Raw genomic sequence first — 57,671 nt, forward strand, 5'->3', positions numbered from 1 at the left:
ATCTTTTTGCTGCATCGGAAGCGGGACGGGGGTACAACGTTGCGGTGTTCCTCATCCTGTTGTTCACACTGCTGTTTGCCAACTTTGCTGAAGCGCTCGCCGAAGGCCGGGGCAAAGCCCAGGCAGATACCCTGCGCAAGACGAAATCGGATACGACCGCCAAATTGATGCAAAAGGATGGGACAATTCGGCAAGTATCATCGACTCAGTTGAAAAAGGGAGATATTGTCCGCGTGGAAGCAGGAGAACTGATCCCCACGGACGGCGAAATTATCGAGGGTTTGGCCTCCATAGACGAATCGGCCATCACGGGTGAATCAGCTCCGGTCATTAAGGAAGCAGGCGGTGATTTTTCCTCCGTGACGGGAGGTACACGAGTCACTTCCGACTATATCGTCATGCGTGTACAGACCGATCCGGGAGAATCCTTCCTTGACCGGATGATCTCTCTGGTTGAAGGTGCGCAGCGTCAGAAAACGCCAAACGAAATCGCGCTGACCACGCTACTGGCCGTATTGACCCTGATTTTCCTGATCGTCATTCTGACGATGGTTCCGATGGCAAGTTACCTAGGCATTCGCCTTGATTTGGCGACATTGATCGCCTTGCTGGTTTGCCTTATTCCTACAACAATAGGGGGCCTGTTGTCCGCAATCGGGATTGCCGGAATGGACCGGGTCACGCAGTTCAACGTGCTTGCCATGTCAGGGAAAGCGGTGGAAGCGGCGGGGGATATTGATACGCTGATTCTCGACAAGACCGGAACAATTACGTACGGAAATCGTATGGCCTCAGAGTTCATTCCCGTTCAGGGTGCAACCGTGCAGGAGATGACCCGAGCAGCGTTGCAGGCTTCGGTTCGTGATGAGACGCCGGAAGGACGCTCCGTGGTGGAGCTTACAGGCAAGCAGGGAGAGCGCTGGCCGGAGCAGGAATATGCAGATGCGGAAAGTGTGGAGTTTACCGCCGAGACCCGTATGTCGGGTCTCAATCTGGGCAGCGGAATGCAGATTCGCAAGGGCGCAGTAGATGCCATCAAGCATCATATCGCTTCCCGGGGTGGACGAATTCCTGCCGATCTGGATGACATCGCCAATCGCATTGCCAAGGCTGGAGGCACTCCCCTTGCTGTTGCGATCGATGACCGGATCTACGGTGTAATCTACCTGAAGGATACAGTGAAGCCGGGTCTGAAGGAGAAGTTTGCCGAGATGCGGTCCATGGGCATCAAAACGATCATGTGTACAGGCGACAACCCTCTAACAGCAGCCACGATTGCACTGGAAGCAGGCGTGGATGACTTTATTGCTGAAGCGAAGCCGGAAGACAAGATCACCGCGATCAAAAAAGAGCAGCAGGCAGGCAAGCTCGTCGCCATGACCGGCGACGGGACCAATGATGCGCCTGCCCTGGCGCAGGCCGATGTGGGCCTGGCAATGAATTCGGGTACCATGGCGGCCAAGGAAGCGGCCAACATGATTGACCTGGATTCCGACCCGACCAAGCTGCTGTCGGTGGTCTCCATTGGGAAGCAGCTTTTGATTACACGTGGGGCGCTAACCACCTTTTCGATATCGAATGATATTGCGAAATACTTTGCCATTATCCCGGCGATGTTTATTATCGCTATGCCGCAGCTCCAATCACTGAATATTATGAATCTGGCTTCACCGCAATCGGCCATTCTGTCAGCATTGATCTTTAACGCAATCATCATCCCACTGCTCATTCCGATTGCGATGAAGGGCGTAAAGTACCGGGCCATGTCTGCCGAGCGGCTGCTCGGACGCAATGTGTTGATCTATGGCGTGGGTGGTGTGATTGTACCCTTTATCGGGATTAAGCTGATTGACCTGATTCTTTCGGGGCTTTTTTAACAATAAATTAAAAGAAATTTGGATTTACACGCTAACGGAGATCCCCATATTTTCACCTTGGGAGCTTTAATCAAAAAATCTGGGGGTAAGAGCGATCGAAAGGTTGTTCAGACCACGCAGTGCGATAGTTTAACAAATTTATTCAAATTGACAAATAACGAAATCAGGATGTGACTGATATGAAGACCATACTGCCTGCCATCCGCTTGTCAGTTGTACTTATGCTGATCTGCGGCGTCGTGTATCCGATGGTGACGACTGCTGCCGCACAGCTGCTGTTTCCAGCAAAAGCGAATGGGAGCCTGATTACCCAAAACGGAAAAGTGATCGGTTCATCCCTGCTGGCACAGGAAATAGAATCACCGGCCATGTTCCAACCCCGTGCATCCAACGCGAGTTATGACCCGACGGCATCGGCAGGCTCGAATCGGGCTGTAGCCTCGGCGGAGTATATCGGTGAGATGAAAGATAAGATTGCTCAGCTTAGACAGGAAAATCCAACACTGCAGCAGATTCCTGCCGATCTGGTGACTGGTTCCGGCTCAGGTCTGGATCCTGACCTTTCGCCTGAAGCAGCAAAAGCACAAATCCCTCGAATTAGTCAGGCGACGGGTCTTCGTGAGCAGCAGCTCGTAGAACTTGTGGAAGCGCATGTTCAAGGACGTCAGCTCGGCATATTCGGCGAGCCGCGTGTCAATGTGACTGCACTGAATCTGGCACTGACGGCAGAGCTGAACTAGCTTGCAGGAATATATCTGAGCTCAGTCAAAAGCGACATGGATTGCCTTATCTATCATTGGCCTTCTTCCGGATTTCGGAAGGGGCTTTCTCCATTTTAGATCATTGGAATGGAAAGGAGACATCAACGGATGCATGAGAGCTTCAAGCGCAGATCAGCCGACGACATTCTGAAGATGATTACGAAGCTTCAGCAGGGCACGCTCACCATCTATATCGGTCCGGTCAGCGGTTCAGGCAAAACCTATCATATGTTAAGAGAAGGAAATACGCTGCGCCAGCAAGGCATTGATGTTGTGATCTGCGCGGTTTCGACCATGCAAAGACCCGAAACCGTGGAACAGCTCGGCGAGCTTGAACGGATCCCGAGTATTCACTGGTACCGACAGAAAGATGGCATGGAGATGAAGGATCTGAACTTGAAGGCTTTGCTGGAGCGCAATCCGGAAGTGGTGCTCGTTGACGGACTGGCGCATAGAAACCGCGAGGGAGCTCTGCATGCTACGAGACTGGAGGATATTCAGTATCTGCTGAAACACAACATCAGTGTCATCACAACGGTGAACGTCTACGAGCTGGAAGGGTATACCGAACTGGCCCGTAAACTCACAGGTATTGCAGCAGAGTATACCGTTCCTGCGGGGACACTTGAATTGGCTGACGAAGTGAAGCTGATCGATGTGACACCGGAAACGATTTTGACCCGGCTTGCTGAAGGACATTTGAAGGGGTATGAGGGAGAGGCTTTTTTTAGACAAGGCAACCTGGGCATTTTACGGGAACTGGCGCTGAAACTCGTTGCTGAAGGGGTCAATGAATCGCTGCGGGAACACCGGGAAGAGATGGGCATTACCATGACAACAGGCATCATGGAGCGGGTGCTGGTTTCGACCCAATATCATTGGAATGGATCCATTTATATTCGAAGAGGGCAGCAGATTGCGAAGAGACTGAATGGTGATTTATGCGTGGTCACTTTCCGCGACATGAAGAAGGCATTAACCAAGGAGGCCACGGTATTTCGCCGAAACATGATCAAGCTGGTGGAGAAATTCGGAGGAGCATTTGAAGAATTGCCCATGACCCATCGTCGCAGGATTCCATCCGCCTTGGCACGTTATGCTGCCAGACAGCAGATTACGCGTATTGTGATGGGTCACTCACGTCATACCCGCTGGCAGGAGCTATGGCAAGGTTCAGTCATCAATTCGCTCCTGCACAAGCTGCAGGGGGTAGATCTGTTCCTGCTTGCAGACCGAACCGAACTGGATGGAGAACGATTACTTCCTGCGAAATTGCCGGATACCCGCAGCACAACCTATCGCAGATTAAGCGATCAAGAAGTGAAGAAACAGATCGGCCAGATTCAGCGGGGCAAATTCAAAGTATACATCGGTGCAGCCCCGGGCGTAGGCAAAACCTATATGATGCTCCGGGAAGGCAACGATCTGCTCCGCAAAGGCATTGATGTCCGAATCGGCTTGCTGGAAACGCACAATCGGGCTGAGACCATGGAACAGATCGGACAGCTGCTTGTCATACCACGGGATCGCCGGACATATCAGGGAGTAGCATTGGAGGAAATGGATACGGAGGCTATTCTCCGTCTTTGCCCGGAAGTTGTGTTGGTGGACGAACTGGCCCATACCAATGTACCCGGAAGCTTAAGGAAAAAACGTTACGAAGACGTGCTTCAGCTGCTGGATGCAGGGATCTCGGTCATTACGACTGTTAACGTGCAGCATCTGGAAAGCCTGAACGATGCCGTAGAGCACATTACGGGAATTCGGGTCCGGGAGACGGTGCCGGATCAGATTCTGCAAATGGCAGATGAAGTGCAGTTAATCGATGTTGCACCTCAGGCCTTGCGGCAGCGCATGCGGGAAGGTAAAATCTATGCAGCAGCCAAGGTGGAGCAGGCACTTGCGAATTTCTTCCGCATCGGTAATCTGATTGCATTGCGGGAACTTGCCCTGCGTGAACTGGCCGATGATGTGGATGAACGGCTGGAAGCGAAGGAGCAAAAAAGTGCACTTCGGGGCCCTTGGCGAAGACAGGAAGCAGTCTTTGTCTGTGTAAGCAGTGACAAACATGCGGAGCGGTTAATTCGCCGTGGGTTTCGCACGGCTTATCGGTTGAAGGCCGTATGGCATGTACATCATGTACATGTTGGCAAGGCAATGAGTGACGAAGTCAAGGATCAGCTGAAGGCCCTGGAACAGTTAACCGTCAGGCTGGGTGGTGAATTTCATATTCATCACAGTGAGAAACTGAGGGAAGTATCAAGTATTTTGGCAAGCAAGGCAGCACAGGAAAAAGCAACACAGCTGGTGGTTGGTCAAGCGAAGAGGCTCTGGTGGCTAAATGGCTATCGTGGTGCCGGATCGGTGGTCAATCGGCTGGTACGGCTGTCCAGATATATGGATGTATTAATAGTTGCAGATTACGATTATGATCCAAGCGGGATGTGAACAGTACAGTGCCTGAACGAAACACAGAAGAGAAGGGGAATCCTCCTTTGCACCGGGTTTCCCAATATGTATGGGTAACCATTGGCATTACCTTGTTAACCCCACTGCTTCATGTCATCGGCATGAGTAGTGATCTGGTTAACGTCTCGCTCATTTACCTGTTTCCCATTTTGGTGAGCGCCGTTTACTGGGGATTGGGCCCTGCAATCTACGCAGCGAGTCTTAGCGTAATCATGTTTGACTTCTTTTTTGTACCTCCGAATCTCAGTTTTACCGTTGCAGATTTGCGATATATTTTTTCTTTTGTTGTGTATTTGGCAGTAGCCGTATTAACCGCCACGCTTTCCAGTCGCTTGCGTCAGCAGCTGGAGATGGTTAGGCAGCGTGAGGCTACAACCAATTCATTGTATGCGCTCAGCCGCCAGATGACGGCTGTTACAGATCTGGATACACTGGTCCATCATATTGCGAAGCAAGTATCACACACACTGGGTACCCAGGCTGCCGTATATCTGCCTGATGCTCATGATGAGCTGAAAGTAACAGCATCTGCCGATGACCTGGGAACCGCAGTCTGGGGTGGAGAGGAATCAGAGATTGCGATTGCCAAATGGGTGTACAGGAAAGGCGAAACTGCGGGGAAAGGTTCTACCAGTCTACGGGAATCCTCCGGTCTATACGTTCCCTTGCGTACGGAAGATCAGATACATGGCGTGCTTGCCGTTCGTATGAAGGCCAGTGATATTCAGGAGCAGCGGGAACAGCTGCAATTGCTGGAGGCCTGTGGAGGGCTGGCAGCCAGTGCGATCGCTCGCGTCAAACTGGCAGAGGAAGCAAGGGTGGCACAGATGACTGCCGAATCAGAGCGCATTCGCACGGCTTTGCTGGACTCTGTGTCCCACGAACTGCGAACGCCCTTAACGACGATCATTGGATCCGCTACAGGATTGATCGAGAATGACGCCATCTTTACCCCGGAAGACCGGAAGGAGCTGACGGGCAATATTCGGGATGGTGCCATGCGCATGAACCGATTGGTGAGCAATTTACTGGGCATGGTGAAGCTGGAGAGCGGTATGCTGCAGCTGCGCAGGAAATGGTGTGACGTCGGGGACATGATCAGCGTGGTGTTAACGCAAGTAAGGGAATTCAGCAAGCATCGGAGCATTCGTGTGGATTTGCCGGATCAACCGTTATTTATATGTGGAGATGAAGTGCTGCTGGAACAGGTGCTGATCAATGTGGTCAGCAATGCCATTAAATATTCTCCTGACTATAGCGAGATTGTCCTCACTGTTACGAGGGATGAGAGAAACGACACGTTGACCATTGTGGTAGTGGACACTGGCGTAGGTATTCCCGATGCCGACATGGAGCGGATTTTTGAAAAGTTTTACCGGTCGGAATCCTCTCGTCATGTGACGGGCACAGGACTGGGACTGGCTATATGCAAAGGGATTGTTGAAGTTCACGGAGGAACGATTGAAGCAGATCACAATCCGGGAGGCGGAACAAGAATGAGCATCTGTTTGCCCATGGAAGCGCCGGAAGCATTATTTCCCTATAGAGGACAAGGAGAGGTTGAGTAACATGACGGCATCGCAAGGGGCACGCATATTGGTTGTAGATGATGAACCACAGATTCGCAAACTGCTGAAGGTGACCCTGCAGGCTCATCAATTCGAGATTCATGAATGTGGAGATGGCGACGAGGCTGTCATACAGGCGAGCATCGTTCATCCGGATCTGATCATACTCGATCTGGGTCTGCCGGGGATGTCCGGGATGGACGTGCTGCATCGCGTTCGCGAATGGACACAGGTGCCCATTATTGTACTGACGGCTAAGGAGCGCGAGGAAGACAAGATTGCTGCGCTTGACGGTGGGGCCGATGATTATGTAACGAAGCCGTTTGGCATGGGTGAACTGGTTGCCCGGATTCGGGTTGCACTTCGGCATGTGGCGAAGACAACCGATGAACCAGTGCTGCGTTTTGGGTCTCTCACTGTAGATCTGGCACAAAGGCAGGTGGAGCTGGACGGTTTGCCGATCAAATTAACACCCACAGAGTACGATATGCTCAAGGTTCTGGCCTCTAACGCCGGAAAGATCATTACCCAGCGCCAGCTGCTGCAACAGGTATGGGGCGGGCATCATCACGAATCTGATAGTCATTATCTGAGGGTTTACGTGGGTCATCTGCGCAAAAAATTAAAGGAAGACCCTACGCGGCCGCGATTCATCCAGACCGAGCCAGGAATTGGCTATCGCTTTTTGCTTCAGGATTAGTTTGGAAATGTAATAAGAATCCCATAAAAAAGCGCCGGAGCCTCCTGAATTTACAGAGGTCTTCGGCGCTTTTCTAATCATCAATGAAATAAAAATGATCTTTTGCTTTAGGATGTATACCTTGGCAGCCAATCCCCATGAGCCTCAATCAGTTCATCGCACATGGCAACGATGTCATCAATGGACAGCTCGGCAGCAGTGTGCGGATCCAGCATGGCGGCATGATAGATATGTTCCTTTTTGCCCGTCATGGCCGCTTCAATCGTCAGCAGCTGGGTGTTGATGTTGGTACGGTTCAGTGCCGCCAGCTGTGGGGGCAGGTCGCCAATGTAAGTTGGGCTGATTCCGGATCCGTCCACCAGACATGGCACCTCGACACAGGCCTCACGAGGCAGGTTGGTAATCAGGCCGGTATTCATTACATTACCGCCGATTTTGTATGGACGGTCCGTTTCCATCGCTTCCATAATGTGCGAAGCGTATTCACGACTGCGGGTATGTTCAATATTTTCGCTGGCAAACAGCTTCTCGCGCATTTCCTTCCATCCTTCAATCTGGTTCACGCAGCGGCGTGGATACTCATCCAGCGGTATGTTGAAGCGTTCGATCAATTCCGGATAATTCCGTTTGATAAAGTATGGATGATACTCGGCATTATGCTCGGAAGACTCCGTTACGTAGTATCCAAAACGATTCATCAGCTCGAAACGCACCATATCATGATGCTGCTCCTTCTGTTTCTCCCTCGCCAGACGTTTAATCTCCGGATACAGATCCTGGCCATCTCTCGTTACTTCCAGCAGCCAGGCCATATGGTTGATTCCTGCCACTTTTGCAACTACGCCTGTCTGATCCATTCCCAGTGCTTCAAACAGGTGAGGCACACATACCTGCACGCTGTGGCACAGACCTACCGTTTTGATTCCTCCATGCACGTTCATGACATTGGTGAGTACGGCCATCGGGTTGGTGTAATTCAGGAACCAGGCGTCAGGACACACTTCCTGCATGTCCCGGGCAAAGTCGAGCATGACCGGAATGGTACGCAAATTACGGAAAATACCGCCAATGCCGAGGGTGTCGGCAATCGTCTGACGCAGTCCGTATTTCTTCGGTATTTCGAAGTCCGTAATTGTACATGGATCATATCCACCCACTTGAATGGCGTTAATGACATATTTGGCACCGCGCAGCGCTTCTTTGCGGTCGGTATATTTTTTTACAGAACAACGGCTTCCGAGAGAACGACCCATACTGGTCAGCAGTCGCTCCGAATCATTCAGCCGCTCGGCATCAATATCAAACAAGGCCAATTCAAAATCCTGCAGTGCTTCAGTCATCATGACGTCACCTAATACATTTTTGACAAAAACGGTGCTGCCTGCACCGAGAAACGTAATTTTGTTCATCTCAAGTCCAGCCTCCCTGAATAATGGTGTACCCCAACTATAGGCCGATCCGGCTTATATAACTATGGTTCAACCTCTCCCATACATGGCATAATCCCATTTTTGGTCCCGCTTTCAGCTGATATTTCCCAGGTTCACCTGTTATAATTTAAAATGAAAAAATAGATGCGGAGGAAGGGAAGGGGTGGGAGGATGACACCGATTGAGTTTAATGTGATGCCCATGGACTGGACACAGATGGAGCTGGTGCTGTTGTTTTTCGGCTGGCAAGCCTGCGATCCTTCTCATTATTGGGGTCCAGGGGTGCGAGATTCCTATGTGGTTCATTACATTCATGAGGGATGGGGAACGGTGCATATGGAGGATAAGGAATACCGGCTGACCCAGGGTCAGGGCTTCGTCATTCTCCCGGATACCATTATCCATTATGAGGCCGATGCGAAGGAGCCATGGACGTACTCTTGGTTCGGGTTTAAGGGCGTCCATGCCAAGACATTTATGCAGAGGGCAAAACTGAGTTCGGCACATCCTGTATTTGATGCCAGAGATCCGAAGGTCATGGATGGTTTGTATGCAGACATGACTCAGGCCTCATCACGCAATGGCGGAGATGTTTTTAGCCAGAGTCTGTTATACCGTTTAATTGCCGAACTGATATCCTCCTCCCCCGATGAGGACAAGCCGCAGAGGCCCCTTTCCACCAAGGATGAATACATCAGACAAGCCGTCCAGTTTATGGAGAACAGGTACAGCCAGAAGACGTCCATCCTTGATATTGCGCAGTCCGTTCGCTTGGATCGTACGTATCTGTCCGGTCTTTTTAAGGAGAAGTACGGGAAGTCGCTTCAGGCATTCTTTCTTGAATACCGGATGAATCGTGCGGCAGAACTGCTGCAGAGCTCGACGCTTTCAGTCAGCGAGGTTGCCCACTCCGTGGGATATACCGATCCGCTTTTATTTTCCAAGATGTTCAAGCGAGTGACAGGAGTATCCCCCAAAGAATCAAGACAACGAGGTTAGCCTGCAGAGCTGTTTCAAATTTGAATAAATGCTTTGATCATTATCTGTGAGCCAGCTATACTGGTACAGAATGCATTTCAATTGAATATGTGGAACTGGGTGCTTTACCTTCGGGTAGAAGCTTAATAGGGAAGACCGGTGTGATGCCGGCGCGGTCCCGCCACTGTAACAGAGGAGTTATGCAGCGTTATGCCACTGGTTTAGACCGGGAAGGTGCTGCAATGACGAGGATTCTGGAGCCAGGAGACCTGCCTAGTTTAACAACACAGTAGTACCTACGGGAGATAGGAAGGTGTTTAGAGAGCATGATTTTTTCTGAAAATCTGTTTATTTAAGACGTCCTTATCCGGTACTAGCGGAGAGAGACGTCTTTTTTGATATGCATGGACAAGTCACGTGCGGGATTGGAGATTGGGGAGAGGATGTCAGACATGTGAGTAGATATATTGTGAAAAGATTCATTCAACTGGCAGCCGTGTTATTCGGCATTTCGTTTCTGACGTTTCTGCTGACCTATCTGTCTCCGGGGGACCCGGCAAGGCTTATGCTCATGTCTACAGGGGTCACACCGTCGGACGAATTGGTACAGCAGGTGCGTGTCCAGCTGGGACTGGATCAGCCATTTTGGATACGCTACGGAACCTGGCTGGGACAGGTGCTTACCGGAGATTTCGGAACGTCCTATAAATACGACAGGCCTGTGCTCGACATTCTGCTGTCCAGGCTTCCAGCCACGCTTCGGCTAACAGGAAGTGCCCTGCTGCTGGTCATTCTGATTGCGTTTCCACTGGGGATTTTGTCGGCTGTCTACAGAAACAACGTGCTGGATTACGTCATTCGCCTGTTTTCGTTTGCAGGGCTGTCCATGCCCAGCTTCTGGCTCGGGATGCTGCTTATGTTGGTATTTGGAGTTCAACTCAAGCTGCTGCCTGTCATGGGAAGTTCGGGCTGGAACAGCCTGATATTGCCGGCATGCACACTGGCGTTACCTCTGATTGCCCAATATATCAGGCAGATCCGTACGGTGATTCTGGAAGAGATGTCCCAGAACTATGTAACGGGGGCCAGAGCCAGAGGCGTGAAGGAGAGAGTCATTATGATGCAGCATATTTTACCCAATATATTATTGCCCATCGTTACGCTCATGGGCATGTCTACAGGCGCCCTGCTCGGCGGGGCAGCCATTGTGGAAAGTTTGTTCGTATGGCCGGGTGTAGGGCAGATGGCGGTGGATGCCATCTTTACAAGGGACTATCCCCTGATTCAGGGCTACGTCATCTGGATGGCAACCATCTATGTATTGCTGAATCTGATGGTTGATCTCTGGACACATCTGCATGACCCGCGGATTCGACTGGACGTGGATGTCTAGGATGAGAGAATTTAAGCTTATTTTGACACAGCATCGCTGGTTCACGTTTCTATGTTCACTGACCCTCCTCTGGGTCATTCTCGTCATGATTGCGCCGCTGCTCGCACCGCATGATCCACTGGCAACGAATTTTGCCAAGGTACTGCAGCCAGCCAGTTCGGAATATCCGCTTGGAACCGATCAGCTTGGACGCTGCGTGTTATCCCGTATCCTTTACGGGGCCAGGACGTCGCTTCTGCTTACCTTTATGATGATCGGAATTGTGTTTGTTCTTGGTGTAGCCATTGGTGTTATCGCAGGTTTTGCCCGTGGTCTGACGGATACAGTGCTGATGCGGTTATCCGATACGCTGATGGCCTTTCCAGGATTAATCTTCGCTATCGCAGTAGTGGGGATGCTGGGGCCAGGCCTATTTAATACGGTAATTGCCCTGGCTGTTGTTTGGTGGGCGAAGTATGCACGACTGGCAAGAAGTCTGGTGATCTCGCTTCAGCAAAGGGAGTATGTCGCTGCGGCAGCCTTCAGCGGCGCACGGAAGATTCAGATCATCACCAGAACCATCCTGCCCAACATGCTGTCTCCTCTCATCGTCATGGCGATGATGGATGTGGGCGGCATGATGTTATCCATCTCAGGCCTGTCCTTTTTGGGGCTGGGTGCCCAACCTCCTGAACCGGAGTGGGGGGCGATGCTGAATGAAGGCAGACGATATTTGCAGACAGCTCCGTGGCTGTTAATTTATCCGGGACTTGCGATTTTTTGCACGGTGATCATTTTTAATTTGCTGGGCGACAGTCTGAGGGATGTGCTGGATCCCAAGAAAAAGGCAGCTTAACAGGAGGAACGGGAATGAATTCGAGATATGGAAAAACGCTAACGCTTACCGTACTGTCATTATTGGTTTTATGTATTATCACGGCATGTGGCCAAACCACAACAAGCACCTCCACCTCATCATCATCTGGCGAAAAGGCGGTAGAGGCTGATAAAGGCAGTGCAGGTCAACCGACTCATCTGAATGTAGCGCTATTCTGGCTTGGAAGTAATCTGGATCCGGCAGAGGAGTGGAACGGCTGGACCCTTACACGGGCAGCAATAGGAGAGACCCTGATTCAGTTTGACGAAAATATGAAATTGGTACCGAAAATTGCGGATCGCTGGGATCGTATTGATGATACGACATGGCATTTTCATATCCGGGACGGCGTAACGTTCCATAATGGAAATAAGGTCACAGCAGATGCGGTGAAGAAGTCCATTGAACGTTCCATGGAGCTGAATGAGAGAGGACAGTCGACCTTGCCGGTAGCTTCCATGACTGCCGAAGGTCAGGATCTGACCATTAAAACAACTGAGCCTTATGCATCCCTTCTTGGCAATATTGCTGAACCCCTGTTTGTAATCGTGGATACGAGTGCGGATACGTCCAAATTCAAGAGTGAGCCTATCGCTACAGGGCCGTTTATGGTCACAGGCTATACCCCGGATCAGGAGATTCAGGTGAAAAAGTATGACGGATACTGGGACGGGGCAGCGGATGTGGATACCATTACATTCAAATATATCAAGGATGACAGCACGCGTGCCCTTGCACTGCAATCGGGTGAGATTGATGTAGCCAGCAACGTGGGACGAAGCAGCCTGGCATTATTCCAGGATCAGAGTCAATATACGATTGATGAAATCCCGAGCCTGCGTACGCAGTTTGTATGGTTTAATACGCAGAATCCGCTGCTGAGTGAACCGGACGTACGGCGTGCAATCTCGTACGGCATAGACCGCGAGATGTATGCAAACACACTGGTGGGCGGTCAGGCGGCCAAAGGACCGTTTACCTCGGCTCTGCCTTTTGGCTATGATCAGGTCAAGGGGTATGACTATGAACCGGAGACAGCCAAGAAGCTGTTGGATAAGGCTGGTTACATGGATGCGGATGGGGACGGTATTCGGGAAAAAGACGGACAAAAGCTAACGCTTCAATTGATTCTCAATTCGGCTTATGAATCGGACTCCATTGTGGCTGCTGCAATGCAGTCCCAGCTCAAGGAAATTGGAGTTAATCTGGAAATGACCTCTTACGAGGATCTGACTGATCACCAAAAAAGCGGGAACTACGATTTGGCGCTGACCAGCATTAATACAGGGATTACCGGAGATCCCCAGTATATTCTCGACTTTTATTTCAAAACGGGAGCAGAGTGGAACGTAGGTGGATACAGCAATCCGAAGCTGGATGCGGTGATTCAGCAGCTGCATTCCGAATTCGATGTGGAAAAAAGATATGAACTGGCTGCAGAAGCCCAGCAGATGATTCTAGATGATGCGGCATACATGTTTATTACCTATACTCCAATTAACATTGTAAGCAAGAGCAACGTTCAGGGTGCGACGATGTATCCGATCGACTTTTATCTCCTGGATCGTAATATTCAGGTTGGGCAATAATGAGCAACTTGCTGGGTGTAGATCGGCTTTCTGTAGCATATAAGAGCGGTTCACCTGCACTGCAGAATGTATCGTTCACAATGAATGCCGGGGAGATTATCGGAATCGTGGGCGAGAGCGGAAGTGGTAAATCGACGTTGCTTCGAGCTTTGCTCGGCATGCTTCCAGACGGTGGGCAGTATGCCGGGGGAGACATTTTTTTTCAGGGGAAATCGATATTTAGTTTTTCGCAGAAGGAATGGGGCCGCATACGCGGCAAGCGGATGGCGATGGTTTTTCAGGATAGCGGTTCTTATCTGAATCCCATCCGTACAATAGGAAGTCAGTATATCGAGGCAATCCGTACACACGTTGAACTATCGAAGAAAGCTGCCTATGACATGGCGGTGGACATGCTCTCACAGATGGGACTGGATGACCCCGAGCGCATGATGAGCATGTATCCCGGCCAGCTTAGCGGAGGCATGAAGCAGCGAACGGCAATTGCCATGGCGGTAACGATGGAGCCAGAACTGCTGCTTGCCGATGAACCGACCAGTGCGCTGGATGTAACCACTCAGGTTGAAGTGATCAAAGGATTGACCGACCTTCGGGCAAGTCAGGGAACAGGGATGATCATTGTGACGCACAATATTGCCGTTGCAGCCCATATGGCAGACTACATCGGTGTGATGCAGAACGGGTCATTGGTTGAGTTTGGACAAACTTCAAGTATAATTACAAGTCCACGTCGTGTGTATACCCGCGAGTTGCTAGCTGCAGTACCTGAATTGGAGGGGAACACGGATGGTAGATGAGAGGATACCCGTTCTGGAAATGAGGAATTTAAGTAAAACCTATGAATCCAGGGGCCAGGGAGCCCATTCAGCATTGCAATCGATCAATCTGAAGCTCTATCCGGGTGAATGTCTGGGAATTGTAGGTGAGAGCGGAAGTGGCAAGAGCACCTTGGCCAAATGCGTGACCCATCTGGAAAAGGCAACCTCCGGGCAGATCATCTATCGTCAGCAGGATATTACTCTGATCAGAGGAGAGGCTTTGCGGCAGCAGCGCAAGCAGATTCAGATGGTTTTTCAGGAACCTTCGGCAATTTTCAATCCCCGCATGAGGGTAGGATCGTTTATCCTTGAGCCTTTATTGAATTATAAACTGATCAAACGCAGGCAGGGGGAAAAGGAAATTCATCGTTTGCTGGAGCTGGTGGGATTGCCAGCTGCGATTGCTGACAAGTATCCACACGAAATCAGTGGTGGGGAGCAGCAGCGAGTGGTTATTGCCCGGGCGATTGGATTGCAGCCGGATGTGATTATATTTGATGAGGCTACCTCGGCACTCGATGTTTCCATTCAGCAGCAAATGTTGAATCTGTTGGTCCGATTGCGTGAAGAGACAGGGATCTCATATATCTTCATATCGCATGACCTGGCCGTGGTGCAGCAGGTTAGCGATCGCACTGCGGTTATGTACAAGGGTGAAGTCGTTGAGGTGTTAGAAAGTGCACAACTAACGCGTAAAGCCAGTCATCCTTATACACGAAACCTGATGGCTTCGGTGTTGTCAGTGAAGGAGATCAAGGATAAGATGCGAGAATATACCCTGCAAGGCATCACGGGTTGAGTTGTAAGGTGTATTGTGGTCTTTATAATTAAGCGAAGAAAAAGGATTATTCCGGGTCATGGTGGTGACGGCCGGAGTAATCCTTTTACTGTATAAGGAGTATAAGAAATCATGAACTGTTGTTGAAAAGTACTACAATGTAAGTAAACCGATGTACGCAAACCGATCTATTAAAACCAATATACGTGAGCATGGGGGACTCAGCCGAGTATTAAGCATCGCCTGATATTTTTTTTAATGTGGCACTTGGGATTGGAAGTCGTTTCGGCTCGACCGATTGGCATGGTAGAAGACAACATCCCCGTCTTGGATGGGCCAAGTATTGCCTTCAGTATTGACCGGATTGTTCTGAAAACCCTCCATTTGCCACTGATTCATCAGAGGTGCATAGATGTACTGGAGATGAGGCGCGTCAGTATCGCCATCTCGTAGACTTTCAATATTGAAGTTGACTACGATATACCCATTTCTCAGAAACACAGCGGACTTTTCATCCAACTGGTTTTGTCTCGCAAGTGGCTCCAAATTCGTGCCTTTCGGCACGGCATATACATCGGCTGGCAGGCTGTATTCTCCATACCAGTGCTGGATGGATGCATTTGCCCGATCCAAGTTAACGCCTTGCGGGATGTCCGTTTTGGGTCCGATCAATGTGCGAATGGATGAGGGCAGGATCATCCAATCATAACGTCCCACGCACGTTTTCTGGTGCGAGATCTGATCGACGAAACGAACCATGTATTCAGCCAGTGTGCCTTGGCTCTGCTCCTCTTTAGTCAGTTCATAGGTGTATCGATAACGAGCGGTATCGCCCATTTCGGTACCAGGAACATTCCGCAAACGGGTATTCAGAACCACAAAGCGTTTCTCCAAATCCTGTGCAGATCCGATACGGATAAATCTTTCCTGTCCTCTGTGGTAATACAGATCCACCTCCTGCCGGGAGGTACCGTCCTCGTTCACGAAATGAAAAGTTGGCGTAATCCGTACCCCATCCTGCTGACCAAACATATTACCTTTCGTTTTGAGGTCAAACTTGATATGGTACCCGGTTTTTACAGCCACATTTTTGAATCCCTGTATGGGATGGCTGCCTGGACGAATGGGCAATACGAAAGGTGCTAGGTTGCCGCGAGGGTCACCATCTATACGATTCAAGCCTGTCCAATAACTGACTCCCGTTGGCTCCGGGCTGCCTGGCTGCTTGCGAAAAACATTTTCCCAGTTATAGTCCGAAATGTCGGTGACATGAAAATCGTATAGCCTACCGATGACGTCGACTGGAACCGTATCGGCCGCTACGTGATGGGCCAGGTTGGTATTGGCATCCTGCTGTTCGGTGAAGTTGGAGGGTGCGTTCTCCGCAATATTGCGGAATTCAATTTCATAGTTGCCCTCGTCTACCCATACCGGGAGATAAAAGCTGGTGTCCAGCTGGTTTACCGGGATATCCACCCAGGTTTTAGCCGGGATAAATTGGCTTCTGTCCGCCGTATAGACATCAAACGGGAATTTCACCTGTTTCATTCGAAAGTATTTGGCATAGTCCCGATTGCCATAACCGGGGTAACTTGCTGCGTTTAAATGTTGACCCGTCGTTGGAATACGGACAATAAATGGACGTTCCAGAATCAGTGCTGACCGGGTTAGATCCGGAGTCGTCTTCTGATTATGAGCCTGATCATCCGATACCAAGGCGTAGTTTACGACAGGGGTATGCACGGTAACGGTGTTAATACCGTTAATCGGGAAATCCTTGTTGGCGCCGCCGTTTACATTCCCAGGCAGCAGATCGTAATAAATGATACCGGAACTTGGTGTGTTTTCTTTGTTGACCAGCGTGTTACCAATCATGTTATTGGGTTTATACAGAACATCCTGGCCAATCGTTGTAGGGTTAGGAATATTGGATGGCGTAGGTCCATTCTTGGTCGCCTCTGTGTCGTCCATAATCTTGGTATTATTAAATATGACCGAGTCATTATTCACTTTTGCCTGAGGGGTGTTGGACTCCGCCATTCCCTTCAAACGCGACGTATCATCCGGCACATCTGGAGGTGCATTCAGCCCGCCTGTTAATTTGGGTGGGGTATAGGAGATAGACGTTGTTTGCCCTGGTCTGACGTGGCTCTCCACGTTGTCATCATTTTTGGATACCAAAGTTGGCGGTGTATATCCGGATGGAGTCATGGTGACCAGTTCACCCGGCAGGGCATAATTCTTCATGGTCGCTTTTGCGATCTTGTACACTTCAAGATTGTTGATTTTCCAGTACGAGTAGTCCCGTGTAATCTGGAAATTGTATGGTTTGGTTACGGTGTCATTGGCTGGAACAGGCGGTCCATCCGTACAGCCATCCTCGGTACAGATTGGTGGCCCGGGCACCGTCCATTCTCTGTCATAGGATAGCGTGACACTGCAATCATACGTAACTTTGCCCGACATTTTCGCCCAGGCCTGCTTGAAGAGATAGTTGTCAGCAAATGCATTGGTATACAGTGACTCAGAAGTAGGGATTCCTCTCAGTACATTGAATGTCTCATTACCTCTGTTATCTGACTTTATTACACCGTTAGCATTTGGATCAAGGTCACTCATGCTCATAATCGTCCCTGTAGATGGTGGCCCGATTGTCGGTGAACATCCAACCCCACTTCCACCCCCATTGCCTCCGCCACCCCCGTTCCCGGGATCTTCTTCTACGCCAATCGTTGTGGTTGTCGTTAATTGGAAGTCGTCTTTCTCCCACAGTACGGTGATGATCGTAGTTCCCCTGCTTACGGCTTGAACTAATCCTGAATTACTAACGGTTGCAACACCAGGGTTGGAGGAGGTCCAGGTTGTTCGCCCATTGCCGCTATTTACATTGGTTTCAGCACCAAAGCTTCCATCACCGGTTTTGGTCTTTACGGTTGCGTTTAATTGCTTGGATTGGTTAATGCTGAGCTGACCGCCATTGGTGAGATTGATTTCTTTGGTAATCTCGGCTAAAGCTTTCCAGTATAAATCTGTGTTGAATTGATAATCCGCATTCCATTTAGGAGGGTTATATTCTTCTGTTTTAATTGGTGGAATAGCACCACCAATTTGTGTGGTGAATTTTGTTCTACGGCCAGTAAATGATTCAACAGAAACCAAGATAGGCTCTCCTGGGTAATAATGCGCTGTATTATCCATATAGTGAGGCATGTTAGACCTATCCGTTATTTCTGCATTGGAGCGCTTTTCACCGGCTTTATCATAGTAATCGGTCGGAATGTAAACATCTTTATTCAAATCAAGGTCGACACAGACTGTTGAGGAAACCGGAAGGTTCTTGCTAGGGTCGTTTTCTAGTTCGATGTTGTTGCACTGACCATCAACTTTCCATCTAAGACTATCAACTTGGTAAATATATACACCTATGTTGGTCTTTTTTGTCCCCTCAACAGGAATGACCTTTTTTTGCGATTTTGCAGGGGTAGGAGGCTCCATATGAAATGACTCCAATACAGGTTTGACACCTGGCCCCCCACCTGCATGGATCTGGGTTACTGAAGATAACAATAAAACCAATGACAGAACGATCAATACAGCTTTTTTAAAAAATACTTTTTGCCCCAAAATTTATCCCCTCTAATCTGTGGCTATTACGCTGTAGGTAGGACCTTCTTTGGCAACAAGGCTGACATCAGAAATCAACTCCTTATCGAAATGCAAAAGACCTACGCTCCAGTAAACTGGGTTATTAACTACGAATACACCTTTACTTTTAGTGGTAGCATTAATACTGGGCGCAGCATATGAAGCAAAAGCATCTGATTTTGGAGAATTCATAGGGTTAATTGTTGCTGAATTTAGCAAACTTCCAGCTTGTAGTGCATTCATAGTAGACCTTTTTACTTTTAATTCGATTTCTGCAAAAGAAAAGTATGCTCCCCGTAAGAGAGTGAATCCTTCGTCTACAAAAACTGGATAATAAATACTTCTTTCTGCACCCTTCGCAAAGGTATTAACAATAATCCAATTCTTTATCTTGAGGTCTGCATAATTGGTATCGGTAATAATATTTTTGTTCCGAACTTTCGAGAAGTCGTCTGTGACCTCGCTGTAATCAACGTTTGGTGAAACCTTCCTTTCTGGTGTTTTCTTATACTTAGGCGCAATAATATTAATATTCGTCCCAGTCAAACCAACTGCACGCAACTCATTCAAACCCTGAAAATCAGCAGGCTTCGTTTTCGCCACACTTGTATAACGAGCGATCAGCACAGCAACTTCGGCCCTTGTCGTGGTGCGATCCGTTCCAAAATTTTTATCGTTAGCAACACTCATCAACCCTGTACCTAGAGCAACAGCGACAGCATTTTTCTGGCTGCTTGCCAGTTTGCCAGTGAAGTACTCCTTCGCAGGTATCACAGTATTGCTTACATCAGACAGAGCTTGTTTGTAATCCGAATCAACCACGGTCAGCCCCTGTGCCAGCCAGGTCGCCATTTCACCCCGTGTTAGAGATGCCTTGGCATCGAGTTTTCCATTGTAGTTAGCAGGGCTGATGAATCCTTTGGCAATCGCAGCGGATACGCCACTTTTTGCCCATTCAGGCACGTCTGTAAAGTTATTGGTTTCTTGTATGGCAGCATTAGGCTGATCGGTTAGTCGTCCGAGAATACTAGCCATTTCGGCCTTGGTCACTGGTGAGCTTGGTTTGAATGTCCCGTCGGCATACCCTTGGAAGAATCCCTGTTCAACTGCGGAGTTGATCGCTGCAGCTGCCCAGTGTGTCGAAGGGACATCTTTGAATTTTAGCGTAGCTTGAGCGGCTTCTACTGAACTCCCGATACTTCCTGAACCTATTACGCCTCCTGTAAGCAAAGCCAAGGCTGTAACCCCGGTTAGAATCATTTTCTTCATGAATACTGCTCCTTTCTAATTTCAAATTCTGGTAGTGGTTATGTACTGGATACTACTAGATACTAAATTTGTAATAATCATCAATATTCTACCATGTATAACTGGGTATTTGGTATTATTTATCAATATTAGTGTTCCGAATTATGGTTTAAAACCCCTCCTCTAGACCCATCCAACCTCCCAAAACACAAAAAAAGGCCACGAATCCGTAGATTCATAGCCTTATGCTTTAAGGTAGAAGATCTAAATATGTAGTTACCAAGCTCATATATTTCAAGGATAACCCATTTTCACCCATTTGAAAAGAGAGAAACAAAATAAACCAAAAATCCAGACTGCATCAACGCAGCCTGGATTTCAGTTAAATTTACATTGAATGTAGTAGCCGATCCGTGCCTACTTCTCTCAAACCAGAAGAGGCAGACGGCTAACAATTCTACATTAGATATGTTCTATGCGCCGTTCCACTTCTCTCCGGTCAGGTACTTCTCGGTCAAAATCGACAACATCTGAATGCCGACTTCGTTATGTCCACCTTCGGGGATAATAATGTCCGCGTACTTTTTGGAAGGCTCGATAAAGGCATCGTGCATGGGTTTGACGGTTTCGAGATATTGTTTGTAAACGGATTGAATCGTACGTCCACGTTCCTCCATATCCCGCAACACTCTCCGCAATATACGAACATCGGAATCGGTATCGACAAATACCTTGATGTCCAGCAGGGCACGTAGATGTTCGTCGATGAGCACATGAAGGCCTTCTACAATAACGATATGGTTCGGTGCGAGTTCAACCGTTTCATTGGCAGCACGGTTATCTATGGTGAAGTCATATACGGGAGCATATGCCGTTTGTCCTTGCTTCAGCAGGGTAAGATGCTCAATCAACAGATCATTGTCGAATGCAAACGGATGATCGTAATTGGTGAGTCGACGCTGCTCTGGAGTGAGCTGTGATTGATCTTTGTAATAATTGTCCTGGGATATAAACGTCACTTTGCCTGATCCAAGACGGTCGATGACGGAGCGAGCTACCGTCGTTTTACCGGAGCCGGTCCCTCCGGCGATACCAATAATGAGCATGGTTGTTCCATAAACCTCCCTAGATTGGCAGCATGATCAGTAGATGGAGAGCATCCAAAATGAGCTCTATCTGCATGTCTGTCTGCGAATACACAATTCCTTCATTGTATCACAGCTTGCTGACTTTTTCATCTTAAGGAACAGACCATGTTTTGCCTTTCGGGAGGCATACTCATTTTCAGATTTACAATTCTAACGCATAGTAGAGCGCTTGTGCCCTCGCATGGTCCAGGGAAGAATCAGATTCTGGCCAATCAGGCGAATGAGCAGACCAAGAATAACAAAACCAAGCACACTTCCTGCCGTATTTGCAATCAGATCATTGATATCGGTCGAGCGGCCATTCCCCAGAGTAATCCTAATCACAAGCTGCAATATTTCAATAGTGAAACTTAACATTAAGCCCGCCGATGCCGCTTTGCGAATTGAGTTAACTGAAGGTTTCAAAAGAGGAAGCAGGAACCCCAGCGGCATAAACAGCACAATGTTCAGAAGGAAACTTGGCGCATCCGCAGTCAGGAGTGGAACCCATTGAAGGTTCTTGTACCAGGGTGTCTGGTTGGCATAGATTCCGATATTCACATCGATTGGGAAAAATACAAAATGCAGCACGCCCAGCACATATATAGCGAATGTCAGCATCAGCATATACTGTTTGCTTGTATATCTAACTGTGCTCACCCTGGCGTGGATCACCAGAGCGAGCAGAATCAGAATAAATAGTGGACCAAGGACACTTATAGATGAAATGGTAAATTGAATGGACATGCGATGACCCCTTTGCAAGGAAATGAGTTCGAGCTATTGGAGCTGGATTTTCATTTCCATTCCCTGAATAAATTGATTGTCTTTGACCTCTTCGGTAAAGTCATCTTTCACCTCAAAAGGTTTCACTACCAGGTATTTTACATCCTTCGCTGTTGTTGCATATATGCTTGCCCATTTCAACTGGTTATCTTCATATATACCCTCGCCGCTGAGTGCAGTGAGTTGTCTACCTTGATCATCATAGATGGCAAACCTGATGTCCTGCAGCTGTTCTTTTTCTTTGGCAGTCAACGTTTCTTTCCCATTCAAACCGATGGCGGCAGTTAAGCGTGTTGTGATAGGGGTAACCTCGGCTTTCGTAACAGTGGCGGTAAACAAGTCATTCTCCATGACGGTATCAGGCTGAACCTTGTAGGTGTCCGTTGTTGATTTGGTAAAAGGAACGGTTAACTCAAACTCATGATCCAGGCCTTGAAGCGTCAACTTAACCTTGGCATCGAACTGATCCGGGAATTCACCTTTATGATCCGTAGGAATGATCTGTTCAAAAAGCAGGGTATCGGGCTCGTTCGCCCCGGCTGAACTATAGAACAGACCGCCATCTGGGCTAAACCCGTTTACATCGAGAAAAACGTTGTCGACTCCGCTGCTCAGCTTCACAATGTCCTTGCCGTTATCATACATGCCCTGATTCAGGTTGGGAGCCGTGACATGAACCAGAAATGCTGCTCGTGTGCCATCGTATACCGTTTCCAATACCTTGAATTTTACATCCTGATAAGCAAAGGAACTGTTTACTGGAGTAGTCAAACCTTCGTTACCCGCTGTTCGCAGACCCATATCCGCTTCAATTGAGCTGAAGAGACTGCCTACGAGCGGAATGCTGCGCAGAGAATCAGCCATGGCTGGAGACACAAATCCGGATGCAAATACGGTAACACCTAATACACCTGCGGCAACGGCAGCCGCTGCGGTACGGCGCAGTCCTTTGTTAACCCGGCGCGGACGCTTAGCCTGTTCACTATTCAGCTGGCTGGGTGATTCGGGAAGAGACTCCAGTGTGGCATCAATTCGAGTGCGTACAAGATTAGACATGACAGGGCGCTCCTTTGCTTGTTTTTTTAACTCCTGATCGATATTAAATGGGTTTGACATGCAATTTTACCTCCCGAAAGTTTTTGAATTTTTGGTATAGCTCCTGCCGTGCCCGGCTAAGTCTCATTTTTACCGCGCTCTCGGATATATTCAGCGTATCTGCTACCTGACGCAGGGTTAGATCCTCAAAATAATGCAGCACAATGACAATTCGTTTCGATTCTTCCAGTCGATCAACTGCTTCTCTCATATCCACCTCGTCGTAGGGACTGGATATTTCCTGCTTGGCAGGCACCTCTGCATATGATGTGGAGAGGGAGCGACGGGAGAGCATGGTATTACATTCGTTGATGAGGATGCGGAACATCCAGGTCTTGAAATACTGGGGTTCACGAAGCGTATGCATGGATTTATAAGCTTTCAGGATCGTCTCCTGAATGGCATCAGCCACGTCCTCCTCTTTTCGCAGCATGGATTTTGCTGTATTGTATAGGGAATTTTCAATTTCTCGGATGAGCCTGATAAAGGCATCACGATCTCCCTGAATGGCTTGGTTGACGAGATCGGTCGGGTCCATGGATAAACAGCTCCTTTCTTGGGATACGGGATAACAGCTCCCCGCTTGGTTTTTACATGAATTAGACTTTCGGTGGGCTGATATGGTCACAATTATTTTTTTGAAGGAAATGTAGTTGCTTAATATGGACGCTTGGGAACGCGCTGTACCCTTCAGTTGGGTTGGGGATAGTTAGTAGGTGGGGGAGAGGTGGCTTTTCATATGAAGTTCGTATGAGTACTCAGCTGGTGTATCAATTTTGTCTCAATATTTCTGGTTTGGGTTGAAGGAGCTAGGTCCTTTGATATAATGATGTCGAATAATGTCCGTTATGTAACTGTAACGGGATTATTACAATCCAAGGAGGTGATACTTTTGAAAAGAAAAGGTAGATTTATTTCTTCTGTTGTCATGGCATCTATTACGGCAGTATCGGTTGGTTCTTTTGCTTTTACAGAAAGTACATATGCGTCTTCAATAACCCCGTCACCATCGGGCATTTCATCTATTAATCTGCAGGGAATGGACCTGGAATCCGCACTTATGGCTGTTCAGCAGCAGCGTTCCGCGCTGATTGAATCACAGCTGCAAGCCCAGTTGGAAGCAGTACAGAGTCGTAATGCAGCGATTGCGGAATTAAATGGGAAGCTTGCTCAAGCCATCGAAGGTGGGGATTTCGAGCTGGCGCAGTCTCTCAAAAACCAAATTGACGCTCTCTCCAGCTCCCAACAGATGGACATGCTGCGTCTGCAATCCTTGTCCAATAAGCGTAATGAGGCGTTTGACGTGATGACGAACTTTATCAAAAAAATGCAGGATTCCAGATCATCGATCATCGGCAACATGCGTTAATCTACATTTTTTATCTGACCCATTGTGATCGATGGTCATGAGGTATAACAAAAAAGCGAAGTTCTCGACGCAGCGTCGGTAACTTCGCTTTTTTTGTTTTCTTAGCCATTAGCCTATATAGCAACTTCCGGCCCTTAACCCGACCAGTCGCGGCGGCGAGTAAAGAGATCCTTCAGCTCGTCTGTTGACAATTCGGTAATCCAGTTCTCGGAGCTGGTGATGATATTGTCGCTAAGCTGCTGCTTGCTCTCCAACATCTCGTCTATACGCTCTTCCAGCGTGCCGAGGGAAATAAACTTGTGTACCTGGACATCCTTTGTCTGTCCCATGCGGTATGCCCGGTCGGTGGCCTGGTTTTCCACGGCGGGGTTCCACCAGCGGTCGAAATGAAATACATGATTCGCTGCGGTCAGATTCAGACCCACGCCGCCTGCCTTAATGGAAAGGATGAAGACGGATGGCTGTTCATGCGCAGGCAGTGTACGGGACTGGAACTGGTCGATCATGCGATCCCGTGCGGTCTTGGATGTGCCACCATGCAGATATAATACAGGCTCCTGCAGTTCCTGCTGGAGAACCTGCTGCAGCATCTGACCCATACCGATGTACTGGGTGAAAATAAGGCATCGCTCGCCCTCTTCACGCAGCTCACGGATAAGCTCCATCAGCCGTTCCAGCTTCGCGGAGCGGCTGATCAGCATCGCCATGTCCTGTGGACTATACAGGTCATACTCCGTCTTGGAGCCATCCGAAGACAACGTCTCCGGCAGAGCTTCCTTCGTCAGGAGCAGCGGATGGTCACACAGCTGCTTGAGCTGGGTTAACGCAGATAGAATCGCACCTTTGCGCTTAATGCCTTCCAGCTCTTTCATTTTATCCATCAGTGCCTGCACGGATTGATCGTATAGGGCACTCTGCTCGCCGGTAAGATGAATGTAGGTTTTCATCTCGTTTTTGTCCGGCAGGTCGAGCTGGATATTCGGATCCTTTTTCTTGCGGCGAAGCATAAATGGCTTGACCAGCTGCTGCAGATCCAGCATGCGCTGCTCATCCTTGTCTTTCTCAATCGCGGTGATAAACCGGGTTTGGAAAGCGCGTGCGCTGCCAAGGTATCCCGGATTAATGAAGTCGTAGATGGACCATAGCTCGGCCAGACGGTTTTCAATTGGTGTACCTGTCAATGCGATACGGTGTTTAGCGGGGAAACTGCGTACCGCCAAGGACTGCTTGGTTTGCGCATTTTTAATGTTTTGTGCCTCGTCCAGGCAGATGGAAGCCCAAGTGTATGACTGTAACATCTCTTGGTCCAGGGTAGCGGTAGCATACGACGTAATGATGATATCCACCTGCTCGGTCTGTTCCCTGAAGGCTTCTCCGCTAAGCCTGCGTGCACCGTAGTGCAGACTGACGTTAATCGAAGGTGCAAAACGGCTGATTTCCTTCTGCCAGTTGCCCAGTACCGAAGTGGGGCAGACGAGAAGGGCGGGAGCATCCCCGGATAACCGCTGCTGATTCTCTTTGAGATGCAGCAAATACGTAATAAACTGAATGGTCTTACCAAGCCCCATATCGTCCGCAAGGCATGCTCCAAGGCCGAATTTGCGCAAGAATCCAAGCCATGCAAATCCTTCTTTTTGATAAGAGCGAAGTTCTGCATGCAGTCCAGTCGGAACGGGAAGGGAGGGAGCCCCGCCTTGTCCGCCGCCAAGCTGTGCAATGATCCGGTTCAGGTGTTCATTCAGCTCGACCTCCAGACGAACGTTCTCATTAGCCTTCGGCTGCTGCTCCTCCTCGGTTTGCTGCCCTTCCTTCCATTTCTGATGACGATATTCACGCTGCTCATTTTGCAGCAGATGCAGGTGCAGAATGTCTTGAAACGACAGTCCCTGTTCCCGGTCGACACCACCCATGGCTCGCCGAATCTGCTCCAGCAAGGCAGGGTCGAGTGGTACCCACTCTCCGCGGAATCGTACCAGCCGTTCGTTGCGGGCAACGAGGTCGGCGAATTCCTCTTCACTGAGATCGGTATCTCCAATCGCAATGCGCCAGTCAAAATGAATGATGGAGTCCAGTCCGAAGAAGGACTGTCCGCGTTCACTGCCTTCCTCCGGCTTCACCTTGGCACGAAGCTTGGGTTTCTTCTTGCGGGCTGCTTCCCACCATCCCGGAAGCAGTACCTGCCAGCCTGATTCCAGCAGTCTGCCGCTGTCTATGGTAAGGAACTGCCATGCTTCCTGATCACTGAGCGGATCGCTGAGCACATCACGGCTCCCACTGATGGAACGGCTGATTCGCGGCAAATGTGCACGCAGCTGCTCCAGCCAACCGGCAGAACGGTCAAGGATAAATGCTGTCCACACCTCCGGCCATTCACCTTCAAGTCTTCCGCGGGAATCAAGCCGAACGGGAACCAATGAAGCAGCATCCAGCTTATCCTGCAAAACTACACGCAGCCGCCATGCGGGTTCATCTTCATCCGGCTCCAGCAATTGCAGAAGCGGGCGGAACGGGGCAGCGTCTGCTTTCCATCCAATGGAGACAAGCCAGGCCTGGGCATCCATTCCTGCTGTCCTTGGTGGTGTTCCCCCTTGAGGGAATAGCTGAGGGAACTCGCGCCGAAGATCAGTTGCAGCTTCCTCGGTGTTATACCACCGCTGGAATACAGTAGCTGAATAGGCCGCGTTAAGTCCTTCGGCGTAGCTCTCGTCTGTCTCGTCAAGGGCTTTGCTCAGCGCAGATCGATCCTGTGGCTTCATGCTATCCGGATCCCAGATCCATTGCAGCTGACCTGTACGATAAGCAGCGAAACTGGGGACATATTTTCGATTTTCAATGGTTGCAGCAAGTGTAGGAGCAAGCCTGATCAGATGAGCAGCCTGCTCGTCCCATTTCCATTCAATGTGCAGCAGCGTGTGCATCTCTGCGAAGAACGGGATGACCTCTTCCGCAGGCAGTACCACCAGATCAATATCTTCAATCTGTCTCGTCTCCAGCTCGGTTCCGTAGAAGGAGGGAGCATGCCAGGCAAATAGTCGCTGCTTAAGCGACTGCCCCGATACAAAATGATGAGTATTAAGGGCTCCATAAAATAAGGCATCACCGTATCCGGTTAATGCGACGTGAACTTCAATCGTTTCGGTATAGGGATGTATAAGGCTCATGAGATCAACTTACCTTTCCGAAGTTCTTCCTGCAGCGCACGCAGTCTGCTATTCCGCACAGACAGTGCGGTGATGAAATCTTCCCAGCGTTCCTCTTGCTTCAGTTTTTTGTAGATTTTGGACAGCCGCTTCAGCAGCTTGACTGCTGCCTTGTAACCGTCTCTGTTCTTGTGACCGATGTAACGTTCCACGGCCTGGTGGTAGAACGGGAGCAGGAGTTCCGGTGCATCTTTTTCAATCGGCTGCAGTACCGCCACGCGAAATTCAAGCGGTTCTGTCTCCGTACTCAACTGAAAATCAATCCAGCGCCGCCACTGTCCGCGGCTATGCATGGCTTCTTCGTAAGCTGGACGGGAGTGAGGAAGCATGCTGACCAGGGTATCCCACATTTGATTTTCCGTCTCGGGGAGATGTTTGATCGTCATGTCCCACAGCTGCATATAATCCTGCAGAGGTTCGTTCCGGCGATTGGCCAGCAGTGGTCCAAGCTGTGCAAGCCATGCACCGAGCCGTTTCCAATCTGATTCATCCGCGAGCACATGCAGGAAATGCAGCAGATGTTCTGCCGGGATGCCGTACGCCGTACTACCGCTCGTCAACCGTTGCCAGGCGTGCTCGTCCTGATGCAAGTGGAAGTATATCCAGCTTTGCGCGAGAACAAGTGGCAAGGGCGCCGATTTTCCAGGCTTACCGGACTGGCTGCTGCCTGTCAGATTGGCTACACCTAGCACACGACCTCCGCTATTGCTTGGTGTGTTCACGGCAGCTTCTTTCAACTGATCTTCGATTTCCTGTAACATGTTCAGCTCCGATACGAGCAAATGATCATTTTGTAAGTGAGGAACGATCCAATTTAGCCAAACCTGCCGATAGATCGGCGTGAACAGCATCAGTGTGGACGTCTCGGGCATCATTTGTGTGCGGAGGTACGATATGGTTTCTTCAAGTCGCTTCCACAGCTGCTTAAGCTTATTATCCGGAAGCTCGGCGAATTGAAGGGGGCGGCTTAGTACCTGATCCATGCCTTTCTGTAGTGCATCTACAGCAAGTTGTGCTGGGTAACTTAGATAGACAGGTGTATGGCTGATAGGATGGCGAGAAGGGATGCAGTATCGCATCAGGTACAGATGTACATGGAATTCAAATAGCTGATCCATCCCGGCGGATAATTTGGGCTTAATCGCATACAGTTCATCGGCAGCTTCTTGCACATATGCTGTACTTGGCGTGCCTGTACCTAATCGGGCCAAGCATTGTTCGAACAGTTCATGCCACTCCGTAATTTCCAGGCCTGCAAGCTCTAATGCCCGTTCCCTGATCTGACTGTACTGTTGATGAGGGATATCTGTATCCTTCTCGGATACTGCATCGGAGCGAAATGCAGACTTGGAAGCTGCGGGCTTCGGTGCCTGTTTCAAAGCCGTGCTGGAATGAGCATTAACGATGGCATGCACGGGCCTTTCCAGCAGCTCGGCATAACTCATCATAACGGCAATGATATGTTTACAGCGCGAACTCACCGGGCAGGTACAGTAGCTGGTGGGCAGAGACTGGACGCTTAAGGTGACATTATACTCTTCAGAGCCCTGCACGTCGGCTGTGATTCCGTGATGTTCCGTAAAGGTTAATGATCCAACGCGTTTCTGTTTATAATATTGGAATCCGCGCATAATCGTCAGATTATTAAAGTGCTCGGCAACCTCTCGAATCAATTGCTGCCACTGTGCATCATCCAGATTCATGTCAATCGGTATGTTCATCATTCCATCTCCTGGGCAATCATAGGTTTAACGATCCATACGCCTTGACGTATGGTGTGGATTTTCTGTATCCATCATATCAGTTATGGGTGTCCACGTGCATGGATTGAGAGAACTTGTAGTAGACTTTTTGATCATTATAAATGGAAACAGCAGGGGTGGATTTACACACCTGCATGCGTTATTGCTCCATATTGTGTATGCTTAGCGTATGTATTCCTTTCAGGAAAGATACAGGCCTTGAAGTGGTCAATTTTAATCAACAGGAGAGAGCATATATGAAAATACTTACGTTAAATACACACGCCTGGGCGGAAGAAGACCAGTTGAACAAGATCAGCCAGCTGGCTGACTTTATTAATACACATCAGTTTGATGTAATCTCCATGCAGGAGGTCAATCAATCCATAGAAGAGACGGCATTGTCTGCAGAACACTTGCAGCATTTTATCTCAACCGATCCGGATGCCGTGATCAAAAAAGACAATTACGCGCATGTCTTGCTGACGCAGCTGACTGATACCTATTACTGGACATGGGTTCCCACGCATATCGGATTCAGCAAATACGATGAGGGTCTGGCGATCCTGAGCCGTACGCCGATTACAGCTTCTTTTGAAGAATATGTATCTCACATGCGCGATTATAGCAACTACCGGACGCGCAAAATTGTGGGTATACAGACGGCCGTTGATGGTGAGGCCACGTGGTTTGTGAACGGACACTATAACTGGTGGGATGATGAACAGGAACCATTCAAGGGACAGTGGGAATTAACGGAGAGCAAACTTGCTCCATATCTGAATCATCCGCTGTTTATTATGGGAGATTTCAATAATGTTGCGGAAGTGCGCGGGGAAGGCTACGATCACATCATCAGCCAAGGCTGGAATGACCTTTACACCACTGCCGAACAAAAAGATGATGGAGCAACGGTAGTCAAAGCCATTGCCGGATGGGCTGACAACAAACGCGATCTTCGGATTGATTACATCTTCTCCAAACATCCGGTCCAGGCGAAAACTTCTACTGTCGTGCTTAACGGCAAGAATGGCCCGGTTGTATCTGACCACTACGGGGTGGCTGTGGAAATTTAGCGAATGATTCTGGTTATCCTGTTGCAAAAATGAAAAGCCTCCGCTGGATTCCTGCACAAGGAAATCAGCCGGGGGCTTCTTTTGTTGAATGCATATGTACATATTATTGCATTTGTCTATTTGTCCGTTCTATTATCTTGCTATTTCTACTCCAAGGCCAGCATCTCGGTCACGAATTTTTTCAGATTCGCACTGGTTTCGCTGAGCTGCTCGATACTTTGCATAAACTCACTGACCAACTGCGCCTGATCCACGGTTGCGGATGTAATCTGCCCAATCTCCAGCTCCATATGCTTCATTGAATCCTGAACGCTGCCTAGTGAAGTTTCGATATCTGCAGCTGCTTGTTTGGTGTGATCCGATAGCTTGCGAACTTCACTGGCAACGACACCGAACCCACTTCCCAGATCGCCGACGCGAGCGGCTTCGATCATGGCGTTCAGGCCAAGCAGATTGGTTTGTTCAGATACTTCCCGGATTACATTGGTTACCTTGGTCACACTGACTGAATTCTCTGCAGCCTGTTTGGAGTTGCGCAAGATCTCTTCCGAGGTCGCGGATAGTTCCTCCGAATGGGCTGCAATCTGCTGAATGCCACCAAGCAGGGCGTTAATGGTTGCTTCATTTTCACTGATTAGCTTCTCAAGGGTGATATGGTTATCCAGCGCGTAGTTTACGCCCAATATGCCAACAACCTGATCGTTCTCTTTAATAGGAATGAGTATGGCGTCAAAAGGTCTGCCTTGCAGATCGCCTGGCATTCTTGCCACGGTACGGGAATCCCGGTTCGTCAGCATTTTGAAATCCTTATAGTCTTCGTGCAGCTCGTCCCCTACTTTAACTCCAATCTCCAGCCCGTTGGCCTCGGAAAAATATAACACTTTCTCATGATCATTAATGGATATGGAAACATCGTCACGAAACATCTGTCTTACAAAAGGCATAGCATTTACCAAAGATTCAAGGATACTCAAGGCTCATCTTTCCTTTCCCATACAAAAAGTGGAATTTCCAATCTAATACCTTTATCGGCAGGTCATTCCCATTTTTAAACCGATTCTCTAATTTTGTCGATATAAGACGAATTGTTCAGAATTGGTTCAGAGCTTCCTTATATAATGTGCAGGACGCGATATGCCTATATTTATTGATTGAAGTTGAATTCCATCTGTAGTATCCACACCTGAATGACACTTGTATATTTTGGATTGGGGGAGCTTTTCTTGAAAAGACATCATTTTATCTGTTCGCTGCTTGCAGCTTCGTTGTTAACAACACCTTTGTGGAACACACAGGCCAATGGGGCAGCTGTATTTACGGATATTGAAGGATCATACGCCAAGGACGCGATTGTAAGGCTGCAAAATGAAGGGATCATTACCGGAATCAGCGATGGTCGCTTCAATCCGGCCGGTCAAATCAAAAGACAGGATTTTGCCATAATCATAGCCAAAGCATTGAAACTGGATATATCTAATGTACCTTCCAGTCCGACTTTTTCGGATGTGCCTGCCAATAGCTATGCTTACGCTTCAATTGAAGCTGTGTATCAAGCAGGATTATTGAACGGCTTGGGTAACGGGAAATTCGGCAGTGGTCAGACGTTATCGAGACAGGATATGGTGGTTACCCTGATGAGAGCGATGGGGACGGACGTAACGGGCAAAGCCGCTTCATTAACGTTCAAGGATAGCAGCAGCATATCGGATTACGCCAAGGATGCAGTCGGCGCTGCCCAGGAAGCCGGCTTCATTGTGGGCGACAGAAATAACATGTTCAATCCAGTGCTACAGGCAGATCGTCAGGCGGTAGCGCTGACCGCTTCCCGTTTTCTGCAGACAATAGAGGAAAAGCTAACTACCCAACCTGAACCAACGCCAGTACCGGAAACTGAGCCGGAATCAGAACCAGCACCTGCCCCAGCTCCATCGACAACCACGAACAGTGGGGGTTCATCAACAGGTGGCAGTAGCGGCGGAGGCACCATCCCCTCGGTACCTTCTGACATAACGGCACCATCAGTGAATGTGAACCAGATTTTCTTTAACGATAACTACAGCGGAACACAAGATCAGCTTTGGGGAGAGGCAGGAGCAGTAAGCGAAGCGGGAGCTGTCGTTAAGGCATATCCGTGGAAAGATCTCAACGAAGATGGAAAAGTGGACAGTAACGAGCTGAACTCAGCCATTGTGCTTGGCGAGAGCTTGAGTGATGGATCATTCGCAGCGGGAGATATTGGGGATTATCCAGCAGGAATATATCGGTTTATTATGACTGCTACGGATAAGGCAGGCAACGAAACTGCCCGGGACGTGGCGAGTTTGTTGAAGATCAAGCTGGTCCATAATGAGCAGCCGGTACTGGACGTTGAGGCCCCGACTGTGGACATTAGCAAATTTAAAGTTATTGATAACTACAGTGGTACGTTTGATCAAATTCAGGGTGAGCCAGGGGCCATTGGTGAAGAGAATGCCATTGTGGCTTTCTACAAATGGTCTGATGATAATAATAACGATATCGTGGACCAAGAAGAACTTGCAAGTCCTCTTCTACTTGGTACTAGTCAGGCTGACGGTTCACTTCCTCCGACCATTTTGCTTGACCTTCCACCAGGAGACTATAGATATGTGATTACTGCCAAGGATCAGGCTGGTAACGAATCGTCTAAAGATAATGCACATGTGTTTGCATTTACGCTTGTCAAAGGGGAGGCTCCTGTAGATATTCCTACTGCTGCATCAAGCCATTTTGGGTTTGATGGGAAAGAAGATAAAACGAAATATCTCCAAACAGAATATCAGAATTTTCCTTTTACCTTGGATTATAGTCTTGGAGAAGAGTTTGTAGATGGTACGATTGAATATTCAACCGATGCATTTAAGTTTAGTGTGGATGATTCCTACGTTATAAATGGCGTTCCTTACAGCATCGATGACAGTCAGATCAGTAATGATGGGCATACGCTTAAACTTGACAAATTAAATTCAGGAACAGGCACCATTGTCACTTTGAAATTGGGGAACAAAATGAATGACGTAAGAAAACAGTATGATATGTTTATTCGTGTGGATGCGGATGGGAACGGACTGTCCAAATCTGAATATGCAGAAGATAGACTAATTATTAACTTTACCATTTTCGGATGATTGCATCTGTCCGGGCCACAACCTTGTGGTCCGGTTTTTTTACTGGGGAAAAGAAGGGGAGGATCAAAATTTAGAATTATGAAAGCGCAAACAAATTTCTGTAGCCAACCAACAAACCTGTCAGTTATACTGGGGATATTATTCGGCTGTTTGCAATAAGCTTGGAGTCATAAGCTTACGCTCCAATTGCTGTGGTACAAGGGATTTTCTCACCAAGGTTAAGCGCTATACCCCAATTGTATACTTGGACAATTACGTTTGAAGAGAGTGTGTTTATTCCATCCGGAGAGGACTGTGGCAATCCATGACAACGTATTTTGATGAACCGCAGAGTATGTACTACCGTTTTGGAGAGGATCAGGATCAGATATTGAAGGTGCTGGCTGAGAGGTATATCGGTGCCAACGCGCAAGCTGACTTTGTATATCGGGTGTTCCAGAAGTCGGGTATTCTGCAGAATGAGAAGGGGTTATATGATTTCAATCTGAGTGAACGATTCACGGATACCCACAAAGGACAAGTAGCCTATGCCGCAGCCCTGGTATGGGGAGATGAGACTCGAAACCTGGATGTGCTTATTCGCTGCTACGGGCCTGTTCGTTTCTATTTTAATGATCAGCTGGTGTATCGCTCAACGGTAATGGACGAGATTAATCCGGACGCCACGGTAAAATTGGGGATCGACATCAAGCCCGGCTGGAATACGTTATTGCTTGAAATGAAATATACCCCTGCCGGTTTTGGATGCCAGTTTGGTTCGGATGAAGGGAAAGTGCGCATTTTGAATGTGCTTGCGCCTTTTCAGGAACGTCAGGGACAAGCTGGATGGATTTACACGAAGCCTGTTGATCAGGAAGAAGCTGCCCGCGCATTCAGTACTTCATCCCCATACGGAAATATTGAACCTAATTGGAACCTGTTTGGACGGGAACAGGATGATATATTTGAGTGGTTTCCGAATAGGGAGTGGTCCATTGAACAGCAGGCCAGACCGACATTGGAGCGATTATATGGACATGTTCCTGGACAGCGGGCCTACGCTTGGACGCGAATAAACAATAGGGACTCGGTGGGAAGCCTTATAAGTTTATCCGGCCATTCTTCCGGACCGCTAACGATATGGGTAAATGGGAAGCCAGCTGTACAGTTACAGAAAGCAGGATCATTCGAGTCTGAAATACAGGCATCATATGGTCAGAACGATCTATTAGTATGCAGCGAATGCAGCGCGATTACCGGGCCATGGAGTTTCACTTTGAACGCAGCCGTGAACGGGAAGCCGCTTGAATTGGAACTGCCCAAACATGTGCATGGAGCTTCAGGGGAGAAGTGGATGTATGTTGGTCCTTTCCAAGCTGGAATGGAGCCGGAAGTGCAAGATTTATTGCGGACAGACCGTGTGTACAGGATAAATGTTTCGCCGGGCAGCTATGAAGTCGATAACCCAAACAAACATGCGGAGCATACGTATTGGCAGCTGGATCAGCCAGATGCATGGATTCGCCCGTATTATGAAAATGCAATGCTTAGCAATAAGTGGACGGTTGGCAGTGTGACCAATTACGGCCGCTGGGATTATCCGCTGGGTGTAACGGTTTATGGACTACTGCAAACTGGGCGTTATCTGGATCGACCCGATATCATTCGTTATGCAGCAGAACATGTGCAGGCATGCACCCGAATGTATGATTACTCGCTATGGGATCGGGAACAATACGGCTTCCCGGCGGTTAACCAGCAGCTGGTCATGATGAAAATGCTGGATAACTGCGGCTCTTTTGGTTCAGCCATGCTTGAGGCGTACTCGGAATGCCAGGACCCCACTTTTGTAACGATTGCCGAGCGTATTGCTGATTTCATGCTCTTCCGGTTGGAGCGGCAGGAAGACGGTGCGTTTTACCGTGAGTGTATTGGGGAATTTGCCGAGAATACCATGTGGGCAGATGATCTTTACATGAGTACCCCGTTTCTGGTTCGGTATGCTCGTCTGACAGGGGAGCAATCAGCGCTGGACGAGGCAGCCAGACAATTTATACTTTATCGCAAATATCTGTTTATGCCTGAGTTCAAAATGATGTCTCATGTATATGATTTCAAATATGAACAAGCAACTCATATTCCGTGGGGGCGTGGGAACGGATGGACACTGTTTTCCCTGACCGAAGTATTGGAGGCTTTGCCTGTAGAGCACCCCGATCGCCCGGCATTAATCCGGTTCTTTAATGAGTTGTGTGATGGTTATGCAGCTTTGCAGGGAGAGGGAGGATTATGGCATCAGGTGCTGAATGATGCAAACACGTACCAGGAAGCTTCCTGTACCGCCATGTTTGCATATGGGTTTGCGCGGGGCGTTCGCTTCGGCTGGTTGGAGCAGCCAGAGCGTTATATTGAAGCTTCAGAGCGGGCATGGAGTGGATTGACCCGGACAGCTATCGACCGCCAAGGCAATGTACACGGGGTATGCAGTGGGTCCAGATATGCTTTTACGGCGGAATACTACGATAAGGATCTGCTGACTGTAACGAATGATAACCATGGTATTGGCATTATGATGCTGGCAGGTACCGAAGTGGCGAAAATGAAAGAGCACTTGGCTAGGCAGACCACACCACCTGCAACAGTGACGCAACCCTCAATGTGAGAGAAGATGAGGTCTCCCATGGAGATGATGCATTCGTGACATGACAAACCGCCGGAGAATTTACTCCGGTGGTTTTTACTCCCTAACCCCTTACTTTTTTGACAGGAAAGCTTACTTTTGTTTATGTCATGAGCGGTAATACGCCGTTACAATAGTTTTGTAAGCGATTCCATAATAAAAGGGGAGAAAATTCATTCATGTTGATCACTAAAAAATGGGTAACCCTGTTCTGCATGTCCCTGTTGTTATTGGCTACAGCCTGTTCCGGAGCATCTTCCGGGTCTACTGCTGCATCTGGTGAGGAAAGTGAGGAAGCTGCCTCGGGCAGCATTCAGCTGCGCATGACCTGGTGGGGATCACAGACTCGCCATGATCTGACGACCAAAGTGATCAAATTGTTTGAAGAGAAACACCCCGGTATTACGATCAAACCGGAATACTCCGGATGGGATGGATATTTTGATAAGCTGACCACGCAGGTAGCCGGTTCGAATGCACCGGATATTGTACAGATGGATTACGCTTTTCTTACCGACTTTGCCCGGCGTGGTGCACTTCTCGACCTGACCCCATACAGCGAGAGTAAAGAACTCCGTACAGATGATCATGACGCGAGCATGCTCAAAGCCGGATCGATTGATGATAAATTATACGCAATTACGTTAGGCGTAAATGCACCCGGAGTCATTTACGACGCGACTCTGTTTAAGGAACTTGGAATTGAAGAGCCTCAGGAGAGCTGGACATGGAAGGACTTTAGCGATATTGCAGCCAAGATTGCTGCAGAAAAGGGTGAAGGTTTCTACGGATCAGCGGATGTATCGGGAACGACCAACATGTTTGAGGTGTTTATTCGTCAAACAGGCAAGGGACTATTCGAAGGTGGGACGATGGCGGCAACCCATGAGGAGCTTCAGCAGTGGTTTGACATGTGGGGAGCCCTTCGCGAGAATGGGGGCGTTACCCCTGCCGAAGTGACGGCGTCCACAACCAACGCATTGGAGACACGTCCGATCTCGCTGGGTACGGCCGCGATGGATTTTGCATGGTCCAACCAATTATTAACGTTCCAGCAGGTGAACAAAAACCAGGATCACAAGCTTGGCATACAAGTGCTCCCGCATGGCGAGAACGAAAAACAAATCGGTGAATACCTGAAAGCAGGCCAGTTCCTGTCGGGTTACGCCAAAACCAAACATCCGAAGGAAGTGGCCATGTTTATTGACTTCATGGTGAACGATCCGGAGGCAACTGCCATTCTCGGCTCCGAGCGGGGAGTACCCGTCAACTCCAGCATTCGTGAGAAAATGCAACCTACGCTGCCTGAAGCGGAGCAAGCTATCTTCCAGTTTATCGACGTCGTATCCAAAAACTCCAGTGAAATTGATCCGCCTTACCCGCAGGGATTTTCCGAAGTGGATACCAGCTTCAAGAGTGCAAGTGAGCAGATCGCCTTTGGTCAAGGCAGCACATCGGATGTGATTGCCCAATTCATTGAAGGCGCCAAGGCAACACTTGCATCGAGTCAATAGAGCCTTGAACAGATCCGGACTTCAAATTCCGCGGGGAGGTTGCGAAGATGAGTACAACACAGATCGGTCAAGCCCGAACCGAGCGTATGACAGCCCGGCGGGTGAAACGGAGGTATGCCCATAGTGGAGCAGCACTTCTGTTTCTGGCCCCATGGCTGGTTGGGTTATTGTTTCTGACCCTAGGCCCAATGTTGGTTTCATTATACATTTCGTTTACAGACTACAGTATCCTGGCCGCCCCTTCCTGGGTCGGTCTGGGTAACTACACGACCATGTTTACATCGGATAAGCTGTTTATCCAGTCGCTGAAGGTGACCTTTACGTATGTTGCTGTGTCCGTTCCGGTTAAATTGATCTTTGCCTTGCTTGTCGCGATGCTGCTTAACAAAGGAATTCGCGGGCTGGGTATTTACCGGACCGTATATTACATCCCCACCTTGCTTGGAGGCAGTGTGGCCATCGCCATGTTATGGCGCAAAATGCTGGGTGGCGACGGCCTGCTCAATGGCGTGCTTGCCATGGTGGGGATCAAGGCACCGGATTGGGTGGCTAATCCGAAATATGCGCTGTATTCCATCGTGCTGTTATCCGTATGGCAGTTCGGATCATCCATGATTATTTTCCTGGCAGGCCTGAAGCAAATTCCACCTGAATATGACGAAGCTTCTGCGGTAGACGGTGCTGGTCCGCTCCGGCGTTTCTTCAATATAACGCTGCCGATATTATCGCCGGTTATCTTTTTCAATCTGGTCATGCAGCTGATCACCTCCTTTCAATCGTTCACGCAAGCCTTCGTCATCAGCAATGGAAGCGGGGGTCCTGTAAATTCAACATTGATGTATTCCCTATATCTCTATAAGAAGGGATTCTCCTTCTTTCAGATGGGTTATGCATCGGCGATGGCCTGGGTGCTGGTAATCCTGATCGGCGTGTTTACATTGCTGGTATTCCGCAGCAGCAAGCTGTGGGTCCATTATGAGGATGGTGGGAAATCATGATTGGACAACGGAATTCTGCTGTTTGGGTCATGGCGAAACATATTTTGATTTCAGGAATTGCCCTCGTCATGCTGTATCCAGTGCTCTGGATGCTGGGCAGTTCGTTCAAGCCGGGACATATGATCTTCACGGAGACGTGGTTCTGGCCGCAGGAATGGAACTTTCAAAATTACATGAACGGCTGGACGGGAATCCAGGGTAACCCGTTCTCCCGTTTCCTGACCAACTCCATTGTTCTGTCACTGGGTGCGGTGCTGGGCAATGTGGTCTCTTGCTCAATGGCGGCGTATGCCTTTGCAAGACTCGATTTTCGTTTCAAGGCAGTCTGCTTCGGTCTGATGTTAATGACGATCATGCTGCCACATCATGTGACGCTGATCCCGCAGTATATCCTGTTCAACCATTTGGAATGGGTGAATACGTACCTGCCTCTGGTGGTGCCCAAATGGCTCGCCACGGATGCCTTCTTTATTTTCCTGATGGTTCAATTCTTCCGCGGTCTGCCCAAAGAGCTGGATGAGGCGGCAACCATTGATGGCTGTGGACCCGTCCGCATATACACGAAGGTCATTATTCCGCTGGCCTTTCCGGCGCTGGTGACCACGATGATCTTTACCTTTTTGTGGACATGGGATGATTTTTTCAGTCAACTGATCTATCTGAGTGATGTCAGCAAATACACAGTACCGCTGGGGCTGCGCTTGTTCCTGGATTCCAGCTCCCAATCGGATTGGGGTCCGATGTTTGCCATGTCGGTGTTATCGCTCGTGCCTTGTTTCATCGTATTTATGGTCTGCCAAAAGTACTTCGTGGAAGGGATCGCGACCTCCGGGCTCAAAGGGTAATTTTCAAACGAAATGAGTTGGTTTCATGGGGAAACGAAGATTATCCCTGTTTATCAATCACAAACTGCAGCAAAGCAAGCTCACCACGCTGATGGTGACTTGCTTTATTGCGTTTAACCTGCTGCTTGTATCGGGCATCGTCTGGCTGGCGTATCAGTCTTTTTCTACCGTAACTTTTACCGAGATTAGCAAAGCACGGCTTGCACTCCTTAACGAGAGCACCCGGCGCGGTTTTGATTTTATTACTGGAGTGACAGGAACCGCCTATTCGCTGGCGAGCAACAGAGAGCTCTCAAGTTTGCTGGAGACGGCAGGAACAGGGAGGCTTACACAAATTCACCAAAGACGGGAGTTAGCCAAAATACTGGACCATACGCTTGTTGTTAGTGAAGGCATCACCTCCGTTGAATTGTATACGGATGCGTTTAATGGGGTTAACGTCACGATGGCTGACCGGATCTTTCCAGTAGATACGATTGCAGGGGACGCATGGTTCACAGCTCTGGAACATGCAGATGCAGCCTGGGTACCTCTGCGGGAAAATGAATCAGGACATTCCCTCGTTGGTTATGCCCAGCGGATCTTCGACAGTCGTGGCAGTACGGCGGCCTATGTCCTCATCCGTTTGAGTCGTGCCGATATTGTACGCCGATTTGCAGACATGCCCATGGTATTGGATGGACAGGTGCTGCTCGTGGACACGGCCGGTAACGTCATTATGCAGATGGGTGAAGCAGATCCGGTAAGGGCTTATGACCAACGTTCCAGTGGTCATGAAGATGCAGTTGTCGCTGACTCGCATCTGCCAGTGGATGCAGCCGCTCGGGGTACGCTACCGGTCGTGGACAGTGAATGGATTCAAGAGCATGCCCAGCAGAATGAAGATGGATTTGAGGTGGTATCAGGCGATGGTGGCGGTGCGCAGCTCGTGCTGTATTCCAAGCCCGCTACACTTCAGTGGCGTTTGGTACAGACGATTCCTGTACATACACTGCTATCTCCGGTCAGGTATGCCGGATGGCAGGTGCTTGGTATTGCTGTGGTCGGACTGGTATGTTCAGCCGTATTCGCGTATTTGTTTGTCCGGCGCATTATCCGGCCCCTTCGTCAGCTGATTAAGCGAATGAGACAGCTTGAGAAGGGTGACTTTGAAACCAGGGTACAGCTCTCGTTTACCCAGGAGTATGCTCATCTGGCTTATGGCTTCAATCATATGGCTTCCAGACTGACGGAATTGATGAACCAGGTGAAGGAGGAGAGCCGCGCCAAGCGAGAGGCCCAGACAAGTCTGCTGGAGGCACAGATCAAACCTCACTTTCTCTACAATACACTGGATATGATCCACTGGCGTGCGCTTGATTATGAAGCCAAAGATATTAGCCGCATGATTGTTCAGCTCAGCAAACTTTTACGCATTGGCCTTAGTGGAGGTAAAATGTTCATTAAAATTCGTGATGAGCTGGAGCATGCACGTTGTTATGTCAGCATTCAGGCCGAAAGATTGCCTTTCTCCATTCAATATGCAGAACAGATCGATCCGCGTGTCCGGAGCTGTTACATCCCCAAAATTATTTTGCAGCCTTTTATTGAAAATGCCGTCATACATGCAAATCCCAAAGATGAGACACTTCAAATCCGTGTGGAAATATGGGAAGAGACTGAGGATCCATCCAGGGTCGTTATTCAGATTATGGATAATGGTCAAGGTTTACCAGAAGAGTGGGGGCTGGAAAGTTCATCAGGTATCGGTGTAAGAAATGTACATCAGCGCATTCAGTTATATTGTGGCAAGGGATATGGCGTTCATTTACGTACAGGTAGCTCGGGTGGTGTGCAAGTAACGATCTCACTACCGCGTATTGAGACGGAAGAGCAGTTAAATCTCTGGCTGGACGGTGAAAACATATGAAAACCATCATGCTTGTAGATGACGATCCACATATGATTAAGGCTTTAACCGAACATATTGAGTGGCCTTCTCTGGGTCTGAGAATTGCAGGCACAGCTTCCAACGGTGTAGATGCGCTTGAACAATTCGAGCGGCTGCGCCCTGATCTGATCATGACCGATGTTTACATGCCAGGGATGACAGGGTTGGAGGTAACACAGGCACTTCGCCGCAATTATCCTCATCTACCGATTATTATTTTAAGTGGATACGACGAATTCGAGAATGCTCGGGCCGCCATGCGGTGGGGAGTGAATCATTTTCTGCTGAAACCGGCAGAGGTGGAAGAGATTGAATCTGTGCTGCGTGAAGTTCTGCTGGAACAGGAGGTGCGAGAGCGGCATGAGCGGCTGGAGCGGACATACAAGCAGGAGATCGGGAAGGTAGTTCCCTACTTGCGCAAACAGTTTCTGCATGAACTCCTGACCACACGTTATCAGGCCAATGAGCTGCCTAGCGAACGTATGGCTTACGTGGGCATTCCCTTGTCTGCGCAGGTAAGCGCAATAAGTCTGCAGCTGAATCGCCCCGGATTTCTGACGAAGATGAAAGAGCGTGACTGGCAACTGCTCCGCTACGGGGCGGCTGATATTATTCAGGAAACGATCAAGGAACAATCGGTGCGCTTGCCGAACAGTCAGGTAGAGATCCTGGATTATTCAGATCAGGTTTTTGTGCTGCTTCTTTTTGGCGGAGATGAGCTGCTTGATGAGATGTACTCCCTTGTGGAAAGGATGATTGAGCAAGTATTTACGTATCTCAAAATGGAGATGAGCGCTGGGATTGGAACAACCAAAAATCATCTGTGCGGGGTAATGGACTCTTATTTGGAGAGCAGAGAAGCACTTGAGATGGCGGAATTTGAGGGAGGAAGCCGAATCTATTTATATAACTCCATCCAAAGAGTGGAAACGAGTGTACATGATTATTCTATGCTGCTGCAGCAATGGAACGAGTCATGGGCAGACATGAAGATTGATTTGGCAGAAGAGGCGTGGCTTTTAATCCACCAGATGTTTAAGGTTGGCAAGTGTACTGGCCTTCAGGATGTACAGGTGGTAGCCGTAAGTCTTTTTAATACCTTAATCCACAGTTGGAATAGACAATATCCCTTGTTACGCCCGCCAATGGCCATGAGCGAGTTTCTCAGGGATATTCAAACCAAATATTCGTTGCAGGATCTGCTATGCTGGATGGATGCATTTATTGGAGAATGGATCGAGCATACACGGAAAGAGATGACGGAGAAAAAGAGCAATAAACTTGTCGATCAGGTGAAACAGTATGTGGAGCAGCATTATGCTGAAGAAATCAGTTTTGAGGCTATAGCGAAGGGACTTTTTGTACATCCAAAATATCTGAGCCAGCTATTCAAAAGGATAACCGGGGAAAATTTCGTGGGTTATCTAAACGGATATCGAATTCAAAAGGCGATAGAGCTGCTGCAATCTGGTCATTACATGGTCTACGAGGTTAGTGAGATGACGGGGTTCCGAAACGCGACGTATTTTAGTCAGGTATTCAAAATGCTTACGGGCAAAAGTCCATCCGAATTTGGATAGGAGATAGAGGGAAGGGTAGATATGAAGATTCATACACAGGAGTTTATCATAAAAGGAATGGCTTTTTCGATTAGATCGGCAGAAGAGAGGGATGCAGAGTCGTTATCTTTGCTTCGTGTACAGATCGATGGAGAAACGGAGAACATGGACCGGGAGCAGGGCGAAGCTTATATCGATACAGCGGGGTTCAGGAATATTATCCGTTTGGACACAGAGAAAGATCGAAACTTGTTTCTTGTGGCTACTGTGCAGGATGAGATTGTTGGGTACGCCAGATGTGAGGGGTCTGACCTGAAGCGGTTTTCCCATAGAGTTGAGTTTGGCTTGTGTGTTGCTCGAAATTACTGGGGCTATGGCATCGGAAATAAACTGCTGGAATCGTCACTCCATTGGGCTGACAGGAGCGGTGTTGAGAAAGTGACGCTGACTGTATTAGAAACCAATGATAGAGCAATAGAGCTATATCAAAGAATGGGTTTTGGAATTGAAGGTGTGTTGAAAAAGGATCGCAGACATGCGAACGGGGAGTACTACGATACGATTGTGATGGGTAGATTCGGAAACAAGTAGGGGGGATTGGCAGTGGTTGGGCCACCTAATCAGATATCTAACCATCGGCTTCTACTATTAATAGATAATATATAACGTAGTAGGTGATTTGTAGTAGATCATATAAGTTGTATCAAAGCATTCAGAATGCTTTCAACAGCGAATCCAGAAATGCTTCCGGAAAAGAAACAAGTAAGTCTTACCTCTACTGTAACAATACATGTCTACCTAATGAATGGATTGGGATAGATGTTGACTTCTGTCTGATAAGTATAGATATAGTCTGTACATTGATGACTGCAGGAAAATGGTCAAGGTATCTGTATAAATCTATTCTTTTTTCGATATTAGAATTTGGGATATTTTACATGTAGTAATTACTCTTTCAGCATGGTATATTCTAATTCCGGCCAAGAAAACACGAGAAACACGGTGCGGTAAGCTAGCTTAACAAGCTTCGAAAGAAACTTCAAAAAAGTGCTTGCCAAATTGGTTCGGACATGATAAGATATAAAAGTTGCTGAAGAGAAAAACACTCGGACGCAAACGAAGTTTGATCTTTGAAAACTGAACAACGAGTGAGTAAATGATCTTGCTTGCAAGATCAACAAATGAGATTTTTAATCTCGTCAGATTCAAAATGAGCTAATCGCTCTTTTCAATACTTTATTGGAGAGTTTGATCCTGGCTCAGGACGAACGCTGGCGGCATGCCTAATACATGCAAGTCGAGCGGACTTGATGAGAAGCTTGCTTCTCTGATGGTTAGCGGCGGACGGGTGAGTAACACGTAGGCAACCTGCCCTCAAGTTTGGGACAACTACCGGAAACGGTAGCTAATACCGAATATGTGCTTTCTTCGCCTGAAGGGAGCTGGAAAGACGGAGCAATCTGTCACTTGAGGATGGGCCTGCGGCGCATTAGCTAGTTGGTGAGGTAACGGCTCACCAAGGCGACGATGCGTAGCCGACCTGAGAGGGTGATCGGCCACACTGGGACTGAGACACGGCCCAGACTCCTACGGGAGGCAGCAGTAGGGAATCTTCCGCAATGGGCGAAAGCCTGACGGAGCAATGCCGCGTGAGTGATGAAGGTTTTCGGATCGTAAAGCTCTGTTGCCAGGGAAGAACGTCCTTGAGAGTAACTGCTCAAGGAGTGACGGTACCTGAGAAGAAAGCCCCGGCTAACTACGTGCCAGCAGCCGCGGTAATACGTAGGGGGCAAGCGTTGTCCGGAATTATTGGGCGTAAAGCGCGCGCAGGCGGTCATTTAAGTCTGGTGTTTAATCCCGGGGCTCAACCCCGGATCGCACTGGAAACTGGGTGACTTGAGTGCAGAAGAGGAGAGTGGAATTCCACGTGTAGCGGTGAAATGCGTAGAGATGTGGAGGAACACCAGTGGCGAAGGCGACTCTCTGGGCTGTAACTGACGCTGAGGCGCGAAAGCGTGGGGAGCAAACAGGATTAGATACCCTGGTAGTCCACGCCGTAAACGATGAATGCTAGGTGTTAGGGGTTTCGATACCCTTGGTGCCGAAGTTAACACATTAAGCATTCCGCCTGGGGAGTACGGTCGCAAGACTGAAACTCAAAGGAATTGACGGGGACCCGCACAAGCAGTGGAGTATGTGGTTTAATTCGAAGCAACGCGAAGAACCTTACCAGGTCTTGACATCCCTCTGACCGTCCTAGAGATAGGGCTTTCCTTCGGGACAGAGGAGACAGGTGGTGCATGGTTGTCGTCAGCTCGTGTCGTGAGATGTTGGGTTAAGTCCCGCAACGAGCGCAACCCTTGATCTTAGTTGCCAGCACTTCGGGTGGGCACTCTAAGGTGACTGCCGGTGACAAACCGGAGGAAGGTGGGGATGACGTCAAATCATCATGCCCCTTATGACCTGGGCTACACACGTACTACAATGGCCGGTACAACGGGCAGTGAAGCCGCGAGGTGGAACGAATCCTAAAAAGCCGGTCTCAGTTCGGATTGCAGGCTGCAACTCGCCTGCATGAAGTCGGAATTGCTAGTAATCGCGGATCAGCATGCCGCGGTGAATACGTTCCCGGGTCTTGTACACACCGCCCGTCACACCACGAGAGTTTATAACACCCGAAGTCGGTGGGGTAACCGCAAGGAGCCAGCCGCCGAAGGTGGGATAGATGATTGGGGTGAAGTCGTAACAAGGTAGCCGTATCGGAAGGTGCGGCTGGATCACCTCCTTTCTATGGAGAATCGTTTCCCGTAGCGGAAACATTCAAATCTAAAATCTAGCCAGGTCGGCTAGTTACTCACTCGTTGCTCAGTTTTGAGAGCTCAAACTCTCAAAACAGCTTGCTTTTGCATGGAGCTTGTTCTTTGAAAACTAGATATCGAAACGAAAATTGCGAATTAGAACATTCCTTTTAGCTGAACTTGTGTACAAACAAGTTTCAATAAATAGTGATACTGTATGAGCGAGTGATCGAATGGAACGACTTTTGGATTTGCGCAAGCAAACCAAGGGAAGAGACAGCTCGAACACGAGCGAATTGGTTAAGCTACTAAGAGCACACGGAGGATGCCTAGGCGCTAGGAGCCGATGAAGGACGTGGCGAACAACGATACTGCCTCGGGGAGCTGTAAGCAAGCTTTGATCCGGGGATGTCCGAATGGGGAAACCCAGCTGGGGTAATATCCAGTTACTCATAACTGAATACATAGGTTGTGTAGAGGCATACCAGGGGAACTGAAACATCTAAGTACCTTGAGGAAGAGAAAACAATAGTGATTCCGTCAGTAGCGGCGAGCGAACGCGGAACAGCCCAAACCAGAGAGCTTGCTCTCTGGGGTTGTGGGACGTCTCACATGGAGTTACAAAGGAACCGGTTAAACGAAGAGGTCTGGAAAGGCCCGCCAAAGAAGGTAAAAGCCCTGTAATTGAAAGTCTGTTCCCTCCGAGACGGATCCCGAGTAGTGCGGGGCACGTGAAACCCCGTATGAATCCGGCAGGACCATCTGCCAAGGCTAAATACTTCCTAGCGACCGATAGTGAAGCAGTACCGTGAGGGAAAGGTGAAAAGCACCCCGGAAGGGGAGTGAAATAGAACCTGAAACCGTGTGCTTACAAGAAGTCAGAGCCCATTTTAGGGGTGATGGCGTGCCTTTTGTAGAATGAACCGGCGAGTTACGTTCCCGTGCAAGGTTAAGGTGAAGAGCCGGAGCCGCAGCGAAAGCGAGTCTGAATAGGGCGAGTTAGTACGTGGACGTAGACCCGAAACCGGGTGATCTACCCCTGTCCAGGGTGAAGGTGCGGTAACACGCACTGGAGGCCCGAACCCACGCACGTTGAAAAGTGCGGGGATGAGGTGGGGGTAGCGGAGAAATTCCAATCGAACTCGGAGATAGCTGGTTCTCCCCGAAATAGCTTTAGGGCTAGCCTCGGAAAACAGAGTCGTGGAGGTAGAGCACTGATTGGGTGCGGGGCCCGCAAGGGTTACCAAGCTCAGTCAAACTCCGAATGCCATAGACTTACTTCCGGGAGTCAGACAGTGAGTGCTAAGATCCATTGTCAAAAGGGAAACAGCCCAGACCATCAGCTAAGGTCCCCAAGTGTGTGTTAAGTGGGAAAGGATGTGGAGTTGCACAGACAACCAGGATGTTGGCTTAGAAGCAGCCACCATTGAAAGAGTGCGTAATAGCTCACTGGTCGAGTGACTCTGCGCCGAAAATGTAACGGGGCTAAACACACCACCGAAGCTATGGCTTGATGCTTGCATCAGGGGTAGGGGAGCGTTGTATAAGGGTTGAAGGTGTACCGTAAGGAGCGCTGGACATTATACAAGTGAGAATGCCGGTATGAGTAACGAAAAGATCAGTGAGAATCTGATCCGCCGAAAGCCTAAGGGTTCCTGAGGAAGGCTCGTCCGCTCAGGGTAAGTCGGGACCTAAGGCGAGGCCGAAAGGCGTAGTCGAAGGACAACAGGTCGAAATTCCTGTACCACCGTAAATCGTTACGAGCGATGGGGGGACGCAGTAGGGTAGTGACGCAGGCTGATGGATGCCTGTCCAAGCAGTAAGGCTGATGTGTAGGCAAATCCGCACATCATAAGGCTGAGCTGTGATGGGGAGTGAAAATTACAGTAGCGAAGGTCATGATCTCACACTGCCAAGAAAAGCCTCTAGCCAGATGAAGGTGCCCGTACCGCAAACCGACACAGGTAGGCGAGAAGAGAATTCTAAGGCGCGCGGAAGAACTCTCGTTAAGGAACTCGGCAAAATGACCCCGTAACTTCGGGAGAAGGGGTGCCCCGGTAGTGTGAATAGCACGAGGGGGCCGCAGTGAAAAGGCCCAAGCGACTGTTTAGCAAAAACACAGGTCTGTGCGAAGCCGTAAGGCGAAGTATACGGGCTGACGCCTGCCCGGTGCTGGAAGGTTAAGGGGAGCGGTTAGGGAGTAATCCCGAAGCTGTGAACCGAAGCCCCAGTAAACGGCGGCCGTAACTATAACGGTCCTAAGGTAGCGAAATTCCTTGTCAGGTAAATTCTGACCCGCACGAATGGCGTAACGACTTGGGCGCTGTCTCAACGAGAGATCCGGTGAAATTTTAATACCTGTGAAGATGCAGGTTACCCGCGACAAGACGGAAAGACCCCATGGAGCTTTACTGCAGCTTGATATTGAATTTGGGTACGATCTGTACAGGATAGGTGGGAGCCTTTGAAGCATGAGCGCCAGCTTGTGTGGAGGCACCGTTGGGATACCACCCTGATCGTATCTAGGTTCTAACCTGGTGCCCTTAGCGGGTACGGGGACAGTGTCAGGTGGGCAGTTTGACTGGGGCGGTCGCCTCCTAAAGAGTAACGGAGGCGCCCAAAGGTTCCCTCAGAATGGTTGGAAATCATTCGAAGAGTGCAAAGGCATAAGGGAGCTTGACTGCGAGACCTACAAGTCGAGCAGGGACGAAAGTCGGGCTTAGTGATCCGGTGGTACCGCATGGAAGGGCCATCGCTCAACGGATAAAAGCTACCCTGGGGATAACAGGCTTATCTCCCCCAAGAGTCCACATCGACGGGGAGGTTTGGCACCTCGATGTCGGCTCATCGCATCCTGGGGCTGAAGTAGGTCCCAAGGGTTGGGCTGTTCGCCCATTAAAGCGGTACGCGAGCTGGGTTCAGAACGTCGTGAGACAGTTCGGTCCCTATCTGTCGTGGGCGTAGGAAATTTGAGAGGAGCTGTCCTTAGTACGAGAGGACCGGGATGGACGTACCGCTGGTGTACCAGTTGTTCCGCCAGGAGCACCGCTGGGTAGCTATGTACGGACGGGATAAGCGCTGAAAGCATCTAAGCGTGAAGCCCCCCTCAAGATGAGATTTCCCAGTATGTAAGACCCCTTGAAGACGACGAGGTAGATAGGCTGGGGGTGGAAGTGCAGTAATGCATGGAGCTGACCAGTACTAATCGGTCGAGGGCTTATCCAAATTGCAGGTTTTAGTCGCAAATTTCGTTTCGGATCTAGTTTTCAGAGAATGATCTCTGAGTATAGCAGCATCGTTTGGTGGCGATGGCGGAGGGGTTCCACACGTACCCATCCCGAACACGACCGTTAAGCCCTCTAGCGCCGATGGTACTTGGACCGAAGGGTCCTGGGAGAGTAGGACGCTGCCAAGCGAGACCCCACTGGGGTATTTTTTTTCGAGTTTTTGATAAGGGCCCTTAGCTCAGTTGGTTAGAGCGCACCTCTGATAAGGGTGAGGTCGGTGGTTCGAGTCCACCAGGGCCCACCATACAAGTTTTATGAAATTATCGAGGTCCCCGGAAAGTAATCGGAATAAACCTCGAAGCTACACTTCACTTTGTGGGGTAAAAAAACATGGGGCCATAGCTCAGCTGGGAGAGCGCCTGCCTTGCAAGCAGGAGGTCAGCGGTTCGATCCCGCTTGGCTCCACCATTCCCTGATAGCTCAGTTGGTAGAGCACTCGACTGTTAATCGAGTTGTCACAGGTTCGAGTCCTGTTCGGGGAGCCAGTAAGGCCCGTTGGTCAAGGGGTTAAGACACCTCCCTTTCACGGAGGTAACAGGGGTTCGAATCCCCTACGGGTCATAGCATTACTTTTTAAAGCATTAAGGGGATGAGAATCCCAAAGGTTCGTCGGAGGATTATCTTCGTTAGCAACTGCTACGCAGTCTCGAACGAAGTGAGAGTATCCCCTACGGGTCATAGATATGGAGGCTTAGCTCAGCTGGGAGAGCATCTGCCTTACAAGCAGAGGGTCGGGGGTTCGAGCCCCTCAGCCTCCACCATATACGCCGGTGTAGCTCAACTGGTAGAGCAACTGACTTGTAATCAGTAGGTTGGGGGTTCAAGTCCTCTCGCCGGCACCATTAATGCCTGGAACCGTGGTGTAGTTGGCCTAACATGCCTGCCTGTCACGCAGGAGATCGCGGGTTCGAATCCCGTCGGTTCCGCCATCTTTATTTTGCTTCAGGGATGAGAATCCGTTTTTGGGTTCGTCGGAGCATACACTTCGAGAGCATCAGCTTCGCAGTCTCGAACGAAGTGAGAGTATCCCGTCGGTTCCGCCATTAATCTAAAATTTAATAAGGCTCGGTAGCTCAGTCGGTAGAGCAGAGGACTGAAAATCCTCGTGTCGGCGGTTCGATTCCGTCCCGAGCCACCTTTTAATCCTGGAGGATTAGCGAAGTGGCCAAACGCATCAGACTGTAAATCTGCTCCCGTACGGGTTCGGTGGTTCGAATCCATCATCCTCCACCAGTTTTATGAGTCATTAGCTCAGTTGGTAGAGCACCTGACTTTTAATCAGGGTGTCGAAGGTTCGAGCCCTTCATGACTCACTTTTATATATGCGCGTGTGGCGGAATTGGCAGACGCACTAGACTTAGGATCTAGCGTCTTTGACGTGGGGGTTCAAGTCCCTCCACGCGCATCCCTTATACGCGGACGTGGCTCAGCGGTAGAGCATCGCCTTGCCAAGGCGAGGGTCGCGGGTTCGATTCCCGTCGTCCGCTCCAATTAAATATGCGCCCTTAGCTCAGCTGGATAGAGCGTTTGACTACGAATCAAAAGGCCGGGAGTTCGAATCTCTCAGGGCGCGCCATTTATAACTTCATATGCCGGCGTGGCGGAATGGCAGACGCGCTCGACTCAAAATCGAGTGGGAAACCGTGGAGGTTCGAGTCCTCTCGCCGGTATAACATAACGGGATGTAGCTCAGCTTGGTAGAGCACCTGGTTTGGGACCAGGGGGTCGCATGTTCAAATCGTGTCATCCCGATATTATTTTCGCGGGTGTAGTTCAATGGTAGAACTTTAGCCTTCCAAGCTAATAGCGTGGGTTCGATTCCCATCACCCGCTTACCGATATAGAGAAAAAAGAGATGATCATGATCATCTCTTTTTTTTGTGCTTTTAGGGTTTTCACCAGACTACATGCTCTCTGCAATTACATCCTTTTGAACTTGAACAAATACAACTCACCCTGTGACATGTTGATTGATAGCGTATAGATCAGATTAGCCCTCATTTTTCATAAAACGCTTACAAAAATATCTTGCCTATTTAGCCATGATGTAATACTATACCAATTAAGCGCTTAACCTTTACGGGTAAAGCGCTTAAACTTAACCTAGATTAAGCGCTTTACCCGTAAAGGGAAAGGAGACGAAATCCATGACAACGATCCGGCTGACCATGGCCCAGGCACTGCTCCGCTATCTGGATCAGCAGTATATTTCCGTAGATGGTGTTGAGACCAAATTCGTGAAGGGTGTTATCGGTATTTTCGGACACGGTAATGTTACAGGAATAGGAGAGGCACTGGAACGCAGCCCAGGAAGTCTGACGTACATGCAAGGCAAGAATGAACAGGGTATGGTACACACTGCAGCGGCTTATGCCAAGCAGAAGAATCGCAGGCAAATATACGCATGTACCACATCGATCGGTCCAGGTGCGTTGAATATGATTACCGCAGCTGCAACAGCGACCGTGAACCGGATTCCTGTACTTCTGCTTCCTGGAGATAACTTTGCCACACGTGAGCCAGACCCGGTACTGCAACAGCTTGAGGTGAGCAGTGATTACACCGTCTCGGCTACAGACCCTTTTAAAGCGGTCAGCAAGTATTGGGATCGCATTGTACGTCCTGAACAGTTGATGATTGCTGTAACACATGCAATGCGTGTTCTCACGGATCCAGCGGAAACGGGAGCGGTCACGCTGGCACTGCCGCAGGATGTGCAGGCAGAGGCGTACGATTACCCGGAAGCGTTCTTCGCCCGCAAGGTGCATTACCTGGACCGCCGCCCCCCGGTTCAGGCAGCCATTGAACGGGCTGCGGAACAGCTGGCCCGTGGAAGAAAGCCGCTGCTGGTTGCTGGCGGCGGTGTGTTGTATTCCGAGGCGTCTGTTCAGCTCGCTGCCTTCGCCGAGGCATTCGGCATTCCGGTTGCCGAGACCCAGGCTGGCAAGAGTGCACTGTCCTGGGACCATCCACTCAACGTGGGGGCCATCGGGGTTACAGGCTCCCTGGCGGCAAACCGTCTCGCGAGAGAAGCAGATGTTGTGATCGGCGTCGGCACCCGGTTCTCGGATTTCACGACGGCGTCCCGATCCGCTTTTCAGCATCCAGAAGTGACATTTATCAACCTGAACCTGAACGGTATGGATGCAGCCAAGCTGGGCGGGGAAGCCATCCTGGCAGATGCAAGGGAAGGTCTGCAAGCCCTGCAAACGGCAATGCAGGAACGGAGATACCGTAGCGGCTACGGCCCATCCGAGGTTGCTGATCTGCGGGTTGAATGGAACCGAGAAGTAGATCGGTTGTATGAACTAAAGCACGAAGCCGGCTTGGCACAGACCACCGCCGTTGGAATTATTAATCGGACCATTGTTCCATCTTCCATCATCGTGTGTGCGGCAGGAAGCCTGCCCGGAGATTTGCATCGCCTGTGGCGAGCAGCAGCACCGAAGACGTATCACATGGAATATGGCTTCTCCTGTATGGGCTATGAGGTGAGTGGTGCGTTTGGAGCAGCACTTGCCGAGCCGGATCGGGAAGTATATGCCATGGTTGGTGACGGTAGTTACCTGATGCTGCATTCCGAGCTGGTGACCAGCCTGCAGGAACAGAAGAAGTTCACCATTTTGCTATTCAATAACAATGGATTCCAATGCATTCATAATTTGCAGCGCGAGCACGGCAGTGACGGATTCGGCAACGAGTTTCGTTATAGGGAATCGGGGAGTGGACGACTGACAGGGGATTACCTGCCGATGGATTTTGCAGCACATGCCCGCAGTCTGGGAGCACAAGCATATCGAGCGGAAACAGCAGAGCAGCTGGAGCAGGCGCTCAGGGATGCTAGGAATGAGAGCGTGACGACACTTATCGAGATTCCGGTTGTACCAGGGACAAATGCAGGAGGATATGAATCCTGGTGGAATGTTGGCGTGCCGGAAGTATCAACGGAACTAAAGGTGGTAAGTGCTCATCATGCCATGCAAGCCAGACGTGCCAAAGCAAAGCTCATTTAATTCAGCACTGTATATATCTGAACAGACAAGATGCTGAACTCAAATAAAGGAGATGTGGAGCCATGAACAAGCTGCCATTTCAGCTCGGGATTCATCCGATCAACTGGGTCGGCGAGGATGTGAAGGAGCATGGAGACAACACGACGTGTGAGCAGATTTTGGATGATATTCAGCGACTCGGACTGACTGGTACGGAGATGGGGCGCAAATATCCAACGGATCCAGCCGCACTGCGTGAGGAACTAGATAAGCGTAATATCCGTCTCGTTTCCCAGTGGAAGTCGGTATTGCTCTCCGACCCGGCATACCGGAAATCAGAGCTGGACAGCTATCGCAGACACACGGAGTTTCTGCAATCGATGGGTAGTACGGTGATTAGTACAGCAGAGGTCGGGGGTTCCCTGCATTTTGATCCACGGCGGACTCCGCATGAGAAGGAAGTGCTAAGACTCAGTGATTCCGAGTGGCACATCCTTGCTGAAGGGTTGAACGAGGCTGGTGCCATTGCACGAGAACATGGATTGAAACTAACATACCATCACCATGGTGGCACCGTAGTGGAACGGCCGGAGGAGATCGACCGGTTGATGGAATTGACCGATCCTACTCTCGTTTACTTGCTTTATGACACGGGTCATGCCTACTACGGGGGAGCTGATCCACTTGCTCTGCTGCGTAAGCATTATGACCGGATTGCCTATATTCACTTAAAAGATATCCGTCCGGATGTTCTGGATGAGGCACGGGCAGCACAATCTGATTTTGTCGGCTGTATACGCAAAGGGGTATTTACTGTACCCGGGGATGGATGCATTGATTTTGCACCGATTCTGCAGGAATTGGTTGATCGGGGATACGATGGGTGGGCGATGCTTGAAGGCGAGCAGGATCCTGCCATTCATAACCCATATGAGTATGCGAAACGTTCCCTCTTGTACATGAATTCATTAATTAGGTAGACCATCTAATTCGGCATGAGTTTATTATGATTTCCATAGGGTTAGGTAACGAAGGTGTTTTTCATAGGTGCATATCAAAATACCAATGTAGACAGAAGGTGTATTCGGAGAGAAGAGTATGATTTATCTGGATCGTTCAGCACCTTCAATCTAGAACACTATTCCATTTACAGAAAGGGGTTCTGAGCCATGGCTTACGTTTCCTTTCCTGCTTCCAGGAAGACGGATTTTACCGCAATCGGAAGACTATGCATTGACTTAAACGCCAATGAGATTAACCGTCCGATGGAAGAGACGATGACGTTTACGAAGTATGTAGGTGGATCTCCGGCCAATATTGCGATTGGCATGTCCAGGCTCGGCATGGAGACGGCCTTTATCGGGAAAATCGCCAATGACCAGATGGGAAGGTTCATCCATAGTTATCTGGAACGCAACGGAATTGATACGTCCAATGTGGTAACCGATGACACAGGAGCAGTGACAGGGCTTGCTTTTACCGAGATCAAAAGTCCAACCGACTGCAGCATACTGATGTACCGAGACCATGTAGCTGATCTGCTGTTACAAGCCCGTGAAGTGCAGGAGCAGCTGATCGAGGGTTCCAAAGTACTGCTAATTTCCGGAACGGCTCTTGCCCAGAGTCCATCTCGTGAAGCGGTATTTCAGGCACTAACGTATGCAAAAAAACATGGAACCGTCATTGTATTTGATCTCGATTATCGTCCCTACACCTGGACATCGGCGGAAGAAACAGCAGTGTATTACAACCTTGCAGCTGAAAAATGCGATATCATCCTGGGTACCCGTGAGGAATTCGACATGATGGAGACGTTTGACCATAATACACAGCGCAGCGATCAGGTGACCTCGCAAAAGTGGTTTGACTACTCAGCAGAAATTGTTGTTATCAAGCATGGCAAGGAAGGATCCATTGCCTATACCCGCGAGGGGTTATCCCATCGTGCAGACAGCTACCCAGCGCGTGTGGTGAAAACATTTGGAGCTGGCGACTCCTATGCAGCAGGATTCCTATACGGATTAATGCAGAACTGGACGATTGAACGCAGTATGGCGTACGGCAGTGCAGCAGCGAGTATCGTCATTTCTAGTCACAGCTGCTCGGATGCGATGCCAACGGTGGAACAGGTGAATGACTATATTGAGCGCTGTAATCGGGGCGAGATTATAGTGTCCTGAATTACTAAGGAATGGCTGCAACATATATAAGCGAAGGGAGACAGGGCTATGGGAAAAGGGATTTCGGAAGCGTCCACAACCGTGACGATGGTACAAAACTGGATCGGGGGTGCCTGGGTAGCCCCGGTGGCAACCCAAACCGAGCCGGTCATGAATCCGGCTACGGAGGAAGTCATTGCACACGTACCGCTGTCAGAACAGGCAGACGTGGATCTCGCGGTCCAAACGGCAAGAGAGGCATTCCCATCCTGGAGCAGCACACCAGTTCCTCGCCGTGCGCGTGTTTTGTTCCGCTACCAGCAGCTGCTGGTAGAACACTGGGAAGAACTGGCCCGGCTGGTCACATTGGAGAACGGCAAAAGCTATGCCGAAGCCTACGGGGAAGTACAGCGGGGCATTGAATGCGTCGAGTTCGCGGCGGGTGCCCCGAATCTGATGATGGGCAAGCAGCTGCCTGATATCGCCACGGGCCTGGAATCAGGCATGTACCGGTACCCAATCGGCGTTATAGGGGGGATCACCCCTTTCAACTTCCCCATGATGGTACCGTGCTGGATGTTCCCGCTGGCGATTGCGTGCGGGAATACCTTTGTGCTGAAGCCCTCCGAGCGAACACCGCTGCTCGCAGGGCGCCTGGCTGAGCTGTTCAAGGAAGCCGGGCTTCCGGACGGTGTACTTAACATCGTTCACGGTGCGCATGACGTCGTGAACGGACTGCTTGAACATCCGGATGTTCAAGCCATCTCTTTTGTCGGCTCACAGCCTGTGGCTGAATACGTCTACACTACGGCATCCGCGCACGGAAAACGGGTGCAGGCACTCGCCGGTGCCAAAAACCACTCGATCGTCATGCCGGATGCCGACCTTGACCTGACGGTGAAGGAGATCACCAGTGCAGCTTTTGGCTCAGCCGGAGAACGCTGCATGGCCTGTTCGGTTGTCGTGGCCGTTGGTGATATTGCAGATGCGTTGGTCCAAAAGCTGGTGGAAGCAGCGGACAATATCACGATAGGCAATGGCTTAGATGAGGGGGTATTTCTCGGTCCGGTCATTCGAGGTCCGCATAAAGAACGTACGCTCAGCTACATTGAATCTGGAGAACAGGAAGGCGCAGCCTTGATCCGTGATGGCCGCAAGGATGAAGCGGCAAGCACATCCGGATATTTTGTTGGACCCACCATATTCGACGAGGTTCAGAGCAGCATGAAAATCTGGAAGGATGAGATCTTCGCCCCTGTACTCTCCATAGCTAGAGTAGATACGCTCGAGGAAGCAATCCAGCTGGCGAATCGTTCCGACTTTGCCAATGGGGCGTGCTTGTTCACTCGTAGCGGGGCGAGCATGCGACAATTCCGTGAAACGATTGATGCAGGCATGCTTGGTATTAACCTGGGCGTACCTGCGCCAATGGCCTTTTTCCCTTTTTCCGGCTGGAAGAAATCCTTCTACGGTGACCTGCACACCAACGGTACGGATGGTGTTGAATTTTATACGCGCAAAAAGATGGTGACGGCCCGCTGGTAACAATCCTAGGGATAAGCCAGACCAAGAGGCATCCTATAGCGAGCGAACAGGGACAGGGAGGATAACAAAATGGGCAAGGACAGAGTGAGAATTGGCATTATCGGTGCCGGACGGATCGGTAAAATTCATGCAGACAATCTCCTGCGCAACCCGCATGCCGAAATTGTAGGAATCAGTGATTTATTTGCGGGGCCTGAGCTGGAGGCTTGGGCCTCCGTAAGGGGAATTCCGGTTGTAACAACAGACAGCAGTCAGCTTATTTCGATGCCGAACGTGGATGCTGTACTGATCTGCTCCTCGACGGATACGCATGTACCCTTAATTGAACAAGCAGCGCAAGCGGGCAAGCATATTTTCTGCGAGAAGCCGGTCAGTATGGATTTGGCTCAAACCCAAGCGGCTGTAGCGGCTGTGCAAAAGGCTGGCGTGAAGCTGCAAATCGGATTCAACCGCCGTTTCGATCACAACTTCAAACGGGTGCGGGACCACGTGCAGGATGGGACGATCGGTGATCCGCATATTATCAAAATCACTTCACGGGACCCAAGCCCGCCGCCCGCGGAGTATATCCGGGTATCTGGCGGGATTTTCATGGATATGATGATTCACGATTTTGATATGGCACGTTATCTGTCGGGAAGTGAAGTAGAGGAAGTGTATGCCCAAGGGAATGTGCTGATCCACCCTGTTTTTGCAGAGCATGGAGATGTGGACACAGCCATTGTGACGATGAG

36 protein-coding genes, 16 tRNA genes, 3 rRNA genes and 1 riboswitch (2 of these 56 cut by a window edge) are annotated in these 57,671 nt (G+C 49.5%); of the genes, 45 read left to right on the forward strand and 10 right to left on the reverse strand.

Features of this window, described 5'->3' with window-relative positions; genetic code table 11:
* From kdpB to AC3RCI_RS01235, 5 genes are all read left to right on the forward strand, one after another.
* Positions 1 to 1,877, forward strand: partial view of a potassium-transporting ATPase subunit KdpB gene (gene kdpB / locus AC3RCI_RS01215; RefSeq protein WP_492527329.1) — the 3' portion only. 286 nt of this gene lie to the left of the window's left edge; only the last 1,877 of its 2,163 coding nucleotides appear in the window; the start codon falls outside the window, past its left edge; it ends in the stop codon at positions 1,875 to 1,877.
* A 179-nt stretch (positions 1,878 to 2,056) separates the two neighbouring features.
* Complete coding sequence (kdpC, locus tag AC3RCI_RS01220; protein WP_492527330.1) at positions 2,057 to 2,617, forward strand: potassium-transporting ATPase subunit KdpC; 561 nt, start codon at positions 2,057 to 2,059, stop codon at positions 2,615 to 2,617.
* 129 nt (positions 2,618 to 2,746) lie between these two features.
* On the forward strand, positions 2,747 to 5,086 hold the full coding sequence (locus tag AC3RCI_RS01225; protein ID WP_492527331.1) for a histidine kinase: 2,340 nt from the start codon (positions 2,747 to 2,749) through the stop codon (positions 5,084 to 5,086).
* A gap of 8 nt (positions 5,087 to 5,094) precedes the next feature.
* Positions 5,095 to 6,675 carry an ATP-binding protein gene (locus AC3RCI_RS01230; protein WP_492527332.1) on the forward strand — a complete coding sequence of 527 codons (1,581 nt, stop codon included), beginning with the start codon at positions 5,095 to 5,097 and terminating at the stop codon, positions 6,673 to 6,675.
* 1 nt (position 6,676) lies between these two features.
* Positions 6,677 to 7,375, forward strand: a complete 699-nt coding sequence (locus tag AC3RCI_RS01235) for a response regulator (protein WP_492527333.1) — start codon at positions 6,677 to 6,679, stop codon at positions 7,373 to 7,375.
* Positions 7,376 to 7,482: 107 nt separating this feature from the next.
* Here the strand turns inward: AC3RCI_RS01235 and AC3RCI_RS01240 are convergent, their stop codons facing one another.
* Positions 7,483 to 8,784, reverse strand: coding sequence for an alpha-glucosidase/alpha-galactosidase (locus tag AC3RCI_RS01240; RefSeq protein ID WP_492527334.1), 1,302 nt, complete (start codon positions 8,782 to 8,784; stop codon positions 7,483 to 7,485).
* Between the two features lie 192 nt (positions 8,785 to 8,976).
* Here AC3RCI_RS01240 and AC3RCI_RS01245 point away from each other — a divergent pair, with 192 nt between their 5' ends.
* From AC3RCI_RS01245 to AC3RCI_RS01270, 6 genes are all read left to right on the forward strand, one after another.
* The gene (locus AC3RCI_RS01245) at positions 8,977 to 9,804 is read left to right on the forward strand and encodes an AraC family ligand binding domain-containing protein (protein ID WP_492527335.1); all 828 of its coding nucleotides are present in this window, start codon (positions 8,977 to 8,979) and stop codon (positions 9,802 to 9,804) included.
* Positions 9,805 to 9,884: 80 nt separating this feature from the next.
* Positions 9,885 to 10,074, forward strand: a riboswitch (cobalamin riboswitch).
* Between the two features lie 163 nt (positions 10,075 to 10,237).
* Complete coding sequence (nikB, locus tag AC3RCI_RS01250) at positions 10,238 to 11,176, forward strand: nickel ABC transporter permease (protein ID WP_492527336.1); 939 nt, start codon at positions 10,238 to 10,240, stop codon at positions 11,174 to 11,176.
* A 1-nt stretch (position 11,177) separates the two neighbouring features.
* Positions 11,178 to 12,011, forward strand: coding sequence for a nickel transporter permease (nikC, locus tag AC3RCI_RS01255; RefSeq protein WP_492527337.1), 834 nt, complete (start codon positions 11,178 to 11,180; stop codon positions 12,009 to 12,011).
* A 14-nt stretch (positions 12,012 to 12,025) separates the two neighbouring features.
* Entirely contained in the window at positions 12,026 to 13,621 is a 1,596-nt protein-coding gene (locus AC3RCI_RS01260) for an ABC transporter substrate-binding protein (protein ID WP_492527338.1), read from the forward strand.
* Positions 13,621 to 14,418, forward strand: coding sequence for an ABC transporter ATP-binding protein (locus AC3RCI_RS01265; RefSeq protein ID WP_492527339.1), 798 nt, complete (start codon positions 13,621 to 13,623; stop codon positions 14,416 to 14,418). Before AC3RCI_RS01260 ends, AC3RCI_RS01265 begins: the two co-directional genes overlap by 1 nt.
* The gene (locus tag AC3RCI_RS01270; protein WP_492527340.1) at positions 14,408 to 15,238 is read left to right on the forward strand and encodes an ABC transporter ATP-binding protein; all 831 of its coding nucleotides are present in this window, start codon (positions 14,408 to 14,410) and stop codon (positions 15,236 to 15,238) included. The genes AC3RCI_RS01265 and AC3RCI_RS01270 overlap by 11 nt, the downstream gene beginning before the upstream one ends.
* A 234-nt stretch (positions 15,239 to 15,472) precedes the next feature.
* Here the strand turns inward: AC3RCI_RS01270 and AC3RCI_RS01275 are convergent, their stop codons facing one another.
* The 6 genes from AC3RCI_RS01275 to AC3RCI_RS01300 form a co-directional block, all read right to left on the reverse strand.
* Entirely contained in the window at positions 15,473 to 18,376 is a 2,904-nt protein-coding gene (locus AC3RCI_RS01275; protein WP_492527341.1) for a DUF5704 domain-containing protein, read from the reverse strand.
* A 477-nt stretch (positions 18,377 to 18,853) separates the two neighbouring features.
* Positions 18,854 to 20,131: an S-layer homology domain-containing protein gene (locus tag AC3RCI_RS01280; protein WP_492527342.1), complete on the reverse strand. Its 1,278-nt coding sequence runs from the start codon at positions 20,129 to 20,131 to the stop codon at positions 18,854 to 18,856.
* Between the two features lie 452 nt (positions 20,132 to 20,583).
* A complete protein-coding gene (gene udk, locus AC3RCI_RS01285; protein WP_095293127.1) occupies positions 20,584 to 21,216 on the reverse strand; it encodes a uridine kinase in 633 nt (210 codons plus the stop codon).
* 192 nt (positions 21,217 to 21,408) lie between these two features.
* Positions 21,409 to 21,984 carry a VanZ family protein gene (locus AC3RCI_RS01290; protein ID WP_336784191.1) on the reverse strand — a complete coding sequence of 192 codons (576 nt, stop codon included), beginning with the start codon at positions 21,982 to 21,984 and terminating at the stop codon, positions 21,409 to 21,411.
* Between the two features lie 33 nt (positions 21,985 to 22,017).
* Complete coding sequence (locus AC3RCI_RS01295) at positions 22,018 to 23,079, reverse strand: DUF4179 domain-containing protein (protein WP_492527343.1); 1,062 nt, start codon at positions 23,077 to 23,079, stop codon at positions 22,018 to 22,020.
* A gap of 43 nt (positions 23,080 to 23,122) precedes the next feature.
* Positions 23,123 to 23,656 (reverse strand): RNA polymerase sigma factor, encoded by a 534-nt coding sequence (locus tag AC3RCI_RS01300; RefSeq protein ID WP_492527344.1) that lies wholly within the window; start codon positions 23,654 to 23,656, stop codon positions 23,123 to 23,125.
* A 345-nt stretch (positions 23,657 to 24,001) separates the two neighbouring features.
* On the opposite strand from AC3RCI_RS01300, the gene AC3RCI_RS01305 reads away from it, so the two are divergent.
* Positions 24,002 to 24,487, forward strand: coding sequence for a hypothetical protein (locus tag AC3RCI_RS01305; RefSeq protein WP_492473519.1), 486 nt, complete (start codon positions 24,002 to 24,004; stop codon positions 24,485 to 24,487).
* 134 nt (positions 24,488 to 24,621) lie between these two features.
* Here AC3RCI_RS01305 and AC3RCI_RS01310 read toward each other — a convergent pair whose 3' ends face one another.
* Both AC3RCI_RS01310 and AC3RCI_RS01315 read right to left on the reverse strand, forming a co-directional pair.
* Positions 24,622 to 27,648, reverse strand: a complete 3,027-nt coding sequence (locus AC3RCI_RS01310) for a DEAD/DEAH box helicase (protein WP_492527345.1) — start codon at positions 27,646 to 27,648, stop codon at positions 24,622 to 24,624.
* A complete protein-coding gene (locus tag AC3RCI_RS01315; protein ID WP_492527346.1) occupies positions 27,645 to 29,411 on the reverse strand; it encodes an SWIM zinc finger family protein in 1,767 nt (588 codons plus the stop codon). Before AC3RCI_RS01315 ends, AC3RCI_RS01310 begins: the two co-directional genes overlap by 4 nt.
* 275 nt (positions 29,412 to 29,686) lie before the next feature.
* On the opposite strand from AC3RCI_RS01315, the gene AC3RCI_RS01320 reads away from it, so the two are divergent.
* Positions 29,687 to 30,505, forward strand: a complete 819-nt coding sequence (locus AC3RCI_RS01320; protein ID WP_492473509.1) for an endonuclease/exonuclease/phosphatase family protein — start codon at positions 29,687 to 29,689, stop codon at positions 30,503 to 30,505.
* A 146-nt stretch (positions 30,506 to 30,651) separates the two neighbouring features.
* On the opposite strand, the gene AC3RCI_RS01325 is transcribed toward AC3RCI_RS01320, so the two are convergent.
* Complete coding sequence (locus tag AC3RCI_RS01325) at positions 30,652 to 31,479, reverse strand: methyl-accepting chemotaxis protein (protein WP_336784185.1); 828 nt, start codon at positions 31,477 to 31,479, stop codon at positions 30,652 to 30,654.
* A 249-nt stretch (positions 31,480 to 31,728) separates the two neighbouring features.
* Between AC3RCI_RS01325 and AC3RCI_RS01330 the strand changes: the two genes are divergently transcribed.
* From AC3RCI_RS01330 to iolG, 32 genes are all read left to right on the forward strand, one after another.
* The gene (locus AC3RCI_RS01330) at positions 31,729 to 33,651 is read left to right on the forward strand and encodes an S-layer homology domain-containing protein (protein ID WP_492527347.1); all 1,923 of its coding nucleotides are present in this window, start codon (positions 31,729 to 31,731) and stop codon (positions 33,649 to 33,651) included.
* A gap of 304 nt (positions 33,652 to 33,955) precedes the next feature.
* Complete coding sequence (locus AC3RCI_RS01335; RefSeq protein WP_492527348.1) at positions 33,956 to 36,292, forward strand: glycoside hydrolase family 88/105 protein; 2,337 nt, start codon at positions 33,956 to 33,958, stop codon at positions 36,290 to 36,292.
* 197 nt (positions 36,293 to 36,489) lie between these two features.
* Positions 36,490 to 37,824: an ABC transporter substrate-binding protein gene (locus tag AC3RCI_RS01340; protein ID WP_492527349.1), complete on the forward strand. Its 1,335-nt coding sequence runs from the start codon at positions 36,490 to 36,492 to the stop codon at positions 37,822 to 37,824.
* An 86-nt stretch (positions 37,825 to 37,910) separates the two neighbouring features.
* Positions 37,911 to 38,822: a carbohydrate ABC transporter permease gene (locus AC3RCI_RS01345; RefSeq protein ID WP_162010007.1), complete on the forward strand. Its 912-nt coding sequence runs from the start codon at positions 37,911 to 37,913 to the stop codon at positions 38,820 to 38,822.
* Positions 38,819 to 39,667, forward strand: coding sequence for a carbohydrate ABC transporter permease (locus AC3RCI_RS01350; RefSeq protein ID WP_492527350.1), 849 nt, complete (start codon positions 38,819 to 38,821; stop codon positions 39,665 to 39,667). The genes AC3RCI_RS01345 and AC3RCI_RS01350 overlap by 4 nt, the downstream gene beginning before the upstream one ends.
* Before the next feature lie 25 nt (positions 39,668 to 39,692).
* Positions 39,693 to 41,576: a cache domain-containing sensor histidine kinase gene (locus AC3RCI_RS01355; RefSeq protein WP_492527351.1), complete on the forward strand. Its 1,884-nt coding sequence runs from the start codon at positions 39,693 to 39,695 to the stop codon at positions 41,574 to 41,576.
* On the forward strand, positions 41,573 to 43,177 hold the full coding sequence (locus AC3RCI_RS01360) for a response regulator (protein ID WP_492527352.1): 1,605 nt from the start codon (positions 41,573 to 41,575) through the stop codon (positions 43,175 to 43,177). Before AC3RCI_RS01355 ends, AC3RCI_RS01360 begins: the two co-directional genes overlap by 4 nt.
* Positions 43,178 to 43,198: 21 nt before the next feature.
* Positions 43,199 to 43,747, forward strand: a complete 549-nt coding sequence (locus tag AC3RCI_RS01365; protein WP_492527353.1) for a GNAT family N-acetyltransferase — start codon at positions 43,199 to 43,201, stop codon at positions 43,745 to 43,747.
* A 645-nt stretch (positions 43,748 to 44,392) separates the two neighbouring features.
* A 16S ribosomal RNA gene (locus AC3RCI_RS01370) occupies positions 44,393 to 45,944 on the forward strand.
* A 308-nt stretch (positions 45,945 to 46,252) separates the two neighbouring features.
* Positions 46,253 to 49,179 (forward strand): 23S ribosomal RNA (locus AC3RCI_RS01375).
* A gap of 73 nt (positions 49,180 to 49,252) precedes the next feature.
* Positions 49,253 to 49,369, forward strand: a 5S ribosomal RNA gene (rrf, locus tag AC3RCI_RS01380).
* The 16S, 23S and 5S rRNA genes sit together here with 16 tRNA genes alongside, the layout of an rRNA operon.
* Before the next feature lie 39 nt (positions 49,370 to 49,408).
* Positions 49,409 to 49,485 (forward strand) — tRNA-Ile (locus tag AC3RCI_RS01385).
* 88 nt (positions 49,486 to 49,573) lie between these two features.
* Positions 49,574 to 49,649 (forward strand) — tRNA-Ala (locus AC3RCI_RS01390).
* A gap of 1 nt (position 49,650) precedes the next feature.
* Positions 49,651 to 49,726, forward strand: a tRNA-Asn gene (locus tag AC3RCI_RS01395).
* A gap of 4 nt (positions 49,727 to 49,730) precedes the next feature.
* A tRNA-Glu gene (locus AC3RCI_RS01400) sits at positions 49,731 to 49,802 on the forward strand.
* A gap of 124 nt (positions 49,803 to 49,926) precedes the next feature.
* Positions 49,927 to 50,002, forward strand: a tRNA-Val gene (locus AC3RCI_RS01405).
* A gap of 5 nt (positions 50,003 to 50,007) precedes the next feature.
* Positions 50,008 to 50,083 (forward strand) — tRNA-Thr (locus AC3RCI_RS01410).
* A gap of 9 nt (positions 50,084 to 50,092) precedes the next feature.
* Positions 50,093 to 50,170, forward strand: a tRNA-Asp gene (locus tag AC3RCI_RS01415).
* A gap of 133 nt (positions 50,171 to 50,303) precedes the next feature.
* Positions 50,304 to 50,376: transfer RNA gene (locus AC3RCI_RS01420), tRNA-Phe, on the forward strand.
* 12 nt (positions 50,377 to 50,388) lie between these two features.
* Positions 50,389 to 50,474, forward strand: a tRNA-Tyr gene (locus tag AC3RCI_RS01425).
* Positions 50,475 to 50,481: 7 nt separating this feature from the next.
* Positions 50,482 to 50,554, forward strand: a tRNA-Lys gene (locus AC3RCI_RS01430).
* A gap of 11 nt (positions 50,555 to 50,565) precedes the next feature.
* Positions 50,566 to 50,646: transfer RNA gene (locus AC3RCI_RS01435), tRNA-Leu, on the forward strand.
* 10 nt (positions 50,647 to 50,656) lie between these two features.
* A tRNA-Gly gene (locus AC3RCI_RS01440) sits at positions 50,657 to 50,731 on the forward strand.
* A 9-nt stretch (positions 50,732 to 50,740) separates the two neighbouring features.
* Positions 50,741 to 50,817 (forward strand) — tRNA-Arg (locus AC3RCI_RS01445).
* A 15-nt stretch (positions 50,818 to 50,832) separates the two neighbouring features.
* Positions 50,833 to 50,911: transfer RNA gene (locus tag AC3RCI_RS01450), tRNA-Leu, on the forward strand.
* An 8-nt stretch (positions 50,912 to 50,919) separates the two neighbouring features.
* A tRNA-Pro gene (locus AC3RCI_RS01455) sits at positions 50,920 to 50,993 on the forward strand.
* 10 nt (positions 50,994 to 51,003) lie between these two features.
* Positions 51,004 to 51,074, forward strand: a tRNA-Gly gene (locus AC3RCI_RS01460).
* A 314-nt stretch (positions 51,075 to 51,388) separates the two neighbouring features.
* Positions 51,389 to 53,254, forward strand: a complete 1,866-nt coding sequence (gene iolD / locus AC3RCI_RS01465; RefSeq protein ID WP_492527354.1) for a 3D-(3,5/4)-trihydroxycyclohexane-1,2-dione acylhydrolase (decyclizing) — start codon at positions 51,389 to 51,391, stop codon at positions 53,252 to 53,254.
* A gap of 62 nt (positions 53,255 to 53,316) precedes the next feature.
* Positions 53,317 to 54,213 (forward strand): myo-inosose-2 dehydratase, encoded by an 897-nt coding sequence (iolE, locus tag AC3RCI_RS01470; RefSeq protein ID WP_492527355.1) that lies wholly within the window; start codon positions 53,317 to 53,319, stop codon positions 54,211 to 54,213.
* Between the two features lie 189 nt (positions 54,214 to 54,402).
* A complete protein-coding gene (iolC, locus tag AC3RCI_RS01475) occupies positions 54,403 to 55,413 on the forward strand; it encodes a 5-dehydro-2-deoxygluconokinase (protein ID WP_492527356.1) in 1,011 nt (336 codons plus the stop codon).
* Positions 55,414 to 55,461: 48 nt separating this feature from the next.
* The gene (locus tag AC3RCI_RS01480) at positions 55,462 to 56,937 is read left to right on the forward strand and encodes a CoA-acylating methylmalonate-semialdehyde dehydrogenase (protein WP_492527357.1); all 1,476 of its coding nucleotides are present in this window, start codon (positions 55,462 to 55,464) and stop codon (positions 56,935 to 56,937) included.
* A gap of 69 nt (positions 56,938 to 57,006) precedes the next feature.
* Positions 57,007 to 57,671, forward strand: partial view of an inositol 2-dehydrogenase gene (iolG, locus tag AC3RCI_RS01485; protein ID WP_492527358.1) — the 5' portion only. The gene runs 388 nt beyond the window's last position; the window shows 665 of its 1,053 coding nt (coding positions 1-665); it begins with the start codon at positions 57,007 to 57,009; its stop codon lies beyond the right edge, outside the window.

The organism is Paenibacillus sp. MT124, from assembly GCF_058792755.1.

What these genes read in the sequence shown, in the direction of transcription:
- kdpC (WP_492527330.1), top strand. Translation starts at nt 2,057, where the DNA reads ATGAAGACCATACTGCCTGCCATCCGCTTGTCAGTTGTACTTATGCTG.
- AC3RCI_RS01225 (WP_492527331.1), top strand. Translation starts at nt 2,747, where the DNA reads ATGCATGAGAGCTTCAAGCGCAGATCAGCCGACGACATTCTGAAGATG.
- AC3RCI_RS01235 (WP_492527333.1), top strand. Translation starts at nt 6,677, where the DNA reads ATGACGGCATCGCAAGGGGCACGCATATTGGTTGTAGATGATGAACCA.
- AC3RCI_RS01240 (WP_492527334.1), bottom strand. Translation starts at nt 8,784, where the DNA reads ATGAACAAAATTACGTTTCTCGGTGCAGGCAGCACCGTTTTTGTCAAA.
- AC3RCI_RS01245 (WP_492527335.1), top strand. Translation starts at nt 8,977, where the DNA reads ATGACACCGATTGAGTTTAATGTGATGCCCATGGACTGGACACAGATG.
- nikC (WP_492527337.1), top strand. Translation starts at nt 11,178, where the DNA reads ATGAGAGAATTTAAGCTTATTTTGACACAGCATCGCTGGTTCACGTTT.
- AC3RCI_RS01260 (WP_492527338.1), top strand. Translation starts at nt 12,026, where the DNA reads ATGAATTCGAGATATGGAAAAACGCTAACGCTTACCGTACTGTCATTA.
- AC3RCI_RS01265 (WP_492527339.1), top strand. Translation starts at nt 13,621, where the DNA reads ATGAGCAACTTGCTGGGTGTAGATCGGCTTTCTGTAGCATATAAGAGC.
- AC3RCI_RS01270 (WP_492527340.1), top strand. Translation starts at nt 14,408, where the DNA reads ATGGTAGATGAGAGGATACCCGTTCTGGAAATGAGGAATTTAAGTAAA.
- AC3RCI_RS01280 (WP_492527342.1), bottom strand. Translation starts at nt 20,131, where the DNA reads ATGAAGAAAATGATTCTAACCGGGGTTACAGCCTTGGCTTTGCTTACA.
- udk (WP_095293127.1), bottom strand. Translation starts at nt 21,216, where the DNA reads ATGCTCATTATTGGTATCGCCGGAGGGACCGGCTCCGGTAAAACGACG.
- AC3RCI_RS01290 (WP_336784191.1), bottom strand. Translation starts at nt 21,984, where the DNA reads ATGTCCATTCAATTTACCATTTCATCTATAAGTGTCCTTGGTCCACTA.
- AC3RCI_RS01295 (WP_492527343.1), bottom strand. Translation starts at nt 23,079, where the DNA reads ATGTCTAATCTTGTACGCACTCGAATTGATGCCACACTGGAGTCTCTT.
- AC3RCI_RS01300 (WP_492527344.1), bottom strand. Translation starts at nt 23,656, where the DNA reads ATGGACCCGACCGATCTCGTCAACCAAGCCATTCAGGGAGATCGTGAT.
- AC3RCI_RS01310 (WP_492527345.1), bottom strand. Translation starts at nt 27,648, where the DNA reads ATGAGCCTTATACATCCCTATACCGAAACGATTGAAGTTCACGTCGCA.
- AC3RCI_RS01315 (WP_492527346.1), bottom strand. Translation starts at nt 29,411, where the DNA reads ATGATGAACATACCGATTGACATGAATCTGGATGATGCACAGTGGCAG.
- AC3RCI_RS01320 (WP_492473509.1), top strand. Translation starts at nt 29,687, where the DNA reads ATGAAAATACTTACGTTAAATACACACGCCTGGGCGGAAGAAGACCAG.
- AC3RCI_RS01335 (WP_492527348.1), top strand. Translation starts at nt 33,956, where the DNA reads ATGACAACGTATTTTGATGAACCGCAGAGTATGTACTACCGTTTTGGA.
- AC3RCI_RS01340 (WP_492527349.1), top strand. Translation starts at nt 36,490, where the DNA reads ATGTTGATCACTAAAAAATGGGTAACCCTGTTCTGCATGTCCCTGTTG.
- AC3RCI_RS01345 (WP_162010007.1), top strand. Translation starts at nt 37,911, where the DNA reads ATGACAGCCCGGCGGGTGAAACGGAGGTATGCCCATAGTGGAGCAGCA.
- AC3RCI_RS01350 (WP_492527350.1), top strand. Translation starts at nt 38,819, where the DNA reads ATGATTGGACAACGGAATTCTGCTGTTTGGGTCATGGCGAAACATATT.
- AC3RCI_RS01355 (WP_492527351.1), top strand. Translation starts at nt 39,693, where the DNA reads ATGGGGAAACGAAGATTATCCCTGTTTATCAATCACAAACTGCAGCAA.
- AC3RCI_RS01360 (WP_492527352.1), top strand. Translation starts at nt 41,573, where the DNA reads ATGAAAACCATCATGCTTGTAGATGACGATCCACATATGATTAAGGCT.
- AC3RCI_RS01365 (WP_492527353.1), top strand. Translation starts at nt 43,199, where the DNA reads ATGAAGATTCATACACAGGAGTTTATCATAAAAGGAATGGCTTTTTCG.
- iolD (WP_492527354.1), top strand. Translation starts at nt 51,389, where the DNA reads ATGACAACGATCCGGCTGACCATGGCCCAGGCACTGCTCCGCTATCTG.
- iolE (WP_492527355.1), top strand. Translation starts at nt 53,317, where the DNA reads ATGAACAAGCTGCCATTTCAGCTCGGGATTCATCCGATCAACTGGGTC.
- iolC (WP_492527356.1), top strand. Translation starts at nt 54,403, where the DNA reads ATGGCTTACGTTTCCTTTCCTGCTTCCAGGAAGACGGATTTTACCGCA.
- AC3RCI_RS01480 (WP_492527357.1), top strand. Translation starts at nt 55,462, where the DNA reads ATGGGAAAAGGGATTTCGGAAGCGTCCACAACCGTGACGATGGTACAA.